Origin of the sequence: Mesorhizobium sp. B2-4-3 (genome assembly GCF_006442815.1) — a bacterium.
In the GTDB taxonomy this organism is placed as follows: Bacteria; Pseudomonadota; Alphaproteobacteria; order Rhizobiales; family Rhizobiaceae; genus Mesorhizobium.
The window spans coordinates 175001-230650 of sequence record NZ_VFVL01000003.1 but is presented as its reverse complement, the minus strand read 5'-3'; the positions used below and the strand labels follow the sequence as shown (position 1 = coordinate 230650).

Genomic DNA, 55650 nt, shown 5'->3' with positions numbered 1-55650 from the left:
GGCCTGGTGGTTGGCGGTCGGCCCGGCCGTGGCGATCGCGGCGACGGTTTTCTTTGCGACCATCGGGCCGCGTCCCGACATCATGCCGGCCATGCACACGATGCGTTTCATGTCCAAATTCGTGTTCACGCTGGCGCTCGCCGCCAGCGCCTTCGCGCTGATCCGCGCGCTGTCGATGCCGGGCGCTTCGACCAGGCGGGCGACGGCCTGGATGATTGCCGCGCCGCTCCTGGTTGTGCTGGCGGTGGTCCTCGAGCTTTTTGTCGTGCCCGAGGCCGATTGGGGCAAGCGGCTCGTCGGCTCGAACATGATGATCTGCATGAGCTTCATCCCGCTGATCGGCATCGGCCCATTGGCGATCTTCCTCGGCATGCTGCGTTACGGCGCGCCGACGCGGCCGGTGCTTGCGGGCGCGGTCGCCGGCCTGCTCGCGGGCGGGCTCGCGGCAACTTTCTATGCCGCGCATTGCTTCGACGATTCACCGCTCTTCGTCGCCACCTGGTATACGATCGCGATCGCCTTTCTCACGCTGCTCGGAGCCATCGGCGGCCGGCTCTTCGTGCGCTGGTAGCCGCCGCACACCGGTTCTTCGGTACAGTTTGGAAACAGTACCTTAAGCATGCCGTCAATTGTTTGCCGGTTAGCGGAGTGATCGCCAGCGCTCACGCAACCATTCCTTAAAACCGATCCGCCAGGGTGGTGGCGACGTGCAGTTGCGTATTGGGTGGGATCGCATCGTGGCGTGGTTGAACTGGAAAGGGCTCCGTGCCGACAGGCACGCTGCGCAGGGTCTGCTGGCGGTCGGCCTGGTTGCCACCGCCGTGTCGATCCTGTTGCCGCGCCTTGAACTGGGCGCCGACGCGCTGAGGCTCTGCCTGCAGATATCCGTCGCCATCACCGCCGCGACGCTGTTTTTGTCGGCGCTGTTCATTCACCGCATCGTCGACGATCGCCGGCAGATAGCGGAGAGCGAGCAGCGCTTCCGCCGCGCCATGGAGGATTCGGCGATCGGCGTCGCCATTGTCGGCCTCGACGGTCGAATCCAGCAGGCCAACCCCGCCTTCGCCGCCATGCTCGGCTACAGCCGCGCGGAGATCGAGGCGCTGACCTTTCCGCAGATCACGCATCCGGACGATCTTTCGATCGGCCGCGAGACGATGATGAACGTGCGGGAAGGCCGGATCAGCTCCTACCATTTCGAAAAGCGCTACCTCAGGAAAGACGGGACCCCGGTCTGGGCGCAGCTTGCCGGCTCGGTCATCCGCGACGAGGACACAGGCAAGCCGCTTTATCTGGTGTCGCAGATCGAGGACATCGACGCCCGCAAGCAGGCCGAGGCGCGCATCGCCGAGGCCGAGACCCGATGGAATTTCGCGCTCACCAGTGCCGGGCAGGGCATCTGGAGCCTCGATATGCGCAAGGGCGGCACGACCTATTCCGAAACCTGGGTGAAGATGCTGGGCTATGCCGACGGCGAGCTCGACGGCGATCCCGACCGCTGGCTGGCGATGATCCATCCCGACGATCGCGAACGCGTCGCCGAGGCGGATCGCGCGCATCTTGCCGGCGAGACGGAATTTTTCGAGGCCGAGTTCCGGATGCGGCACAAGGACGGCCGCTGGGTCTGGATCCTCGACCGCGGCAAGGCGATCGAGCGCGACGGCGAGGGCCGGCTGGTCCGGGCCATCGGCAGCCTGACCGATATCACCGAGCGCAAGGAGGCCGAGGCGCGGCTGATGGTCTCGGCGGCGATGCTGGCCGACGAGAAGGAACGTCTCAGGGTGACGCTGCAGTCGATCGGCGACGCGGTGATCTGCACCGATGCCGCCAATCGCGTCACCTTCATGAACCCGGTTGCCGAAAAGCTCACCGGCGTTGACGTTGGCGAGGCTATGGGCAAGGTGCTCGGCCATGTTTATTGGGCGGTCGACGAGGAAAGCGGGCAGAGGATCGGGCTGACGCGCCCTTCGTCGAGCGAGCGGCCGCACTGCGACCAGAACACGCGCGCTGTCCTTGTCCGGCGCGACGACTCGCGCTGCAGCATCCGCCAAGTGGTGTCGCCGATGATGAACGACCGCGACGAGTTCTGCGGCCTCGTCATCGTCTTCCAGGATTTCACCGACGCGCGCGCCCTGCAGCGTCAACTGGCCTACGCGGCCGCCCATGACGTGCTGACCGGGCTCGCCAACCGCTCGAGCTTCATCCTCACTATGGAGGAACTGGTCGACCAGTGCCGCCTCAATGGCGGCGAGCATCAGTTCATGTTCGTCGACCTCGACCACTTCAAGGCGGTCAACGACACCGGCGGCCATGCCGCGGGCGATGCGCTGCTCAAGCGCGTGGCGGATGCCTTGCGCACCGTGCTTGGCCCGGAAGACATCGTCGCGCGGCTCGGCGGCGACGAGTTCGCCGTCATCCTCAAATCGGGCGCCGCGGCGCGCGGGCCGATCGCTGCGCGCTCGGTCATCGACGCCATCCGCAACCTCAATTTCAGCTGGGACGGGCGCCCGCATTCGATCGGCGCCAGCATCGGGCTCGCGCCGATCCGCGCCGGTTGCGGCGAAGTGGACGAGATCATCGCTCGTGCCGACGCCGCCTGCTATGCCGCCAAAGCGGCAGGACGTGGCTGCGTTTCGGCGGCACCCGACGAAGCTTCGTCCGAGGATGTTTCGAAAGGCGGCGTGCGGCCTCCGCCGTTTGCCGCGGCCTCCTAGACCGTGATGGCGATTCCGTTGAATCGCCATCACGGTCTAACTCTTTGTTGGAGCATGATCTTTCTCCGAAAACCGGTTCCCACTTTTCGGGATCATGCTCTAAAGCGCGTCGCGCTGAAGCGGATTCAGGCGACGCGCTTTAGGCCGTTGTTTTCATGCATGTCGTTATCGCAAAACCGCTGCACACTTTTGCGCGACACGCATTAAGCCGCGCCGAAAGGGTTCAGCCTGGGAAGATCAGCGCGTCGGCACCGGATGGTCGCCGCGATAATCGTAGAAGCCGCGGCCGGTCTTGCGGCCGAGCCAGCCGGCCTCGACATATTTCACCAGCAGCGGGCAGGGGCGGTATTTCGAATCCGACAGGCCTTCATGCAGCACCTGCATGATCGACAGGCAGGTGTCGAGGCCGATGAAGTCGGCGAGCTGCAGCGGTCCCATCGGGTGGTTGGCGCCGAGCCGCATGGCGGTGTCGATGGCATCGACCGTGCCGACGCCTTCATAGAGCGTGTAGATCGCCTCGTTGATCATCGGCAGCAGGATACGGTTGACGATGAAGGCCGGGAAATCCTCGGAAACGGTGATCGTCTTGTCGAGGTGCTTCACATAGCTCTTGGCGGTCTCGAAGGTATGATCCTCGGTGGCGATGCCGCGCACCAGCTCGACCAGCTTCATCACCGGCACCGGGTTCATGAAATGAATGCCGATGAAGCGTTCCGGCCGGTCGGTCTGCGCGGCAAGCCGAGTGATCGAGATCGATGAGGTGTTTGTCGCCAGGATCGCTTCCGGATTGAGCTGTGGGCAGAGCTGCGCGTAGATCTTGCGCTTGACCGTCTCGTCCTCGGTCGCCGCTTCGATCACCAGATCGGCGGCGGCAAGATCGGCCATGGCCGGGGCGGCGGAGATGCGCGCCATCGCTTCGTTGCGCGCCTTTTCCTCAAGCTTGCCGGAGCCGACCTGACGCGCCATGTTGCCGCTGATGGTGGCGATGCCCTTCTCGATACGGTCGGGCGACACGTCGTGGATCAGGACCTTGTAGCCCCCCAGCGCCGAGACATGGGCGATGCCGCCACCCATCTGACCCGCGCCGACAATCCCGATCGTCTCGATCTTGCTCATTACCCCGATCCCGTCCGGAGCATTTTCCGCTTCTTTGAAGCGCGGAAACGCTCCTATTTGTTTGTTTCCCGCAATCCGGGCGCAAAACCGCCGGATTAGCTTCAGGCCTTGATGGCCCGCTTTTTGTGCAGTGCAAACTAAAAGGGCGGGGCGACTTCGTCTACCCCACCCTTCGGATTTTAATATGCCGGAACCGGCTGCGTCAAAGCGCCTTTTGCAGCTCCGGCAGGATGACGAAGAGATCGCCGACCAGGCCGTAGTCGGCAACCTGGAAGATCGGGGCTTCCTCGTCCTTGTTGATGGCGACGATGACCTTCGAATCCTTCATGCCGGCCAGGTGCTGGATGGCGCCGGAGATGCCGACGGCGATGTAAAGGTCGGGCGCGACCACCTTGCCGGTCTGGCCGACTTGCCAGTCGTTCGGCGCGTAACCGGCGTCGACCGCGGCGCGGGAGGCGCCGACCGCGGCGCCGAGCTTGTCGGCGACCGGCAGGATGACTTCCTGGAACTTCTCTGAGGAGCCGAGCGCGCGGCCACCCGAGATGATGATCTTGGCCGAAGTCAGTTCCGGCCGATCGTTCTCGGAGAGCTTGTTCTCGACGAAGGAGGAGAGGCCCGGATTGGCGGTGGCGTTGGCCGTTTCGACCGGGGCCGAGCCGCCTTCCGGCGCCGCCGAGAACGATGCGGTGCGCACCGTGATGACCTTCTTGGCGTCGGTCGACTGCACGGTCTGGATGGCGTTGCCGGCATAGATCGGTCGCTTGAACGTATCGGGCGAGACCACTTCGATGATCTCGGACACCTGGGCCACGTCGAGCAGCGCCGCCACGCGCGGCGCGACGTTCTTGCCCGACGAGGTGGCGGGCGCGACGATCGTGTCGTAGCCGCCAGCAAGCGAGACGACGAGAGCCGCGGTCGGCTCGGCGAGGCGTTCCGAAAGCTCGTCGGCCTCGGTGAGCAGCACCTTGCGGACGCCCTTCAGCTTGGCGGCGGCGTCGGCAGCGCCCTTGGCGCCCTTGCCGGCCACCAGCACGTCGACATCGGAGCCGATCTGGAGGGCCGCCGACAGCGCCTTGGCGGTCTGGTCGGAAAGACTTGCGTTGTCGTGTTCGGCGATGAGGAGAATTGCCATTGTTTCATCCCTGACTTTCGTCTTCGAGGCTCCCTGAAATCCGGTCAGGCCGAGCCGAAAACGGTTGGTTTCGAGAACCGGAGCGGAGCGTACATCCGTACGTGAGCACCGGAAGCGCAGAAGCCAGCCGTTTGCAGGCCGGCCTCATCGGATTTCCTTAGAGCACGCCGGCTTCGTTCTTCAGCTTCTCGACCAACTCGGCCACGCTCTTGACCTTGACGCCCGCCTTGCGGCCGCTCGGTTCCTCGGTCTTGACCACCTTGAGGCGCGGCTTGACGTCGGCGCCGTAGTCGGCTGGGCTCTTCTCGTCGAGCGGCTTCTTCTTGGCCTTCATGATGTTGGGCAGCGAGGCATAGCGCGGCTGGTTGAGGCGCAGGTCGGCGGTGACGATCGCCGGCATCTTCAATTCCACCGTCTGCAGGCCGCCGTCGACTTCGCGCGTCACCTTGGCATGATCGCCTTCGAGCACGATCTTGGACGCGAAGGTGCCCTGCGACCAACCAAGCAGTGCCGCCAGCATCTGGCCGGTCTGGTTCGAATCGTCGTCGATCGCCTGCTTGCCGAGGATGACAAGGCCGGGCGCCTCGGCCTCGACCACGCCCTTCAGCACCTTGGCGACGCCCAGCGGCTCGGTCTGCTCGTCGGTCTTGACCAGGATGGCGCGGTCGGCGCCCATGGCGAGCGCGGTGCGCAGCGTCTCCTGCGCCTGCTGCGGGCCGACCGAGACGACGATGATCTCTTCCGCCTTGCCGGCTTCCTTGATGCGGATGGCTTCCTCGACCGCGATCTCGTCGAACGGGTTCATCGCCATCTTGACGTTGGCGAGCTCGACGCCCAGTCCATCGGCCTTCACCCGGACCTTGACGTTGGCGTCCACAACCCGCTTCACGGGCACAAGGATCTTCATTTTCCTGTCACCTCTCCTGAGATAGTCGGGGCGCTATACCAGCGTGCGCCCTGTCAGAGTTGTCGAAAGCCGACATTACGGGCGGAATATCCGCCCAACGGTGCCGTTTCCGTAGTGGCGGCAAATCGGCGCGTCAATATCCCACGACGCACCCAAATCGGTTCAGTCGCGAGGCGTCGCTGCTCCACGGCCCCATTGCGACGCCGGCTGGGCCGGATCGCCCGCGGCCGGCTCGACAGGAACAGGCGCCTGCTGGACGTTGGGAGTCGGATCCGGCTCGCCGTCGGCGCCGGCCAGCAGCGGCACGCCGCGGCTGCGCAGCACCAGCACCAGGATCGATCCGGCGATGATGCCGCCGATATGGCAGGCCCAGGAGATCTGGTCCTCGCCGGCCGCGGCAAACATCACGATCTGGAACAGGATCCACAGGATCAGCGGAATGAAAGCCGGGATGCGCAGCGGAATGCGGGCAAAGGCCAGCACCCAGACTTTCACCCGGGGATAGAGGATCAGATACGCGGCGACGACGCCGGCGATGGCGCCCGAGGCGCCGATCAACGGCACCTGCGAATCCCAGGCCACCAGCCCCTGGAAGAAGGCGCCGGCGACGGCGCAGGCGAGATAGAAGATCAGGTAGCGTATGTGGCCGAGCGCGTCCTCGACATTGTCGCCGAACACCCAGAGAAACAGCATGTTGCCGCCGAGATGGAAGATGTCGGCATGCAGGAAGGAATAGGTGAGGTAGCTCAGGCTCTCGGGGATGACGACGAATTCGGGCGACAGCTCGACCTTGTCGTGAACCACGGACGGAATGAATCCCAGACCGAGAACCGCGGCATTGGTGAAGTTTTCACCGCCGAGCGCGGTCGCCAGATAGACGAGCACGTTCGCCACGATCAGGCCGATCGTCACATATTGCAGGCGAATGTGGCGCAGCCTGTTGGTGTCGTAAAGCGGGATGAACATCGGACCCTCCCGCCCCCAAATTCAGCGGTTCTTGCCGGGCACCCATAGCACGTCGGCCTTTCCATTGTCATTGACCGCGCGGGCGGCGACGAACAGGAAGTCCGAGACACGGTTGATGTATTTGAGCGCCTCGCGGTTGATATGCTCGGCCGGATCCTGCGCCAGCGCCACCATCAGGCGCTCGGCGCGGCGCGCCACGGTGCGGGCCAGATGGAGCGCGGCGGCCGCCGGCGTGCCGCCGTTCAGCACGAAGGATTTCAGCGGCTGCAGGCTTTTGTTGAGCGCATCGATGTCCTGTTCGACGCGGCCGGTCTGGGCGGCGACGATGCGCAGCGGCTCGTATTCCAGGGGCCTGCCGTCGTCGGGCACGGCGAGGTCGGCTCCCAGATCGAACAGATCATTCTGGATGCGCGACAGCATGGCGTCGATCGCGGGATGCGCCGCGCCGGTGTGAAGGCGGGCCATGCCGATGCAGGCATTGGCCTCGTCCACGGTGCCGTAGGCATCGACGCGCAGGTCGGATTTCAGCCGCCGCTCGCCGGTGCCGAGCCCTGTCGTGCCGTCGTCGCCGGTGCGGGTGTAGATCTTGTTGAGCTTGACCACGCGATCCCCCATTAAGCGATTTTTGGCGCAATTCCGGATGGAAAACCGTTCCACACTTTTCCGGAATTGCTAAGCCCGCGCTATTTGCGCGTGAAATAGACCACCAGCAACAGCAGCGCCAAGGCCACTGCCTGCAGCATGATGCGCGCCTGCATCAGCTTGTTCGAGGTGATGCCGGAGCCGCCGCGCATCATGTTGATCAGACCGCGGACCAGCACGATCACCACGGCGGCCATGGCGATGACGGCGAGGATCTTCAAGGTGATGAGCATCTGGCAGGCTCCGGTTCAGGTTCGGTCAGGCGCGCCTGGCGAGCACGCGGTAGAGCAAGGATGCCGGCAGGACGCGTTTCAGCGCCACACCGATCCTGGCCGGCACCGTTACCACATAGTGCGGGCGCGGGCGCTGTGACAGAAGCGCGTGGCGCAGCGCCCTGTGCACGATCTCCGGTCCTGGTTTCAGCTTCGACACGCTGCCGCCCGCCTGAAGCCGGGCGAGTTGTAGCTGATAGTCGGCGCGGTGGACGGAATTCTCGACATCGATGTTTTTCAGAAAGCAGGGCAAGCCATTGCTGGCGATCTTCGACGTCACCGGTCCCGGCTCGATGAGGGAAAGGTGGATGCCGCTGCCTTCGAGTTCCTGGCGCATGCACAGCATCAGGCCTTCGATGGCGTGCTTGGAGGCCGAATAGGCGCCGCGGAAGCGGACCGGAGCCAGTCCGAGGATCGAGGAGCAGTGGACGAGCCGGCCGTGCCCCTGGCGGCGCATGACGGGCACGATGCGCCGGGTGAGATCATGCCAACCGAAGAAATTGGCTTCGAACTGTTCGCGAAGTGCCGCGACCGGCAGGTCCTCGACGGCGCCGGGCTGGGCGTAGGCGCCGTTGTTGAACAGCGCGTCAAGCGTGCCGCCGGTACGCTCCAGCACCGCATCGACCAAGGCGGCGATGGATTCGGGCTCGCGATAGTCGAGATAGAGGGCCTCCAAGCCGTCGGCCTCGAGGGCCGCGATGTCGGCCGGCTTGCGCGCGGTGGCGAACACCCGCCAGCCTTCCGCCTTCAACGCCCGCGCGCAATAGGCGCCGATGCCGGAGGAGGCGCCGGTGACGATGACGGTGCGCAACTCTTCTGCCGCGGGGCGCATTGTGGGACCTGGGGTTGCCATTTGCCGCAATCACTTCCCATATTCGCGGCGTCGACACAATCGAGCGGAGCGCGGGTCCTTGCTGCGGAATATCGTTGCCCTCAAGCGCGTGCTCTACGATGCGATTGGCCATTTCAACACGGATGACGGCTGGGCGATGGCCAGCCATCTGGCGATCACCTCGCTGATGGCGCTGTTTCCGTTCCTGATCTTCGCCACGACGCTCGGCAGCTTCCTCGGCGCGCGCGCCTTCGCCGACACGGCCGTGCATCTGGTCTTCGACACATGGCCGGAGCAGATCGCCAAGCCGATCGCGCATGAGGTGCAGAACGTGCTCACCGTGCGGCGCACCGATCTTCTGACCTACGGCGTGCTTTTGGCCGCCTATTTCGCCTCGAACGGCATCGAGGCGCTGCGCACCTCGCTCAACCGCGCCTATCGCGTCACCGAGACGCGCGGCATCGTCCACCGCAGGGTGCAGAGCATCATCTTCGTCCTGATCGCCACCGCCTGCTTCCTCGCCATCAGCGTGCTTCTGGTGTTCGCGCCGCTGCTCGCGCGGCTGGCGGAAGCACATTTGGAATGGATCAAGCCCTATATGGGAACGATCACCATATGGCGTTACGTGATCGCCTCGACGGTCATCGTCATCGGGCTGTTCTCGGTGCATATCTGGCTGCCGGCCGGCAAGCGCCGCTTCGTCTCGATCATACCGGGCATCGTCTTCACGCTGGTCGCCTGGCTGGTCGGGTCGACGATCTTCGCCACCTATCTCGACCATTTCTCGTCCTATGTGACGACCTATGCCGGGCTCGCCTCGATCATGATCGCGGTCGTGTTCCTCTACATCATCTCGGCGATCTTCATCCTGGGCGGCGAGCTCAACGCCGCGATCAGCCGCTATCTGGAGGCGCGCGCCCGCGTCGGCTGAGATGTGCCGATATTCAGGTGAGGCCGGCCTGCAAACGGCGGTTTCCTGCGCTTCCGGTGCTCACGTACGAAAAGTACGCTCCGCTCCGGTTCTCGGAAGCCACCGTTTTCGACTCGGCCTGACCTGAATCTCGGCACATCTCAGGTGACGATCCTTTTGGCCACGCCGTTGGATCTGGCGGTGGCCAGGGCGACGCCGAGCGTGGCGATCGCCATGCCGGCGATCTGCAGCAGGTTGAGCCGCTCGTTGAAAAGCATCCAGGCGATGACCGCGGTTACGGCCGGCACGAGGTAGAACAGCGAGGCGACCTTCGACATCTCGCCGTCCCTGATCATCACCATCAACAGGAATATGGCGCCGATCGACAGCACCAGGACCAGCCAGGCCATGGCGAAGATCAGCTCGCCATTGACGGTGACTGCGCGCGTCTCGAGGGCGAGCGAGCCCAGGATCATCACGGCGGAGCCGCCGACATACTGCCACATCGTCGCCGACACCAGATCGCCGCCGGACGCATAGCGCTTCTGCCAGATGGTGCCGGCGCTCATGCCGAGCACGGAGACGAGCGAGGCCGTCAGCGTCGCCGGCGTGACGCCGCCGCCCAGCGCGCCGAGCTTTGGCCAGAGCACGATGACGACGCCGAGCAGCCCGACCGCAAGGCCGGCCCAATGGCGCGGCAGGATCGCCTCGCCAAGGAATTTTCCGGCGAGCACGGCGGTGATCAGCGGCTGCAGGCCGACGATCAGCGCCGACAGACCCGCCGGCATGCCCCTGTGGATCGCCCAGAAGACGGCGCCGAGATAAACGCCATGCATGAGGACGCCGGCCACCGTTGCGTGCAGCGCCTCCTCGCGCGTCGCCTTGCGCGAGCCGAGCAGCACGGTCAGCCCGGCAAACAGGATCGCCGCTATCACGAAGCGGATGGCAAGGAAGGTAAAGGGTTCCGCCCAGGGCATGGCATAGCGCGCGCCGATGAAGCCGGTCGCCCACAGGACGACGAAGGAGGCGGGGATGAACCGCTTGATGCTCTGCATGGGGGAGGCTGCCAGGATGAACGGTTGATGACGGCAATTGCTCTAAAGCCGTTCAATCCCGCAAGCAAAACGAAACGGTTGATCCATAAGCTAAATTGAATTCAACAGATCCGTGCCAAGAGGGGCATGGCGCGTCGCCGCGCCATGGTGAGGCATGTTTTTGCATCTCGACACGACCTGGCTTCTGTTCGCCTTCGCGATCATCGCCGCCTTCGGCTTCTTCTTCGGCATGGCGCTCGACGCGATCATGAAGGAGAGCGGCTTCGGCCCGACCGGCAACACGCTGCTGTTCATCTTCGGCTTTTTCGTCGCCGTGGCGGTCGCCAACAAGCATGGCATCAGCCTAAGCGATCTCAAGCTGGCGGTCGCCTGCGGGCTGGGCGGCGCCTTTGTCTTCATCAGCGTGCTGGCGCTGATCAAGGCCGGGATGGCCCGACTCTAATCAAGTTCGAGAAGATGCCTGACGTCCCGTGCCGGCACGCCCGCGTCTCGAAGCGCGGCAAGACCGGTGTCCTTGAAGCTCTTGGACAGTTTGCGCCCGTCCGGGCCAAGGATCAGGCGGTGATGGAAATAGCGTGGAGGCGAGAGGCCGAGCAGTTGCTGCAGCAGGCGCTGCACCCCGGTCGCCGAATAAAGATCCAGGCCGCGCACGACGTGGCTGATGTCCTGCAGCGCGTCGTCGACGACCACGGCGAGATGGTAGCTGGTCGGGATGTCGCGGCGGGCGACGATGACGTCGCCCCAATCCTGTGGTCGCGCTGCGACGGTTCGCGTCGCCGACATCGTCTCATCGATGAACTCCGCCCATGACAGGCCGGCCGCGAAGCGCGCCATCGCCGCTTCGACGTCGAGCCGCCAGGCGAAAGGCATGTTGTCCGCGATCCGCCGCTTGCGCTCCCTGGCCGGCAAGTGCTTGTCGAGCGGCGGATAGAGCGGCACGCCATCGGGATCGCGAGGCCAGTCGCGGCCGCCGGTCTCGGCGATGAAGGCGCGGATCTCGCCGCGGCTCATGAAGGCGGGATAGACGAGTTCCTCGGCGATCAAACGGTCGAGCACCGCCCGGTATTCGGCGAAATGCTCGGACTGGCGGCGCACCGGCTGCTCCCAGTTCAACCCCAGCCATTCGAGATCGCGGAAAATGCCGGCCTCGAATTCGGGCGTGCAGCGCAGGACATCGATATCCTCGATGCGCAGCAGCAGGCGCCCGCCGGCCTGCGCCGCCATGCGCTGGTTGAGCAGAGCCGAGTAGGCATGGCCGAGATGCAGTTCGCCATTGGGGCTCGGCGCAAAACGGAATGTCAGGAGTGTCATATCTTGGGCGACATTCGGGTTGAAAGGCGCTTCCGCCGGTTGCTAGTTAGCCATCAATTGCCATTTCATGGGCGCCCTGGGAACAAGCAACGTGCAACGCATCGCCTCGCTCGACGACATTGCGACAGGGCTCGACGCGCTCTGCCGGATCGATCCGCGGCTGGCGACCGTGCGCGGCCGGGCAGGCGAAGTGCCGCTGCGGCTGTCGGAACCAGGGTTCAGGAGCCTCGCTTCCATTATCGTTTCACAGCAAGTTTCCCGCGCGAGCGCCGACGCCATCTTCGGGCGGCTGGCGAAACTCGTCGACCCGTTGACGCCGCAAGCAATCCTTGCCGCCGGCGAGGCCGTGTTTCGCGAAGCCGGGCTGTCGCGGCCGAAGCAGCGCGGGCTGCTCGCCGTCGCGCAAGCCGTGGCCGGCGGGCTCGATCTCGATCATCTGTGCACGCTGGACGCCGGCGAGGCGATCGCGGCGATGACGGCCGTGCCCGGCATCGGCCCATGGACGGCGGAATGCTACCTTTTGTTTGCCGCCGGCCACCCGGATGTGTTTCCCGCGCGCGACGTCGCTTTGCAGACGGCGGTCGGCCATGCGCTCGGCATCGACCCGCGCCCGCCGGAGAAAATGCTTATCCGGCTGGCCGAATCATGGAGCCCGTGGCGGGGTGTCGCGTCGCGGCTTTTTTGGGCCTATTACCGGGAATTGAAGGGCAGGGATGCGGCGCCGACTGTCGAAATGGCAAAAAAAGCCTGAAAATCATGCGGTTTTGGCGATTTCGACGCACGACAATCCGCTTCACATCCCTGTCATGTCGGGCTTACAGTATCCGCGCCGTTCGGTTCTAGAAGCAAGGAGGCGAAGGACGTGACGGTTGCCGTATCTCCGGATGGGCTTCCCGCGCTGGTGCTGAACGCGGACTACCGTCCGCTCAGCTATTACCCCCTGTCGCTCTGGTCGTGGCAGGATGCCATCAAGGCCGTCTTCCTCGACCGGGTCAACATCGTCGCCGAATACGAGCACGCCGTCTCTTCGCCGACCTTCTCGATGAAGCTACCGAGCGTGGTCAGCCTGAAAGCCTATGTGAAGCCGTCCAGGCATCCCGCCTTCACGCGCTTCAACGTGTTCCTGCGCGACCGTTTCCAGTGCCAGTATTGCGGCACGCCGGAGGATCTGACGTTCGACCATGTCATCCCGCGCCATCGCGGCGGGGCGACGACCTGGGAGAATGTCGTCGCCGCCTGCTCGCCCTGCAACCTTCGCAAGGGCGGCATGATGCCGGCCCAGGCCAAGATGTGGCCGCTGCAAAAACCCTATCAGCCGACGGTGCACGACCTGCACAACAACGGCCGCCTGTTCCCGCCCAACCATCTGCATGAAAGCTGGATGGATTATCTCTACTGGGATGTCGAACTGGAGCCTTAGAGTTCGGCAGAAATCCGCGAGCCCGGCCGTCTGCCGCAGCTTTCTGCGCTTCCGGTGCTCACGTACTCCAGTACGCTCCGCTCCGGTTCTCGAAAGCCGCGCCAGCCAATCCGGGCTGGCGAATTTCTGGACGAACTCTGCGGCGTGCCACTCAATCAATCTTGCTCAATCCCGCGACAGCGCGCTGCGGAAGGCGACGGCCGCGAGGACGAGGCTGGCGATGGCGTTCCAGCCGGCGAGCGACAGGCCGAGGATGCGCAGCGCCGCCTTGTCGCAGGAGGGCGGCACGAATTTGTCGAGCGCGTCGAGCACGCCCTTGCCGCCGGTGTCGACCGGGCCGGCGCCGGCGGTGCAGTCGGCCGGACCTTGCCACCATGCCCATTCGACGCCCGAATGGTAGACGCCGAGATAGAGGCCGTAGAGCATCAGCAGACCGCCGATCGCCAGCAGCCCGCGCGTCGCCCAGGCGGGCGCGCGCAGCATTGAGGTGATCGCCGCCAGCACCATCAGCGGCACGCCGATATAGTAGGGCGTACGCTGCTCCAGGCAGAGATGGCAGGGGATGTAGCCGCCGATATATTGGAAGGCCAGCGCCGAGCCGACCGTCGCGGCCATGGCGACGGCGAGAAACAGCGCCGCGCGCGTGCGCTGGCGTCCGGTGTCGGCATTCATGGTCGCGGTCATCGATTGGATCCGTTGCTGCGTCGCTATCCGTGGGCGTATCTGACGAGGATATAGAGCAAAATCAGGGCGGCGGCGCCGGCGCCGACAATCAATCCCAAGCGCTTTTCGATGAACTCCTTGATCTCCTCGCCATAGCGGCGCAGCAGCCAGGCAAGCAGCAGGAAACGGGCTCCGCGCGCCACGATCGCCAGCCCGATGAAGAGCAGGAGATTGACACCGATGACGCCGGACAGGATCGTCACCACCTTGATCGGCGGCAGATGGGCCGCGCCCGAGGTGACCAGCATCAGGATGATGAAGCCGACGCCGGAGGAGGTGCGCAACTGCTCGAACTCGTCATATTTGCCGTAGAATTCGAGCACCGGCTTGGCGACCGCCTCATAGGCATAGTGGCCAATGAACCAGCCGGCGACGCCGCCCAGCACGGAGGCGACCGTGGCGATCAGCGCGTAGCGATAGGCGCGTTCGGGTTTCGACAGCGCCATAGGTAGGAAGAGCACGTCGGCCGGCACCAGGAAGACCGAGCTTTCGACGAAGGCGATGAAGGCCAGCCACCATTCGGCCGATTTCCGCGCTGCCAGCGACAGGGTCCAGTCGTAAAGTCCGCGAAGCATCGGCTCTCCTAATCTATGGCGCCCGGGGCGCTTGGCGGTTTTGGGCAACGACAGGCAGGAAGACAAGGACCCAAAGCGCCGCATCCAGCTTCCGTATGCGAGGCGCCCGACTCGTCGTCTGTCTAGAAAGATTTTCCGCGTCGCACAATGTCTGCTTCGCCACGCGGCCGAAGGATGGGCAATGCCACAGGTCGCGCGGGCAAATCCGCAACAGGCCAGTTGACGAACACCCATCCGCCCGTATAGTCCGCGCCCATCCAGGCCGCCCGGCCTGAGCCCCTATGGCGGAATTGGTAGACGCGCTCGACTCAAAATCGAGTTCCGCAAGGAGTGCTGGTTCGATCCCGGCTAGGGGCACCACCCTTCGCTCTGCGAGCTTCGGGTGGCAGGCCATCCTTCACGAGCTTCGGATGGCAGGCCGTTGCCCCCACGAGCTTCGGGTGGCAAACCGTCCGAACGCCCTAACGCATATTCCCCGTGTGCCCCTGCGAGTAGCGCCCCGGCTGCGGCCACACGGTGAGGCCATGCGGCTCGGCGCCGACGCGGATTTTTGTCACGGCACCGCTGGTGGTGTCGATCATGTAGACCTCGCTGTCGAAGCGGCCGGAGAGCCAGAGCTGCCTGCCGTCGGCGCTGACATTGCCCATGTCGGGGCTGCCGCCGCCGGGGATGGGCCATTGGGCCACCACGGCGCGGGTGGCGAAGTCGATCACCGTCACGCTGCCCGGACCCCTGGCCTTGCCCTGCTCCATCTTGTGCGAGCCGCGGTTCGAGACATAGAGGCGCTTGCCGTCGCGGCTGACGACGAAGCCATGCGTGCCGATGCCGGTAGGGATGAAGCCGATCTCCTTGAAGCAGTCGCCGTCGATCAGGAACACGCCGTCATTCATCATGTCGGCGACGTAGAAGACCTTGCCGTCGGGCGACAGGCGGATGTCCTGCGGCATGCCCATCCTGGAGAGGTCGAGGTGGCCGAGCACCTTCTGGTTCTTCAGGTCGATCTTGGCCAGGCCGCCATCGCCGTATTCGCAAGTGAAGATCGCATAGGAGCCGTCGACCGCAAAATCGGCATGGTTGATACCCGGGCAAGTCGGCGTCGGCAGGCTCGATTTCAACGCCATGGTGTGCGGGTCGCGGAAATCGAGCTGCTTCATCGCCTCGTCGACGACAATTGCCGCGCTGCCGTCCGGCATGAAATACAGATTGTAGGGGTCGTCGACCGGAATCTGCTGGCCGGGCTTGGCCGTCATAGGGTCGATCGGCGTCAGGCTGCCGTTTTTGCCGGTGCCGTTGTTGGCGACCCACAGCGTCTTCAAATCCCAGGACGGCACGACGTGCTGCGGCTTGCTGCCGACCGGGAACCGGCCGACCTCCTTCAAGGTGACGGTGTCGATCACCGAGACGCTGTTGGAGGAGCGGTTCGGCACATAGACGCGCGGCAGCGCGCCGGCGGTGGCGGGGCTCAGATGACCGGCCGCGGTCTGGCTGTAGATGTTGACGGGGGCGGGTGGCGGATCGCTGCAATCCTCCGGGCACGTATCGGCCCGGGCCCGGGCGGGCCAGGCTTGGACGGACGAGAGCGCGATCAGCAGCAAGGCCGCACGGAAACTGGTGTGACGCAAAAGACTTCTGATCATCTGGATGGTTTCGTGAAGGCCGGCTCGAAATTCGCCGCCCGGACCCATAGCTTGTGTCCTGCCGTTGATCTAGCGCCTTTTCAAGAGGCTCCGCATGCGGTTGCGCAGGATGCGCGCCATGTTGCGCGTCTCACGGTAGAGATGCAGTTGCGAGGCCGCCTGACGTGCCAGCCGGTCGGCGTCCGGCGTCAGCCCGACCACCAGCGTGCCCATCGGCTTGCGCTCGCTCCACAGGCGGCTCATCACCGGATGGTCCGGAACCGCGCAGGAATCGGTCATGACGATGTTGGGATCGTCGAGATGCTGCTTGGTCACCTCGATCATCAGCAGCGTGCCCGGCGAATAGGCGGAAAGCGCCTCGTCATAGGCCGTCTTCCAGGTGTAGGCGACGCCGGCCTCGACGAAGACGACCAGGCAGGCGACGGTGCGGCCGTCGAGCGTCAAAAGATGGATGCGGCACATGTCCTGCTCGGCCAGCCTGTGCACGGCTTCGCGGGCGAAGGCGGCGCGGTAGCGGTCGATCGCCATCGCGGTGCGCTCGCGGCCTTTCCAGCCGGCCGCTTCCAGCGTCAGGAAGCTTTCGATGGCGTGGCGGATCTCGTCGGGCCCGCGCGCCACGGTGTGCTCGAGCTTGCCGAGGTCGGCGAGACGCCGCTTCAGGCGGCGGAATTCGCGATAGTGATGCGGGCGCAGCGAGGCCTTGAGGTAGTCCTCGCCGTCGGCATCGCTTTCAAGCACCGGACGCTCGACCTTGCCGGTGGTCACCATGGTCAGGCCGCGGCTGTCGGCAAAGGAGGTCATGAGGCTCGCCACCGGACCGTCGAGCTTGATGTCGGGCAGCACGAAGACCTTGGGCAGCTTGAGATGCGGCCGCGACAGCATCGAGAAGAAATCCTCGATGACGCCGACCGGATCGTCGCGGTCGACCAGCGGCGTGCCGAGCGGGCCGAACGGGCTCGACCATGTGCGCATCACCGGGACGCCGAGTGGGATCGCCGGCCGCTCGACCGAGAACGGCGCCAGAAGCCGCAACCGGTTGCGGTATTCGTCGCCGTCGCGGATGACGGCAAGCCGCACCTCGCGGTCTTCCAGCCGGGGCATCGCCGGCGCCAGGAAGCGCGGGTTGAAGAAGACGTTCGGCTCGATCGTGCGGGCGCTGAGATAGTCGAGCTCCTCGACAAGGTCGAAGCCGGCCGAGGCCGGATAGATGGCGAGCTTGCGTTCCGGCCTGTTGCTGGCGAAGAGCTCGATATGGGCGGGGTCGACCTCGCGCGCCAGGCCGGCAAGGTTGGAGACCATGGCGCCGGCGGTGCCGCCACTGGTCTCCTCGAGCAACGGGACGGCGGCCATCAGGCGACTTCCTTGTTTGCGGGCACGAAGATCGCCATCACGATGCCGAGCTTGCGCCAGACGGTGAAGGAGAGCGCGCTGGCCTCGAAGACCATGGCGAGGCTGGTGGCGATTGCCGCGCCCCAGAGGCCGAACAGCGGAATGAGGATCACGTTGAGGCCGATGTTGAGCGCAAGCGTCATGGCATAGACGGCGGCGCAGATGTTCTGGTTGCCGCTCATGGTGAGCAGGCTTTCGCAAGGGCCGACAGCGGCGCGCGCCACGACGCCCAGCACCAGCAGGAAGAGCAGCGGATAGCCGGCGGTGAATTCGGGACCGAACAGCACCAGCATCGGCTCGCCCAGCGCCAGCACCATGAGCGCCATCAGCAGCGAGGGCCAGAAGGTCCAGGAGACGGTCTCACGGGCGAAGGCGGCAAGCCGATGCGGCTCGCCATGGGTGAACTGGGCGTAGCGCTGCGCGACGCCGGCCTTGACCGCGAAATAGACGAAATGCACCAGCGCCAGCGTCTTCACCGTGGCGAAATAGACGGCGACGTCATTGGGATCGAGATAGGCGCCGACCATCAGCACGTCGGCATTGGTAAGCAGGAAGAAGAAGCCCTCGACCAGGAAGATCGGCAGCGAAACGAGGATCCACTGGCCGAAATGCACCGTCATCGGCCCGGCCGGTATCTTTTTCTCCATGCGCGAGGTGACGGCCATCAACTGGCCGAGCGTGGTGACATAGGTGGCGGCGATCGAGGCGAAGATCGCGGTCTTGGCGTCGGGCACATAATGCAGGCCAAGCATCAGCGCCATGAACGCCAGGATCAGCACCGGGCGCACCAGATAGGTGGGCGAGAGCGCCAGCAGCGCCCAGGAATTCGCCCGCGCCAACCCCTGCAGGAGATCGCCGAGCGCGATCATCGGCAGGCAGATGACGCCGAGGATGAAGGGGATGACGTAGTAGTTTTCGATCCAGTCCGAGGCGAGCCACACGCCAAGGGCGCCGAGGCTCGCGATCAGCGTCGAGGCGACGAGCACGAACAGGCGGCTCGCCTGGACGATGCCGCGCAACTCGGCCAGCATGCCGCGCTCGCGATATTCGGGGATGAAGCGGATGACCGAGGTGTGGAAGCCGAGGCAGGCGAGGTTGCCGACGATGACCATCGTCACCCAGACCAGCACCGAGATGCCGTATTCGAACGAGCCCATCCAGCGTGCCATCAGCACCTGGCTGACGAAGGCGATCAAGGCGCTGACGATGCGGATGGAAAAGGCGATCAGCGACATGCGCCCGGCTTCGCCGCGTTCGTCGGCGGTGAACAGAACGGCATCGATGCGGCCAAGCAGCGGCCGCATGCGCAGCGCCCAGCGCTGCGGCAAGAACCGCCCTGCAGTCGTCGCCGCGGAAAAGCGCACCCCGAATACTCTCCGTTTTCCGCCTCTTTCCAAGGTTTCGGTCTATCCGAAACACCTTAAGAAAGGGTGGGTGGGGAGCGGGCTTTTCCTTCTCCCCTTGTGGGAGAAGGTGTTGCCGAAGGCGACGGATGGGTGTTCCAGCGGAGTGAGGCGTCGGCGTTCCCTGGAACACCCCTCATCCGTCTCGGCGCTGCGCGCCGATCCACCTTCTCCCGCAAGGGGAGAAGGAAGAGGCATTCCTACATCCCCTGCATCGCGTCGCAGGATACGTTCGGGTTCATGTCGGCGAAGGCGCCGGTGGGGTTCTGCTTCCAGGCCCAGACATGCAGCTCGTAGAACGGGCCGAGGCCGTAGCGGTTGGGCGCGGTGTTGAAGTTGAACAGATGGCCTTCGAGCGAGGCCGGGCCCTTCGCGGTGATGTATTCGACGGCGATCAGCTTCAGCTTGCCGTCGGCCATCGGCTCGTACATCACGGCTTCCGGCTTGCCGACGTCGACGGCGTCGTCCTTCAGATAGGCGGCGTTGACGTAGTGGATGCCCATCGCGCCGCCGGTGAGGCCGCTGGCGCAGGGGATCGGCGCGTAGCCTTCGGCCTTGGCCACCGCGACGTCCTCGAAGCGGCTGTCGAGCGCCCGCACCTTTTCGGCGAGCGGATTGACGGTTTCGGCCGTGGCAGCGCCCGCCATCAGCATGATGATCGAAGCAGAAGCGCCGATAACGCATTTGATTAAGGTCTGAATGTTCATTTGTCTCTCCAATTGAGGCGCGCAGGCGGCGGCAGTCGGCGGTAAGGCCAACTCCGAACGCCGGCGGCGCCAGTCGGTAAAAAGGATGGTCGCCGATCCCGACCAGAGCGGTTCACCGAACGAACCGCTCCAAGTCGTTGTTTTGGGCAATTCCGAACGGAAAACCGCTGCGCAGTTTTGCTGGAATTGCCCGGCGCGGGATCAGCTGTGATGCCACCAATATTCCCAGTATTCGCGCGGGTTTTCCCGCTCGTGCAGGCCGATATCGCGTTTCAGGTAATCGTCCTGCGGCGGCAGACGACGGCGCCGGTTTCGCAGGAGCGAAAGCAACGCCGACACAGCCCGTCGCATGAAGCCGCGCCGTGACGGGACGATATCCGCCGCGGCGGATACAGTCTCGTCCCCTGGCACGGCGTCAGGTCCGCCGGCGACGGGTATGGTCTGCCCAACATGGTCTGCCCGATCAGCGATAAAAGTAGGGGTCGAGGACCCGGACCTCCGTGATCTTGTCGACGGGAAGCGAATTCTTCTGCGCGGTGCTGCGGATCGCCTCCGGCGAGGGCGCATCGTAAATGCAGAAGCTCTTCGACTTGTCCGGCGAGACGAAGGATTGCACCCAGGTGACGCCTTTCTCGGCGTTGCGGGCGATGACGCCCCCCATCGCAGTCGCGCCGGCGTCGTTCATCGGCACGTGAAGCCCATCGGGGAAGGTACGTTCAATCAGGTAACGAGGCACGATTGGTTTCCTTTCATCGGTGAATTGCGCTCGGTTCAAGCGCGACCCAGCAGAAATCACCTTCGCGGAAGGTGCGCATCGGAGCCATTCCCCATATTGGCCGGGACGAATCCCTATCTTTGCGACGTTTTATGTGGAAGATGGCACCTCAATGTGTGGAAAGTCACATTGTCGCGCCCGTTTCCCAGGCTATCGCGGCGGCGACCCGCCACGATGGAAATTCTGATTTGCGAGAAAGTGACAATGCTTCTGGAACGGCAGACGCAGCTGCAGCAAATGGACGCCTTGCTGGCGGACGCAACAGGCGGCCGCGGCCGCGTTGTGGTCCTGTCGGGGGAGGCCGGCGCCGGCAAGACGGCGCTGGCCGAGGCATTCGCAAGCCGCTTGGGCAAGGGTCTGACCGTGCTTCGTAGCGCCTGCGAGGACCTCTCCATTCCCGATCCCCTGGGGCCGCTTTACGATCTGGCCCGCGAGGCGCAGTGGGAGCCGCCGCGAGCGATCGACGACCGCCAGGTGCAGCGGCTGCCATTGTTTTCCGAGGCGCTCGACGTCTTCGAGGCGAAAGGTCCATGCCTGCTCGTCATCGAGGATCTGCACTGGGCCGATGACGCGACGCTCGATTTCGTGCGTTTCCTCGGCCGGCGCATTGCAAACACGCACATCCTGCTTCTGATCACGGCGCGCACCGACCGCAGCGAAGGACAGATGCGCGTGCGCCGGGCGCTCGGCGAGATACCGGCCGGCAATATCCAACGCATAGAAGTGCCCCTGCTTAGCGAAAGCGCGGTGCTCTCGCTCGCCGCGGCGGCCGAGCGCGACGGCGACGCGATCTACCGCGCAACGGCGGGCAACGCCTTCTTCGTCACCGAGCTGCTCGCCGCGGTGGTCGATGGCGCGTTGCCGGCGAGCGTCCGCGATGCCGTGCTGGCGCGCGCCGAAAGATTGTCGCCCGGCTCCCGCTCGATGCTCGACGCGGTCTCGGTGTTCCCGCGCCGCGCCGACGCCTGGGCGCTCAGCGGCCTTTGCGGAATCGCCGCCGCAGGCCAGCTTGCCGAATGCGTCGCCAACGGCCTGCTCGAGGATTTCGGCGACGGCTATGCCTTCCGCCACGAGATCGCCCGCACGGCGATCGAGATGGCGCTGACGCCCAGCAAACGACGGGAGTACAATGAGCGCGCGCTGGCGGCGTTACGGGAAAATCCGCAGGTCGCCACCGCAAGGCTGGTGCATCATGCCGTGGAGGCGCAAAGCGTGGACGTGGTGTGCGAGCTCGCGCCGGTCGCCGCACGCGAGGCTTCCCGCGTCGGCGCGCATCGCGATGCGGCGGGTTACTACGAGGTCGCCCTGCGCTACGCGGATATCCTGCCGATCGAGAAGCGGGCGGAACTTTATGAAGGCCATGCCTTCGAGTGCCACCTGATCGGCCGCGTCGATGCGGCGATGGAAGCGCAGGGCTGGGCGCGCCAGCTGCGCCAGACGCTGGGCGATCGGCTCAAGGAAGGCGACAGCCTCAGGTGCCTGTCGCGCTTTGCCTATCTGCTCGGAGATCGCGAGGCGGCGGACCGTTTTGGGGAGCAGGCCGTGGAACTTCTGGAGACCTCGCCCGACAGTGCCGAGCTGGCGATGGCCTACTCCAACCTCTCGCAACTGGCGATGCTGGCCGAGCGGCTCGAGGACACGCTTTCGCTCGGCGCCAAGGCGGCCGAACTGGCGGAGCGGCTCAACCGGGCGGACATTCTCTGTCATGCGCTGAACAATGTCGGCGCCGCCGGACAATGGCTGGATTTTGCCAAAGGGCGGCGCGATCTCGCCCGCAGCCTTGGGATTGCGCTGTCGGGCAACTTCCAGGAGCATGCGGCGCGCGCCTTCACGAACTGCGCCTGCGTCGAGATGAATAGCCTCAATTTCAAGGAGGCGGCGTCGTTCCTGGATCGCGGCATCGGCTATTGCGTCGAGAACGATCTCGCGACATGGCGCGACTACATGCGCGGCGTGCAGGCGCAGCTTTTGCTTCGGCGCGGCTTTTGGGACGATGCCGCGACAATGGCGCATGAGGTTGTCGACGACGACGCAACGACGCCGCTCGTGCGCTATCCGTCGCTGGTGGCTCTGGCAAGGCTGCGCATCCGTCGCGGCGACCCGTCGGCCGAGCCGATCGTCGAAGAGATGAGGCGGTTCCTGGACAAGGGCATGGAGCTGCAGCGCCTGGTGGCGTTTGCCCAGGTGCTGGCCGAATTGGCCTGGCTCGGGCAGGCCGACAGGCAGGAAGCCCTGCGTCTGATCGCGGTTGCCGAGAATCTCGCGCCGACGCCGGCCGTGTTCGGCGAACTTGCCACTTGGCGGGAGCTGTTGTCGCCCGGATCCGAACCCGGCGATACGGACGGCATGGCGAAGCCGCACCGCCTGCAACTGACCGGCGATTGGCGCGCCGCCGCAGCGCTATGGGCCGAAATGGGGGCGCCTTTCGAACAGGCAATGGCCTTGCTGCTTGGCGACGAAGCGGCGCAGCGCGAGGCGCTCGCCATTTTCGAGCACCTTGGCGCGAGGGCGGTCGCGCAGCACGCGCGCAGTCTTATGCGGGAAAGCGGCGTCAGCCACATCGCGAGAGGGCCGCGACAGGCGACGCGCGCCAACCAGGCAGGCCTCACGCAGCGCCAGATGGAAGTCTTGGAACTTCTCGAGCGAGGCTTTTCCAACAAGAAGATCGCCGCGCATCTGACCATTTCGCCCAAGACGGTCGATCACCACGTCTCGGCGGTGCTGGAGAAGCTGGAAGTCATCTCGCGCGGCGAGGCGGCGGCCGCGGCGCGGAGTTCGGGGCTGGTGTGACTAAGTTTCCCCAACACAAGGAATTGAAAAGTTGCCGTTTGTCTCGGCGCAAGATTTTCCGTTCCTTTCCGTGAAATCAGCGCAAATGCCGGGGATTGGTCGAAGCCGCCCCCGACGTCGTCATTCTATGTCGGAGCAAGGAGCGAAGCGACGCGGCGCAGACCATAGAATCCATTCCGTGACTTCGAAGCATTGCTGCGGTGCAGAATTCTGCTCCGTTGCGCGCCTTGGCGAAGGTAACGGCATGGATTCCAGGGTCTTCGCGACGAAGCTTCGCTCCTGCTCCGCCCTGGAATGACGATGGGGTGGGCGTTTCGGCCAATCTCCAAGGCATGCCGCCTGCCAACGCAAACAGAGCCGACCGGCCAAAATCCTTGTGCTGGGGCGACTAGTTGCTAGGGAGGCCCAACTCGGGCGCTCCACCGGGATCGCCGAACGCCGGCGCTGCCCCTCATCCGACCCTGCGGGCCACCTTCTCCCCGTTGAACGGGGAGAAGGAAAAGAGGGTCAGGCGAACGTGCCGTGGCAGTGCTTGTACTTCTTGCCGGAGCCGCAGGGGCAGAGCTCGTTGCGGCCGACCTTGCCCCAGCTCGCGGGATTCTTCGGGTCGCGGTTTTCCAGCGCGACGACGGCATTGGTGTCCTGACGCATCAGAAGCGCGGTCTCGCCGCCCTGGAAATCATCCTCGCCGGTGGAGCCGTCGATATGGCTGCCGAACATGTCGGGGGCTTCGGGCGGCGGCGCATCCGCCGCCTGGCGCACCAGCTCGACGCGCATCAGCTGCGCGGTGACGGCCTGGCGCAGGTTGCCGAGCATACCCTGGAACAGCTCGAAGGCCTCGCCCTTGTATTCCTGCAGCGGGTCGCGCTGGGCGTAACCGCGGAAGCCGACGACCGAACGCAGGTGGTCGAGATTGACGATGTGCTCGCGCCACAGATGGTCGAGCGTCTGCAGCACCACCGAACGTTCGACATAGTTCATCACGTCGGGGCCAAAGCGATCGGCGCGCTCCTTGGCGGCGCCGTCGGCCGCGGCCGTGATGCGCTCGCGGATGTCGTCTTCGGCGATGCCCTCTTCCTTGACCCATTCCTCGATCGGCAGGTCGAGATTGAGATACTGCGCTACTTCCTCCTTGAGGCCGGCGACGTTCCACTGCTCGGCATAGGCGTTTTCGGGGATGTTCTTGGCGACGATCTCCTCGATGACGCCTTCGCGCATCTCGGCGATCGTCTCCGACAGGCCTTCGCCGTCCATCAGCTCGATACGCTGCTCGAACACCACCTTGCGCTGGTCGTTCGAGACGTCGTCATACTTCAACAGGTTCTTGCGAATGTCGAAGTTGCGCGCCTCGACCTTCTTTTGCGCCTTTTCCAGCGCCTTGTTGATCCACGGATGGATGATCGCCTCGTCTTCCTTGAGGCCGAGCTTCTGCAACATGCCGTCCATGCGCTCGGAGCCGAAGATGCGCATCAGGTCGTCCTGCAGCGACAGGAAGAATTTCGAGCGGCCGGGATCGCCCTGGCGGCCGGAGCGGCCGCGCAACTGGTTGTCGATGCGGCGCGATTCGTGGCGTTCGGTGGCCAGAACATAGAGGCCGCCAGCGGCCAGCGCCTTTTCCTTCAGACGCTCGACGTCTTCCTGGATCTCCTTTTCCCGGGCCTCGCGCTCGGGGCCTTCGGGCATGTCGCCCAGCTCCTCGGCGATGCGCATCTCGGCGTTGCCGCCGAGCTTGATGTCGGTGCCGCGGCCGGCCATGTTGGTGGCGATGGTGATGGCGCCGGGCTTGCCGGCCTGGGCGACGATAGCCGCCTCGCGCTCGTGGTGACGCGCGTTCAGGACTTCGAAGTCCTTGAAGCCATCCTTGCGCAGGCGTTCGGCCAGCTGCTCGGATTTCTCGATCGAGGTGGTGCCGACCAGCGTCGGCTGGCCTTTGGCGCTGGCCTCCCGGATTTCCCTGACGATCGCCTTGTACTTCTCTTCGACCGTACGGTAGACCTCGTCGTCCTCGTCCTTGCGGATGACCGGCAGGTTGGTCGGGATCTCGGTGACCTCGAGGCCGTAGATGTTGCCGAATTCCTCGGCCTCGGTCAGCGCCGTGCCGGTCATGCCGGCAAGCTTCTTGTAGAGGCGGAAATAGTTCTGGAAGGTGACGGAGGCCAGCGTCTGGCTCTCCGGCTGGATCTGCACATGCTCCTTGGCCTCGAGCGCCTGGTGCAGGCCTTCGGAGTAGCGGCGGCCCGGCATCATGCGGCCGGTGAACTCGTCGATGATGACGATCTCGCCGTTGCGCACGATGTAGTCGCGGTCCTTCTGGAACAGCAGATGCGCCTTCAGCGCGTTGTTGACGTGATGGACGATGGCGACGTTCTCGACGTCGTAGAGCGACTCGCCCTTCAACAGGCCGGCGTCGCGCAGCATGTTTTCCAGCTTCTCGGTGCCGTCCTCGGTGAAGATCGTCGTCTTCTGCTTCTCGTCGACCTCGTAGTCGGCCGGGCCGAGCTTCAGCATGAAGGCGTCGATGGTGTTGTACATCTCCGAGCGGTCCTCGAGCGGACCGGAAATGATCAGCGGCGTGCGCGCTTCGTCGACCAGGATGGAATCGACCTCGTCGACGATGGCGTAGGAATGGCCGCGCTGCACCATCTGCGCGCGCTCATACTTCATGTTGTCGCGCAGATAGTCGAAACCGAGCTCGTTGTTGGTGGCATAGGTGACGTCGGCGGCGTAGGCGACGCGGCGCTCCTCGTCGGAGAGGCCGTGGACGATGACGCCGACGTTGAGGCCGAGGAACTTGTAGACGCGGCCCATCCACTCGGAGTCGCGGGTGGCGAGATAGTCGTTGACGGTGACGACATGCACGCCCTTGCCGGCGAGCGCGTTGAGATAGACCGGCAGAGTGGCGACCAGCGTCTTGCCCTCGCCGGTGCGCATCTCGGCGATGCCGCCATTGTGCAGCACCATGCCGCCGATCAATTGCACGTCAAAGGGACGCATGCCAAGCACGCGGCGGGCCGCCTCGCGCACCGTGGCGAAGGCTGGAATCAGCAGATCGTCGAGCGCGGCGCCGTTGGCGAGATCTTGGCGGAACTTTTCCGTGCGCCCCGCAAGCTCGGCATCGGAAAGCGCCCGCATCTCGTTTTCCATGGCGTTGATGGCTTCGACCCTTGGCCGGGTCGACTTGACGCGGCGGTCGTTGGAAGAACCGAAAACCTTACGGGCGAGACCGCCGAGACTGACCATCCAATGGTCCTTTCGATAGCAATTTAGCCGTTTGCGACAGGCACCTGGCGGGCCCATCAAATCCGCGTGAATGCGGACAAACGCAAAAAGCGCCCGGAAAACGGTTCTGGACGCCAAGTCGATGGACAGATAAGAGGGGGCTCAATCGATGTCAACGCCGCGTTAGCCCTATGGGCAGCGCCAAATTCCGCCACAATCCGACTGATTTGGAACCCTTCCGCTCACGCGATCCTTATTGGCAATCCCCATTGGAGTTATCTTGATGTCCCTGTCGTTCCGCCGCGCCTCGCTCGCCAGCCTCGGTCTGGCCTTCGGGCTCTCGGCTCTTAGCCTGTCGCCGCTGATGGCGCAGGAGACCAAGCCCGCCCAGGACGCCACGGCGCCCGCGGCGGCTCCGGTCGATCCCAATGCCGTGGTCGCCACCGTCAATGGCGAGAAGCTGACCGAGGCCGATCTCCAGCTCGCCGAAGGCGAACTGTCGCAACAGTTCGCGCAGATGCCGCCCGAACAGCGCCGCGCGGCTGCCCTCTCGGCCGCGATCGAAATCCGCGTCATGGCCAAGAAGGCGGTCGACAGCGGCCTCGACAAGGACGCCGACTTCCAGCGCCGCATGGCGTTCCTGCAGGCTCGCGCCCTGCATGGCGAGGTGGTCGAGAAGGAAGTTGTCGACAAGGTGACGGACGCCGAAGTGCGCGCCCGCTACGACCAGGAGATAGCCAACACGCCGCCGGTCAACGAAATCCACGCCCGTCACATCCTCGTGAAGACGAAGGAAGAGGCCGAGGCGATCATCAAGCAGCTCGACGGCGGCGCCGACTTCCAGAAGCTCGCCAACGAACACACCAGCGATCCGAGCGGCAAGACCAGTGGCGGCGACCTCGGCTGGTTCGGTCCGGGGCAGATGGTGCCGGAGTTCGACAAGGCGGCCTTCGCGCTCGACGTCGGCAAATATTCGAAGGAGCCGGTGCAGTCGCAGTTCGGCTGGCACGTCATCAAGGTCGAGGACAAGCGCGCCAAGCAGCCGCCGGCCTTCGACGACGTCAAGGACCAGGCCAAGCAGGCGGTGATCCGCGACAAGTATTTCGCCATGGTCAAGGAGCTGCGCGCGGCCGCCAAAGTCGAGATCCCGGACGAGAAGCTCAAGAAGGACATCGACACGCTGGAAGCCGGCAAGTAACCGCATCCGCCGGATGATCCTGCAAAGGGCGCCTTCAGGCGCCCTTTCGATTTCAAGGATCAGGCGGTCGCTAAAGCGCGCCGCGCTGAACCGGATTCAGGCGACACGCTCTATCTCTTGTTTTGACGCGGTTCCGAACGGAAGGCTACGGCGAAGCAGCCGAGCCTAACCGCTCACACTTTTCCTGGAATTGCTCTGATTCCCCGCGTGATGTAGCGCACGGCGGCGATCACCGCGTCGTCCTCGTCGAGCCGTCCGGCCAGAAGATGCCGCCAGGCGAAGGAAGCGATCAGGTCGGCGACGATCCCGGCATCGACATCGGCCGCCACCTCGCCCCGCGCCTTGGCGCGCTCGATCATCCGGCCGGTATGGCTGCGGCGCCTGTTTGAATATTCTGCAAGGGCGGCCGCGGCTGTCTCGTCCGATTGCGCCTCCGCGATCAGCGAGCGGAAGATGTTGCCCGACGGGGTGTCGCGCCAATGCGCGAGCAGGTTCTGGAGGAAGCCGGCCAGATCGTCCTCGATGTTCCCGGTGTCGGGCGTCTCGACGTGCTTCTGCCGCTGATAGACCTCGATCAGCAGCGCCGCCTTGCTCGGCCACCAGCGATAGATGGTCGGCTTTCCCGCCCGCGCCCGCCGGGCGACGGCCTCGATCGAGAAGCCGGCATAGCCCGCCTCGCGCAACACCGCCTCGGCGGCCTTGACGATGGCATCGGCGCTCTCGGGATTGCGTTTCGCGCCGATCGACTTGCGCCCGCGAGCGGCGGCTTCGTCCATCGAGGTCTTCCTTAGCCGGTGAATCTGGCGCCGATCATATTGGCTTCGGCGACGAAACGAAACGACGCGTTTCCAACTGCCAAGCCGCCGGCCAAGCTGGGAAGGCGCGGCCAGAACGCCCCTTGCGCCGACGCGCGCTATCGGGCAAACCGGCCTTCCTTTCGCGTTCTTGCCGCTCCGGGGTTCCGATGTCCGCTACGATTTCGCCGCTCGCACCGAAGAAATATCCGAAGATGCCGGTCATCGAGGGTGTGCGCATCGCGACCGCCGAAGCCGGCATCAAATACAAGAACAGAACCGACCTCTTGGCCATGGTCTTCGATCCGGGCACGGCTGTCGCCGGCGTGTTCACCAGGTCGAAATGCCCGTCGGCGCCGGTCGACTTCTGCCGTCAGAACCTGCCTGCCGGCAAGGCGCGCGTCCTGGTGGTCAATTCCGGCAACGCCAACGCCTTCACCGGCAAGAAGGGCGAGGCTTCGACCGCGTTGACCGGCGAGGCGGCGGCGAAGGCCGCCGGATGCTCGCAGAGCGAGGTGTTCCTGGCCTCGACCGGCGTCATCGGCGAGCCGCTCGACACCACCAAATTCAGCCATCTGCTCGGCGGCCTGGTCAAGGACGGCAAGCCGGATCTGTGGACCGAGGCGGCCAAGGCGATCATGACCACGGATACCTATCCGAAGGTGGCGACGGCGACGGTCAAGCTCGGCGACGCCGACGTCACCATCAACGGCATCGCCAAGGGTGCCGGCATGATCGCGCCCGACATGGCGACGATGCTTTCCTTCGTCGCCACCGACGCGCCGATCGCCGCCCCCGTGCTGCAGGACCTGCTTTCGCGCGGCACGGCCAAGACCTTCAATGCGGTGACCGTCGACAGCGACACCTCGACCAGCGACACGCTGCTCATCTTCGCCACCGGCAAGGCCGCCGCGCGCGGCGCGCCGGCGATCAGCGATGCCAAGGATGCGCGGCTCGGCGCCTTCCGCCGGGCGCTCGGCAAGGTGCTGAAGTCGCTGGCGCTGCAGGTGGTGCGCGACGGCGAGGGCGCGCGCAAGCAGGTCGAGGTCACGGTCACCGGCGCGAAGTCCGCCCGCTCGGCCAAGCGCATCGCGCTTTCGATCGCCAATTCGCCGCTGGTCAAGACGGCCGTCGCCGGCGAGGACGCCAATTGGGGCCGCGTCGTCATGGCGGTCGGCAAGGCCGGCGAACCGGCCGACCGCGATCGGCTGTCGATCTGGTTCGGCGACAATCGGCTCGCGCATGAGGGCGAGCGCGACCCGGCCTATTCGGAGGAAGCGACCTCGGCCTATATGAAGCGCGACGACATCCGCATCCGCGCCGATCTCGGCATCGGCCGCGGCAAGGCGACGGTGTGGACCTGCGACCTCACCAAGGAATATGTCGCCATCAACGGCGATTACCGGAGCTGATGGCGCCGGTGTCCGGGCATCCGGCAAGCGTGTTGGCGGTCGTGCGCCGCTACGAGGCGGCGGGCTTTCGCGCCTGGCCGGCGGCCGCCGTCCATTATGACGGGACCTGGGTGGTACGGCTCACGGCAGGACACCCCGCCAAGCGCCTGAACTCGGTCAATCCGCTCGATCCGGGCGACACGCACGCCATCGAAGAGCGCATCGGCCGTGCGGCGCGGCGCTTCGACGCCTATGGCAGGCCGCTGACTTTCCGCATGTCGCCGCTGTCGGGACTGGTTCTGTCCACGCATCTCGACAAGGCCGGCTGGAACAGGTTCGACGAATCCCTGGTGATGCGGCTGCCGCTGAAGGAGGTCGAGCTCGGTGCGGCCATGGACCAGATTCCGCTCAAGGACATCAGCCGCTTCATCGGCGCGTCGCTGAGGACGAGCGGCTCGGACGCCTCGCTGCGGCCCGGCCTGTCCGAGGTCATCGGCGCCATCCAGCCGGAAGCGGGGCTGTTCGCGCTCGAGGAGGGCAACGAGCCGCTGGCGACGCTGATCTGCGTGCATGACGGCGATCTGGCGGGTCTGTTCGAGGTCGCCACCGAAAAGTCGGCGCGCAAGAAGGGCCATGGCCGCAATCTCATCCTGTCGGCGCTGAAATGGGCGCGGCTGCGCGGCGCGCGCGAAGCCTGGCTGCAGGTCGAAGCCAGCAACGAGCCGGCGCTCTCGCTCTACCGGTCGCTCGGCTTCGAGGAAGTCTATCGCTACCATTATCGACGGCCGGCGGGAGCATGAGCGAGAGCAAGTCAACCGGAAAGCGTATGCTGCTGGTCGTCGCCTGCGCGCTGGTCGACACCGACCGGCGGGTGCTCCTGGCGCAGCGTCCGGAAGGAAAGCAGCTTGCCGGCCTGTGGGAGTTTCCAGGCGGCAAGGTCGAGCCCGGCGAGACGCCGGAGGAATGCCTGGTGCGCGAATTGCATGAGGAACTCGGCATCGAGACGGAGATTCCATGCCTGGCGCCGCTCACCTTCGCCAGCCATTCCTATGCCGATTTCCATCTCCTGATGCCGCTTTATGTCTGCCGCCGCTTCCGCGGGATCGCGCAGCCCAAGGAAGGGCAGGGACTAAAATGGGTCAGGCCCCGGCAGATGCGCGACTATCCGATGCCGCCGGCCGACGCGCCGCTGATACAGTTCCTCATCGACCTTCTGTAGTTTCGCGATTCGCCCATGCGACAGCCCATCGTTTCCCGGAGACGGTGAATGTTTCCGCACGGTTCCCGGGAGCTGCTTTAGCCAACGTTAATGGAAGATTTATCTCGATGTGAAAAATTGCACGAGGCCGTTTCGCGCGGCGATATCGTCGATGACTGGGAAACACGGCATGAGCCTCGAAAGAGACTGGGACTCGATCCGGCCCGACCGCGGCTTCCGCGCGGTGGATGCCGGCATGGGCATCCTGCGGATCACGCTTCTCTTCGGCTCGGCCGCGGTGGCGCTGGCGCTGATCGCAACGCCTTTCCTGGACAGCCAGACCCGGCCGCAGAACGCTCGCGACGGCTTCCCCGGCGGGCTCGACATGACGGCGACCGGATCGATCGGTCATCGCTCCAGTACATATACGGTGCGCCGCAGCGTGCTGCAGCCCTTGCCCAGTTCAATCTGCGTCATCCGCAATGACGGCAGCCGCAGCGGCGAGTGCTGACTTGGTTAATGATTTTCCGGCGAGGCGGCATTTCACTCGCTGTTAAGCTTTTACCGTTAACCTTTCTTAACGGGTAGGACATTAGAATTTCTGCATAGGGGATGATGACCATGAAGAACCTGCTGCAGCAATTCATTAAAGATGAGACGGGCGCCACGGCTATCGAATACGGCCTGATCGTCACCGTGCTGTCGCTCGTGATCGTCGGCGGCATCGGCAGGGCCGCGGATGCGCTCCAGTGGTTGTTTAGCGATAACAACAGCAGACTGGTCCAAGCTTTCTCCCACTGAGCATGCCGGTCAGGCAATCGGAGGCGGCAGTCAACGCCTCCGCACGTCCTCCAGGACAGTTTTCAGCGAGACCTTGGCCGATCCTGGCCTGAGCGGCTTTTGCTGCGAGGCATCGGGTGCCCAGCCGGACATCCAGACAACCGAAAAACTCGCGCGGATACGGCCGTCCGGGTCCGAGAACCGTTCCGCATAGATTTCGGCGGCGCGGGCAAAGAGCCGTCTACCGGCCGGCCGGCGGCTGCGATCGACGAGAGCGCTGGTTTCACCCATGGCGCGCAGATCGGCGGCGAGATCGAACAGCGTATCGTAGCGCACCGCGACCGTTTCGACATCGGCGACGGGCAAGGCCAGACCGGCGCGCTGCAACAGCGCGCCCGCGTCGCGCACGTCGGTGAAGGGAAGGACGCGCGGGCTCGCGCCGCCGTAAAGCTCCGTCTCGGCCGCAAGCATGCTTTCGCGCAATTCCATCAACGTGCCCGCGCCGGCGAGAGCGCCGAGGAACAGGCCGTCCGGTTTCAGGGCCCGGCGGATTTGCGCGAGCACGCCGGGAATGTCGTTCATGGCGTGCAGCGAGAGCAGGGAGACGACGAGATCGAGGCTGCCTTCCTCGAACGGCACGGTTTCCGGCGGCGCCACCAGGCCGGTGCCGCCGGCCAGAAGCGCTTCGTCCATCTCGACGCGCACGATCTCGCCGACCTTGCCGCTGTCGGCTAGCACGTCCGCCGCCGCCGACGTCTGACAGAACAAGGCGGTCGCCTTGCCGAAGCGGCGTTCGACGGCGCCCAGCCGGTCGGCAAGATCCTCCGCGGCGCGGCGCATCAGGAAATCGGCGCCTTCGACGGGGCGGGCGAGTGCCCGGCGCTTGCGCGCGAGCCAGAGCTCGGTGTCGATCAAGGGCTGCAATGAAAGCTTCCTGTTGTTCGCGCGTGCCGGAGTGGTGTTAAGGTAGCGCGGGGTTTCCTTTCACGTGGCCGATCCGGTGCACAAGATCAAGACCATAGCGGTCCAGGATATGACGCGGCAGGCATTGGCCTGGCCGGCGCGCCTGTTGTTTCCGCCGGTTTGCGCAGGCTGCCGTCGCCATGTGTCGCTGCCCGGCGTCTTGTGCGGCGTCTGCTGGCCGAAGCTGAGACTGCTGGAAAAACCCTGGTGCCCGGTGATGGGCACGCCCTTCACCCACGATATGGGCGAAGGGTTTCTTTCCGCCGAGGCGATCGCCGATCCGCCGCCCTTCGAGCGGGCGCGGGCGGCCGTCGTCTATTCAGGCGTCGCGCGGCAGATGGTGCAGGGGCTGAAATATCAGGATCGAACCGACCTCGCGCCCTGGATGGCGAACTGGATGATGCGCGCCGGCGCGGAGTTGGTCGCGGGGGCCGACCTGGTCGTGCCGGTGCCGTTGCATTGGCGGCGCTTCTTCCGGCGCCAGTTCAACCAGTCGGCGGAACTCGGACGGGCCGTTGCAAAGCTCGGCGGGCTGCCCTTCTCGCCATCCGCGATCAGGCGCGTGAAGCTGACGCGCCAGCAGGTCGGCCTCGAACGGCACGAGCGCGAGGAGAATGTGCGCGCCGCCTTTCGCGTCCCGCCGGAAGCCGAAATCGAGATAGCCGGGCGCCGGGTGCTCGTGGTCGACGATGTCTACACCACCGGCGCAACGGTGCGGGCGGTCGCCAAGGCGCTGAAGAGGGGCGGTGCCGGAGCCGTCGACGTGCTGACCTTCGCGCGCGTGCTGCCGGGGGACTTCCGGGCCGATGAGTCTGCAACTATATAGTGCTTAAGTTGTTGTTTTGGTGCATGTCGTTTTCGCACAACTGTCGGGCGATGTGCGCAGGGATTGCCGATCAATGGTCGATGTGACGATCTATACGCGGATGATGTGCGGCTACTGCAGCGCCGCCAAGCGGTTGCTCGACCGCAAGGGGGTGGCCTATACCGAGCACGACGCCTCATTCTCGCCGGAGCTGCGCCAGGAAATGATTTCCAAGGCGCATGGGCGAGCCACCTTTCCGCAGATTTTCATCGGCGACACGCATGTCGGCGGCTGCGACGACCTCCACGATCTGGAGTCGCAGGGCCGGCTGGACACGATGCTCGCCAACGGGAGATGACCATGGGTAGTTTCAAGGCCGCCGCCGTGCAGATGCGTTCGGGCACGAGCCCGGAACGCAACGCCGCCGACATGGAGATCCTGGTCCGGCAAGCCGCCGGCCAGGGCGCCACCTACGTCCAGACGCCGGAAATGACCGGCGCGCTGGTGCGCGACAAGGAAGCCGGCGCGGCCGCTTTTACCACTGAGGACAAGGACATCGTCGTCGCCACCGCGCGCAGGCTGGCGAAGGAGCTCGGCATTCACCTGCATGTCGGCTCGACGGCCATTCGCCGCGCCGACGGGAAGCTCGCCAACCGCGCTTTCCTGTTTTCGCCCGACGGCGCCGTGATTGCCGGCTATGACAAGATCCATATGTTCGACGTCGATCTCGACAATGGCGAGAGCTGGCGCGAATCCGCGTCCTACGAGCCAGGGACGGAAGCGGCCGTGATCGACATCGAAGGGACGAAGCTTGGCTTTGCCGTCTGCTACGACCTGCGCTTTCCGCAGCTGTTCCGCGCCGAGGCGATGGCCGGGGCCGAAGTGCTGACGGTGCCGGCCGCCTTCACGCGCCAGACAGGCGAGGCGCACTGGCATGTGCTGCTGCGCGCCCGCGCCATCGAGAACGGCGCCTATGTCATCGCTGCCGCGCAGGGCGGCCTGCACGAGGACGGACGCGAGACATATGGCCATTCGCTGATCATCGATCCGTGGGGGCGCATCATCGCCGAGGCCGCGCATAACGAGCCCGGTGTGATCGTCGCCGAGATCGATCCGGCCCAGTCGCTGGCCGCGCGCCGCAAGATCCCCAATCTGAAGAACGCGCGGGATTTCGCCGTCAAAGCCGGGACAAGCGAAGCGCCGCGTCTCAGGGGTGCCGCCTCTTGATCCGTTTCTCCCTGATCTGCGAACACGAGCACGAGTTCGAAGCGTGGTTCCGCAGCAATGACGATTTCGACGCCCAGAAGAAGCGCGGCTTCGTCGATTGCCCGAGTTGCGGCTCGCACAAGGTCGAGAAGGCGCTGATGGCGCCCGCCGTCTCCACGTCCCGCAGCCAAGAGAAGGTGGCTTTGGCCGTGGGCGAGGCGCAGAAGCAGGCGCTGGCGCAGCTCAAGGCGCTGGCCGAGAAGGTGCGGGAGAATGCCGACTATGTCGGCGACAAGTTCGCCGAGGAAGCGCGCAAGATCCATTTCGGCGAGGCCGATCCGCGCGGCATCTACGGCGAAGCGACCCCCGAAGAGGCGCAGAGCCTCGTCGAGGACGGCGTCGAGTTCATGCCGATCCCGAGCTTTCCGGAGGATCGGAACTAGGACGGCGAACTCAGGCTCCCGATCAGTTTTTCCAGCAGTTTCGCCAGCGTTTCCCGTTCGCCGCGCGTCAGGCCGGCGAGGATCTGGTGCTCGTTGGCGACGTGGGCGGTGAGCGCCTCGTCGGTGAGCTCGCGGCCTTTCACGGTGAGCTCGACGACGACACCGCGCCGGTCGCTGGGGTGCGGCGCGCGCCGGGTCAGGCCGGCCTTCTCCAGGCGGTCGAGGCGGGCGGTCATGGCGCCGGAGGTGACCATCGTCGCCTCGTAAAGCTCGGTCGGCGTCAGCGCGTAGGGCGCGCCCGCCCGGCGCAGCGTCGCCAGCACGTCGAATTCGCCGGCCTGCATTCCAAAGCGGGCAAAGACCGGGGCGAGCCGGTCGCGCGCGATCAGCGCCGAGGCCTCGTTGAGCCGCCCGATGACGCCCATCGGCGACACGTCGAGGTCCGGCCGTTCCCGTCGCCACTGTTCCATGGCCCTGCCCGCTCGATCCATATCGCTCACCGCAAAGTATCTTGACATAAAGAATCTTTACGCTATCTTATCGGAAGATGAACGGCCCGCCAAGCGGTCTCGCAGCGACAGGACAGCCCGATGAAATTTCTCTGGGATTCGGCGATCGGCCTTCTGGTGGTGACCGGCGGCCTGCTCGGCATGACGCTGCCGTTCGGCAAGCTCGCCACCGCCGCCGGCGTGCCCGCCATGGTCTGGGCCTTCGTCATCTCGCTGGGCGCCGGCGGCGTGCTGCTCTTGGCGCTTCTGCTGCGCGGCGAGCGCATCCGGCTGACGCCGCACAAGCTGCGCTATTTCTTCGTCACCGCGGCGATTTCCTATGCCTTGCCCAATCTTTTGATGTTCTCGGCCATTCCGCATCTCGGCGCCGGCTACACCGGCATCATGTTCACGCTGTCGCCGGTGATCACGCTGGTGTTCTCGATCCTGCTCGGTGTCAGGCGCCCCAACCTGCTCGGCATCATCGGCATCGCCGTCGGCTTCGTCGGCGCGGCGATGGTCGCGCTGACGCGCGGCGAGGCAGGCCAGCCGGCCGACTATTTCTGGGTGGCGATCGGGCTGCTTATCCCGGTCAGCCTTGCCGCCGGCAACATCTACCGCACCGTCGACTGGCCGCAAGGCACCGGCCCGATCGAGCTTGCGGTCGGCAGCCATCTGGCCTCGGCGACGCTGCTCCTCATCGGCATTTTGACGCTTCTGGGCGGGCAAGCCTTCATTCCGCTCGGCGGCGTGCCGCTTGTCGTCGTCGGTCAGGTTGCGTCGGCCTCGGCCATGTTCGCCTTCTTCTTCCGCCTGCAGGCTGTCGGCGGCCCGGTCTATCTCAGCCAGATCGGCTATGTGGCGGCGGCCGTCGGCCTGTTCGCCGGCACGATCTTCCTGGGCGAGCACTACCAGCTTCTGACCTGGCTTGGGGCGGCCATCATCACAGCCGGTGTTTTCATCACGACCAAGGCGCAAAGCCAGGCTGGCGCATCGGCGCCGGTTCGGATCGAGCCGGCGGCGTCCCGGAGCTAGTCCTCCCTGCCGGCGGGTTCCGGCCAGTTGAGACGTGAGACGGGCGGTTCGGCTTGCTGCCGTTCAGACCGAGGCTTTCTCGGCCAGCACCATGTAGTTGACGTCCATGTCCTTCGAGCGCTGCCAGCGGTCTGCCAGCGGGTGATAGATGACGCCGGTGCGGTCGATCACCGTGAGACCGGCCGCGCCCAGCGCCTTTGCCAGCTCCTCCGGCCGCACCAGCTTGCCGAACTGATGCGTGCCGCGCGGCAGCCAGCGCAGCACATATTCGGCGCCGATGATGGCGAGGCCGAGCGCCTTCAGCGTGCGGTTGATGGTGGCGACGAACATGATGCCGCCGGGGCGGACCATCTGCCCGCATTTGGCGACGAACAGGTCGACATCGGCGACATGCTCGACCACTTCCATGTTCAGGATGACATCGAAGGCCTCGCCGGCATCGGCCAGCGCCTCGGCCGTGGTGGCGCGGTAGTCGACGCTGACGCCGGCCTCCGCCGCATGCAGCTTCGCCACTTCGATGTTGGTCGCGGAAGCGTCGGCGCCGACCACTTCGGCGCCAAGCCGGGCCATCGGCTCGCACAGCAAACCGCCGCCGCAGCCGATATCGAGGAAGCGCAGGCCATCGAAAGGCCGCGCCGCGCGCGGATCGCGGCCGAAACGGGCTGCCACCTGGTCGCGGATATAGGCAAGCCGCACCGGATTGAACTTGTGCAGCGGACGGAACTTGCCGTTCGGGTTCCACCATTCGGCGGCAAGGGCGGAGAAGCGTTCCACTTCTCCGGCATCGATGGTCGATCGGCGGGGCTCTGGCATAGGCGGGTCTCCAGCGCATGACCCCGAAAATCGGAATCGATTTTCGGAAAGGATCATGCACAAAGTCAAAGTGCTATAGCGTCCTGCGTCCCAAAGGACGCGCCGCGCTGACGCTAGGAAGTCGGGCGCGGGGGAGGGAATGTCAAGGCAGGTTTTTTCAACTGCCGCCAAGCTCTCGTGCTGTCAGCATATGGCAGCTTGGTCGGACCGATGGTGAAACGGAATTGTGACTTCGCGCGAATGGGACGGCATAGACTGTTCGAAAAGGAACGCGATCATGCCGCCCTCGATCCTCTGGCGCCGTCTCGACCTTGAAGGCCACGATGCCTGCCTGCTTTGTGCGACCCAGAGCGGTTGGCGGCTCGAGGGGCATGCCCTCTTCCTCCATGACGGCCAGCCCTGCAGCCTTGCCTATGCGGTGGATTGCGATGCCTGCTGGCGCACGCGTCTCGCAAGCGTCGCCGGCTTTCTCGGCACGCAAACCCTGCGCTACGAGGTCGAACGGCTGGCCGACGGCCGATGGACGCTGAATGGCGCAAGCCAAGCGGAGGTTGCCGGGCTTGCCGATGTCGACCTCGGCTTCACGCCGGCGACGAACCTGCTGGCGATCCGCCGCTTCGACCTTGCCGTCGGCGCTGCGGCGCCTGCCCCGGCGGCGTATCTGGCCTTTCCGGAGCTAAGGCTTGAACGTCTGGGACCAGACCTATCGTCGCCTCGACGACAGCCGCTACGCCTATGCCGCGCCGAAATTCGGCTACGACCAGGTGCTGGACGTCTCGCCGTCCGGCTTCATTGTCGACTATCCAGGCCTTTGGAAGGCCATCGCGCTGCGTGCATCCTCGACCGGCTAGATTTTCGACAGCGCGACCGCTGCGTGCCTCATGTCGACGCTGGCCGGGTCGATCGCCTGAACCGCCTCGCTGCCGCCGATCTCGACCATGATGCGGTCCGCCGCCGCCCGGGCCTGTTCCAGGCTCTGCCAGCGCACGACGTCCACCCAGCTTCCGTCCTCGCGCCTGCCGAGCTGCCGGCTTAGAAAGCCCGGCTGCCGGGCGAGCCAGTCGGTGATGACGCCGTTACTGGCGACAAAGCTGGCCTCAGTGCCAGGCTTGAGGCGGAAGGTGACGATTTCCAGGGTCTCGGTCATGACAATCTCCAACGGGCCGTTGCGTCAGTCTTATGGCATGGTCGGCGACAAGATTCTGTCAGGATAGACGGTGCCGGGCCGCTCTTGGCCGCGCTCGCTTGCGAAGCCTTGCTGTTTTGGCTAAGGAGGCCGCGCATTCCGGCGCCGGGCTTACCTGGCGTTTCCTCTCGTTCCGGCCCTGAGCCGGCTTCAGACAAAGGCATTTCGCTTCCATGGCGCGTATCGTGATGAAATTCGGCGGAACCTCGGTCGCCGACATCGCTCGCATCCGCAATGTGGCGCGCCATGTCAAACGCGAGGTCGATGCCGGCCACGACGTCGCCGTGGTGGTCTCGGCCATGGCCGGCAAGACCAACGAGCTGGTCGGCTGGACGCGCGAGGCATCGCCCATGCACGACGCGCGCGAATATGACGCCGTTGTCGCTTCCGGCGAGCAGGTCACGGCCGGTCTCCTGGCGATCACGCTGCAAAACATGGGCGTTCATGCACGGTCCTGGCAGGGCTGGCAGATCCCGATCAAGACCGACAATGCCCACGGCGCGGCGCGCATCCTCGATATCGACGGCGCCTTTCTGATCAAGCGCTTCGGCGAGGGCCAGGTGGCGGTCATCGCCGGGTTCCAGGGCATCGGGCCCGACAACCGTATCGCGACGCTCGGCCGCGGCGGCTCCGACACGAGCGCCGTGGCGATCGCCGCCGCGGTCAAGGCCGACCGATGCGACATCTATACCGACGTCGACGGCGTCTACACGACCGACCCTCGCATCGAGCCGAAAGCCCGGCGTCTCGCCAAGATTTCGTTCGAGGAAATGCTCGAAATGGCTTCGCTCGGCGCCAAGGTGCTGCAGGTGCGCTCGGTCGAGCTTGCCATGGTACACAGGGTGCGTACCTTCGTGCGGTCGTCCTTCGACGATCCCGATGCGCCCGGAATGGGGGATTTGCTCAATCCGCCCGGAACGCTCATTTGCGACGAGGAAGAGATCGTGGAACAGCAGGTCGTCACCGGAATTGCCTACGCCAAGGACGAAGCGCAGATTTCGCTGCGCCGCGTCGGCGACCGTCCAGGCGTCGCCGCCGGCATCTTCGGCCCGCTGGCCGAGGCCAACATCAATGTCGACATGATCGTCCAGAACATTTCCGAGGACGGCAAATTCACCGACATGACCTTCACCGTGCCGTCCGGCGACGTCGACAAGGCGCTTGCGGTGCTGGAGAAGCTGAAGCCGGAAGTCGGCTACGACGTCGTGCAGTCGGAAGCCGGCATGTCGAAGGTCTCGGTCATCGGCATCGGTATGAGGAGCCACGCCGGCGTCGCCGCCACTGCCTTCAAGGCACTGGCCGACAAGGCGATCAACATCCGCGCCATCACCACTTCCGAGATCAAAATCTCGATACTGATCGACGGACCCTATACCGAACTGGCGGTTCGCACTTTGCATTCCGTCTACGGTCTGGATAAGCAATAGCAAGAACTGAGTCAGTTGTTGCGTGAACGCCGGCCGCGGGAGAAACTGCGGCGGGCGGAATGCCCATTGGAGAACAAGCCGCGATGCGTGATACGGCCAGTGGCCCGCGCGTTCTGCTCAAACGGCTTCGCGAGCTCATGCAAGAGCCGCTGGAGCCGCAGGAGCGGCTCGACCGCATCGTGCGCGACATCGCCTCCAACATGGTCGCCGAAGTCTGCTCGCTCTATGTGCTGCGCGCCGACTCGGTGCTCGAACTCTACGCCACCGAAGGTCTGAACCCGAACGCCGTCCACCTGGCGCAGCTCAGGCTCGGACAGGGCCTGGTCGGCACGATCGCCGCCAGCGCGCGGCCGCTCAATCTCTCCAACGCGCAGGAACATCCGGCCTTCGCCTACCTGCCGGAAACGGGCGAGGAGATCTACAATTCCTTCCTCGGCGTGCCGGTGCTGAGGGCAGGGCGCACGCTGGGCGTGCTGGTGGTGCAAAACAAGACCATGCGCCACTATCGCGACGACGAGGTCGAAGCGCTTGAAACGACGGCGATGGTGATCGCCGAGATGATCGCCACCGGCGATCTTGCCCGCCTCACCAAGCCGGGGCTCGAGCTCGACCTCAGCCGCCCGGCGAGCTTCACCGGCGTCTCCTTCAACGATGGCGTCGGTCTCGGCCATGTCGTGCTGCACGAGCCGCGCATCGTCGTCACCAACCTGTTCAACGAGGACAGCGAGGAGGAGGTGCGCCGGCTGCAGTCCTCGCTCGGCTCGCTCCGGCTCTCCATCGACGACATGCTGGAGCGGCGCGAGGTCGCCTTCGAGGGCGAGCACCGCGAGGTGCTCGAAGCCTACCGCATGTTCGCCAATGACAGTGGTTGGGTGCGCCGGCTGGAAGAGGCGATCCGCAACGGCCTGACGGCGGAAGCCGCGGTCGAAAAGGTGCAAAGCGACATGCGCGCGCGCATGCTGCACATGACCGATCCCTATCTGCGCGAGCGGATGAGCGATTTCGACGATCTCGCCAACCGGCTGTTGCGCCAGCTGATGGGGCGCGGGCCGGAGGATGTCGCGGCCGCGCTGCCCAAGGACGCCATCATCGTCGCCCGCTCGATGGGCGCGGCCGAGCTGCTCGACTATCCGCGCGACAAGCTGCGCGGCCTGGTGCTCGAGGACGGCGCCGCCACCAGCCATGTCGTGATCGTCGCGCGCGCCATGGGCATTCCGGTCGCCGGACAGGTGAAGGGCGCCGTTTCCATGGCGGAAAACGGCGACGCCATCATCGTCGACGGCGAGGAAGGCACCATCCATCTCAGGCCGCAATCCGACCTGGAAGCCGCCTATGCCGAAAAGGTCCGGTTCCGGGCGCGGCGGCAGGAAGTCTACCGCGAGCTGCGCAAGAAGCCGTCGCTGACCAGGGACGGGATTCCGGTCGATCTCCTGATGAATGCCGGCCTTGCCGTCGACCTGCCGCAGCTCACCGAGTCGGGCGCCGCCGGCATCGGCCTGTTCCGCACCGAGCTGCAGTTCATGGTTGCCTCGACCTTCCCGCGCGCCGAGGCGCAGGAGCGGCTCTATCGCGATGTGCTCGACGCCGCGCGCGGCAAGCCGGTCACTTTCCGCACCATCGACATCGGCGGCGACAAGGTGCTGCCTTACTTCAAGGGCGCGATCCAAGAAGAGAACCCGGCGCTGGGCTGGCGGGCGATCCGGCTGACGCTCGATCGTCCCGGCCTGCTCAGGACGCAGATCCGGGCGCTGCTCAAAGCCAGCGGCGGCCGCGAGCTGAAGCTGATGCTGCCCATGGTCACCGAGCTGTCGGAAATCGCGCAGGCGCGCGAGATCATCGACCGCGAGGTCCGGCATTTGTCGCGCTTCGCGCACCACCTGCCCACCAGCCTCAAGCTCGGCGCGATGCTGGAAGTGCCATCGCTCTTGTTCCAACTCGACGAATTGATGAAGGCGGTGGATTTCGTCTCGGTCGGCTCCAACGACCTCTTCCAGTTCATCATGGCGGTCGATCGCGGCAATACGCAGCTTGCCGACCGCTTCGACACGCTTTCGGCGCCGTTCCTGCGGGTACTGAAGACGATCGCCGACGCCGGCGCCCGCAATCACACGCCGGTGACGCTTTGCGGCGAGCTGGCCGGCAAGCCGATCTCGGCGATGGCGCTGATCGGCCTCGGCTTCCGCTCGATCTCGATGTCGCCGGCCTCGATCGGCCCGGTCAAGGCGATGCTGACCGAACTTCCGCTGCAGGAACTGCAGGCCTTCTTCAGGGACAATCTGATGGCGCCCGCCCAAGGGACGCCGATGCGGGCGCTGCTGCAAGCCTTTGCCGACGATCGTTCGATTCCGCTATAGCATCCCATCATGATCAACCTGCCCCGCGACCGTATGGATCAAGTCGTCAAGCGTTTCGAGATGCTCGAAGCGCAGATGTCGGCCGGGCCCGCCGCCGATGCCTATGTGAAGATGGCGTCGGAATATGCCGAGCTGCAGGACATGGTGGCCAAGGTCCGGGAACTGCGCTCAGCCGAGCACGAGCAGGCCGACCTTGAGGCGATGCTGGCCGACAAGGGCACCGATGCCGAGATGCGGGCGCTGGCCGAAGCCGATTTGCCCGGCGTCGAGAGCCGCATCGAAGCGCTGCAGAAGGACATCCAGATCCTGCTTCTGCCCAAGGATGCGGCCGACGAGAGGAACGCCATCCTCGAAATCCGCGCCGGCACCGGCGGCGACGAGGCGGCCCTGTTCGCCGGCGATCTGTTTCGCATGTATGAGCGCTATGCCGCCTCGCGCGGCTGGCGCTTCGAGACGGTGTCGGCGAGCGACGGCGAGGTCGGCGGCTATAAGGAAATCATCGCCTCGGTGTCGGGCAAGGGCGTGTTCGCGCATCTGAAGTTCGAATCCGGCGTGCACCGCGTCCAGCGTGTGCCGGAAACCGAGGCCGGTGGGCGCATCCACACCTCGGCGGCGACGGTGGCGGTGCTGCCGGAGGCCGAGGAGGTCGATATCGAGATCCGGGCCGAAGATATCCGCATCGACACGATGCGGGCCTCGGGTTCGGGCGGCCAGCACGTCAACACCACCGATTCGGCGGTTCGCATCACCCATTTGCCGACCGGCATCATGGTGGTGCAGGCGGAAAAATCGCAACACCAGAACCGGGCGCGCGCCATGCAGATCCTGCGCGCGCGGCTCTACGACCTGGAGCGCAGCCGGGCCGACGAGGAACGCTCGTCGTCGCGAAAGTCGCAGGTCGGCTCGGGCGACCGGTCGGAGCGCATCCGCACCTATAATTTCCCGCAAGGGCGCGTCACCGACCATCGCATCAACCTCACGCTCTACAAGCTCGACCGGGTGATGATGGGCGAGCTCGACGAGGTGGTCGACGCGCTGATCGCCGACCATCAGTCGAAGCTGCTTGCCGATATGAGCCTCGATGGCTGACCAACTGCCCGCGGCGCTTGGGCCGCTGCTCAGGGCGGCGCGCGAGCGCCTGGCCGCCGCCGGCATTGCCGATCCGGCGCTCGATTCCCGGCTGATCGTCGAGCATTTCTCCGGCACGACCCGCACCCAGGCCATTGCCGAACCGGAGCAAAAGGTGGGTTCCGCGGCGCTTTCAGCCATCGAAGCGGCCCTGAGGCGTCGCGTCGCAGGCGCGCCGGTGCACCGTATCCTCGGCTACCGCGAATTCTACGGTTTGCGCTTGTCGCTTTCGCCAGAGACGCTGGAGCCCCGGCCGGACACCGAGACGCTGGTCGACGCGGTCCTGCCCTTCGCGCGGGCAACGGCCGAAAGGCTCCGGGAATGCCGCATTCTCGATCTCGGCACGGGCACCGGCGCCATCGCGCTGGCCCTGCTCGGCGCCATTCCGGCCGCGACTGCGACAGGCGTCGATATTTCGCCCGATGCATTGGCGACCGCAGCCGGAAACGCCCGGGACCTGGGGTTCGGCGAGCGCTTCGAAGCCTTGCATTCCAACTGGTTCGAAAAAGTTTTGGGCCGTTACCATGTAATTGCCTCGAACCCTCCCTATATACCCAGTCGAAACATTGGAAATCTGCAGGACGAGGTCCGCGATTTCGATCCGCACCTAGCCCTTGATGGCGGTACGGATGGTTTGGATCCCTATAGGATCATTGCCGCTGAAGCGGCGGAATTTCTGCAAGCACAAGGCAAGGTAGCGGTCGAGATCGGCCATACGCAGAAAAACGAGGTCACCGGGATATTCGCGGCAGCCGGCTATGTGTTAACCGGGTCACATCGCGATCTCGGCGGCAATGACAGAGTTCTGGTGTTCGAGCGTTGAAAGCCCTGATGCAGTGCGAAAAAACCGCTTGGCAACACCGGGGAATGCAGTTAGGGTCCGGCTCAACCGGATGAGACGAAGCAGGCAGTGCTCCCAGCGATTCGGTTTTCCTTGGAAATAGCTGCCTTCTTGCGCAAACGACGCCCAAGCTTCGTGCGGGAATCATCTGGCAAGTGATGTAACCGGAACAGGATGGCACGTGGCGCCAACGCAATTGATGCGGGCGAACGCCGGTGAAGAAACGAAACGGCTGGCTGCATGAGCGCCTCCGTTCGTGAAGAGTTTTTCGAAAATTCACTATGAAGAGAGTCTAATGAGGCCACAACAGCAGAACAGGCGCATGCGCGGTCGCAACAATAATGGCGGCGGCGGTGGCAACAACAACAACCGCAAGGGGCCGAACCCCCTGACGCGCAATTACGAGAGCAATGGTCCGGACGTGAAGATCCGCGGATCGGCTCAGCAGATCGCCGAAAAATACGCCACACTCGCCCGTGACGCGCAAAGCTCCGGTGACCGGGTTATGGCGGAGAACTACCTCCAGCACGCCGAACATTACAATCGCATCATTGCCGCCGCGCAGGCGCAGATGCCGATCCAGAACACTCAGCAGAACCGCGACGATTTCGACGACGATATGGACGAGGATCGCGAAGAGTTCGACAATGGCGCCGATGCGCCGGGCACGGCGAACGGCTCCGGCCCGCAGCCGGTGATCGAAGGCACGCCGGCGGAACTCGCCTACAACCAGGAAAACGGCCGCGACAACAACAGCCGTCGCGATAACAACCAGCGCGACAACAATGGCCGCGACCGGCATCGTGACCGCCGCAATGGCGGCTACGGCCAGAACGGTCAGCGTGGCGAAAACGCCCAGCGCGGCGAGCAGGGCGGCCAGCAGCTCGACCAGAACCGCCGCAATGAGGGACAGGCGCAGCCCGAGGCGACCGGCGAGGCTGGTTCACAGGCCGAGCAGGCGCCGCAGTTCGACAGTTTCTCGCCAGCGGCCCTTGCCGCACAGGCCGAGCTCAACGAAGCCGTCCAGGACAATGGAGCCCGCCGTCCGCGTCGCCCGCGCCGCCCGCGCGGCAATTATGCCGACCAGGCCAGCGGCGAGCAGGGCGACCGGCCGGAGGGCTCGAGCCCCGAAGGGTCGGGTCCCGAAAGTTCAGGCGAAACGCGCAACGCGGCGAACAATGGCAACGAGGTCGGCGCCAAGGCTGTCGAAGAGGCGAACCAGGCGAGGGAGCCTACCGCCAGCGAGCCGGCACCTGTTGCCAACGAGGCTCCCGGCGAACCCGTAGCCGCCGACGCAAACAACTGATCCAGACGCCATTTCAAGCATCGCTGACGGCGGAGAGAAATCTCCGCCGTTTTCGTTTATGCGCGCCTGGAATATTCTGCGTTGATCGACATCAAGGCGTCTTGAGGGACGGTGGCCCATACACCATATCTGCGCTGAACAGGGCTCGGCTCTTTTGAGCGGGTCCGTCACCGCAATCTGATCCGGTGCCGCAAAGCGGGCCGGTGATGGAAGGAGACAGCGAATGAATCTTGAAAAATACTCGGAGCGCGTGCGCGGCTTCATCCAGTCCGCGCAGACCATGGCGCTGTCGCGCAACCACCAGCAATTCACGCCCGAACATATGCTCAAGGTGCTCGTCGACGACGACGAGGGCCTTGCCGCATCCCTGATCGAACGCGCCGGCGGCAATGTCCGCGACGTCAAGCTCGGCGTCGAGGCGGCGCTCGAAGCCATGCCCAAGGTCGAGGGCGGCAATGGCCAGCTCTATCTTGCTCAGCCGCTCGCCAAGGTGTTTTCGACCGCCGAGGACCTCGCCAAGAAGGCCGGCGACAGCTTCGTCACCGTCGAGCGGCTGCTGCAGGCGCTGGTCATGGAGAAGTCGGCCAAGACCGCCGACATCCTGTCCAAGGCAGGCGTCACCGCGCAGGCGCTCAACCAGGCCATCAACGATATCCGCAAGGGCCGCACAGCCGACTCGGCCAGTGCCGAGCAGAGCTATGACGCGCTGAAGAAATACGCGCGCGACCTCACCGCCGATGCCCGCGCCGGCAAGCTCGATCCGGTCATCGGCCGCGACGACGAGATCCGCCGCACCATCCAGGTGCTGTCGCGGCGCACCAAGAACAACCCCGTGCTGATCGGCGAGCCGGGCGTCGGCAAGACGGCAATCGCCGAGGGCCTGGCGTTGCGCATCGTCAATGGCGACGTGCCGGAATCGCTGAAGGACAAGCAGTTGATGGCGCTCGACATGGGCGCGCTGATTGCCGGCGCCAAATATCGCGGCGAGTTCGAGGAGCGGCTGAAGGCCGTGCTCAACGAGGTCACCTCGGCCAACGGCAACATCATCCTGTTCATCGACGAGATGCACACGCTGGTCGGCGCCGGCAAGGCGGACGGCGCGATGGACGCGTCGAACCTGTTGAAGCCCGCGCTGGCGCGCGGCGAATTGCACTGCGTCGGCGCGACCACGCTAGACGAATACCGTAAGCATGTCGAAAAGGATGCCGCGCTTGCCCGCCGTTTCCAGCCCGTCTTCGTCGACGAGCCGACGGTGGAAGACACGGTTTCGATCCTGCGCGGCCTGAAGGAGAAATACGAGCAGCACCACAAGGTGCGCATCTCCGATTCCGCGCTGGTGTCGGCGGCGGCGCTTTCCAATCGCTACATCGCCGACCGCTTCCTACCGGACAAGGCGATCGACCTGGTCGACGAGGCGGCGTCCAGGCTGCGCATGCAGGTCGATTCCAAGCCTGAGGCGCTGGACGAGATCGACCGCCGCATCATGCAGCTCAAGATCGAGCGCGAGGCGCTGAAGGTCGAGAAGGACGAGGCTTCGAAGGACCGGCTTGCCCGGCTGGAGAAGGAACTCGCCGATCTCGAGGAGGAATCGAGCGAGCTGACCACCAAGTGGCAGGCCGAGAAGCAGAAGCTTGGCCTTGCCGCCGACCTGAAGAAGCAGCTCGACGAGACGCGCAACGAACTGGCGATCGCGCAGCGCAAGGGCGAGTTCCAGCGCGCGGGCGAGCTTGCCTATGGCAAGATCCCGGAGCTCGAGAAGAAGCTCAAGGAAGCCGAAGCGCAGGACGGCAAGACCGGCATGGTGGAAGAGGTGGTCACGCCCGACCATGTCGCGCATGTCGTGTCGCGCTGGACCGGCATTCCGGTCGACAAGATGCTGGAAGGGCAGCGCGAGAAGCTGTTGCGCATGGAAGACGAGATCGGCAAGCGCGTCGTCGGCCAGGGCGAAGCCGTGCAGGCGGTGTCCAAGGCCGTGCGCCGCGCCCGCGCCGGGCTGCAGGATCCGAACCGGCCGATCGGCTCGTTCATGTTCCTCGGACCGACCGGCGTCGGCAAGACCGAGCTCACCAAGGCGCTGGCCAGCTTCCTGTTCGACGACGAGACGGCACTGGTGCGCATCGACATGTCGGAATTCATGGAGAAGCATTCCGTCGCCCGGCTGATCGGCGCGCCTCCCGGCTATGTCGGCTATGAGGAGGGCGGCGCGCTGACCGAAGCGGTGCGGCGCCGGCCATATCAGGTCGTGCTGTTCGACGAGATCGAGAAGGCGCATCCGGATGTGTTCAACGTGCTGCTGCAGGTGCTCGACGACGGAAGGCTGACCGATGGCCAGGGCCGCACGGTCGACTTCCGCAACACGCTGATCATCATGACGTCCAACCTCGGCGCCGAATATCTGGTCAGTCTCAGCGACGACCAGGATGTCGACGCCGTGCGCGACGAGGTGATGAGCGTGGTGAAGGCCTCGTTCCGGCCGGAGTTCCTCAACCGCGTCGACGAGGTGATCCTGTTCCACCGGCTGCGCCGGCAGGACATGGACCGCATCGTCGAGATCCAGCTCAAGCGGCTGGAGAACCTGCTTACCGACCGCAAGATCGTGCTGTCGATCGATCACGACGCGATCGAGTGGCTGGCCTCGAAGGGCTACGATCCGGCATATGGCGCCAGGCCGCTGAAGCGGGTGATGCAGAAGGAGCTGCAGGATCCGCTGGCGGAGAAGATCCTGCTCGGCGAGATCCTCGACGGCTCAACCGTCAAGGTCACCGCGGGCTCCGACCGGTTGAACTTCCGCTCGAAGCCGACCGTGGTGGCGACGGAAGCCGCCGCCTGATTCCAAGCAAGTTGAAACGAAAGGGCGCGTCGCATCGGACTGGTGCGGCGCGCTTTGTTTTTCCCGGCGACCGCGCATAATCGGCTGCTGATTCGAATGGCTGGGAAGAACTCGATGAAGCTCGACGACTATAACGGCTTCTGCGCCTCGCTGCCCGCTACGACGCATGTGGTCCAGTGGGGCGGGGCCCACGTCTGGAAGGTCGGCGGCAAGGTGTTTGCCATCGGCGGCTGGAACGAGGGCGGGCAGCTTTTCGTCACCTTCAAATGTTCCGAGATGGCCTATGACGTGCTGAAGGATCAGCCGGGCTGCCGGCCGGCGCCCTATCTTGCCTCGCGCGGCATGAAATGGATCCAGCGTCAGACAAGCCAAAGCATGGATGATGCGGCGCTCGAGGACTATCTGCGCGAGAGCCATCGCTTGGTCGTCCTCAAGCTGACCAGACAGGCACGTAACGAATTGGGGCTTGCCAAAGGCTAGCTGATATTCCTCAAGGTACCGGAAAACCGCCATCTTCATGCCCGGTTCATGTTGGAATCTTAATCTGGGTAGCTGGTTTGCTGACGAAGATTCGCCCGCCAGCAGCCCGAGTCGACCGGAGAGCTTGACCCACATGCTGCGCTTGATCTTTTCCCTTTCGGCACTCGCGGCCGGGCTGGTGTCTTCCAGTGCGTTCGCCATGCCGAGCGCGGATGGCGCGCAGAGCGCGCGCCCGACCGAGCGCGGCGCGCTGATGCTGGCTCAGGAAGGCAATATCGATATCTACTACGACGCCAGGGGCAATCGCGTGCTGGTCGATGCGGACACCGGCAAGGTCATCGCCATCCAGCCGCCCGGCAGCAGGCTCGACCGCCGCGCGCTTCGCCGGCAGATGCGCATGCAGGAACTCGGCCGCGCGCCGGCCGAGGACGACGACCGCTACTATCTCGACAATCCCGACGACATGGCCCGCTTCCGCCGGCGGCAGCTGGAGGAGAACGGCCGGGTCATCCCGCCGCCGGTCGATGAGTATGACCCCAACGAAGACAATTCCGTCGATGCCTATCCGCCGGCGCCCAACAACGATGAAGGCTATGCGACCACCTATCCGGAGGCGCCGAAGTCCAACACAATCAAGCGCCAGCCACTGAACGAGGCGTCGGTCGATCCGGAGCAGCCGGGCCAAGGCGACGTGCTGCAGGCCAATCCGGATGCCCAGGCGGCACTGCCGCCGAACGCGGGCGGCAAGGCCACCGTCGATCCATCGCTGTCGCTCGGGGTGCGCCAGGACGTCGCCGCGCTGCAGGTGCTGCTCGACCGCGGCGGCGCCTCGCCGGGCGTGATCGACGGGCGCTTCGGCTCGAATGTCGACAAGGCGCTGGCCGCCTACAACGAGATCAACGGCACCAGTTTGAAATCGACCGATGAAGTCGGCATCCAGGCGGCGCTTGCCCAGTCCGGCGGCGACGCCTTTGCCATCTACACGATCACGCCGGAGGATGCGGCCGGCCACTATCTCGCCTCGATCCCCGAGGACTATAGCCAGAAGGCCGGGCTCGACTGCATGTGCTACACCTCGGTCACCGAGGCGCTGGCCGAGCGCTTCCACATGGACGAGACCTATCTGAAGTCGATCAACAAAGGGGTCGACTTCAATCGCCCCGGCACGATGATCAAGGTCGCCAATTTCGGCAAGCTGGTGTCGACGCCCGTAGCGCGCATCGTCGCCGACAAGACCAAGAAGGAAGTCTACGCCTATGATGCGGGCGGCAAGCTGGTCGCGGCCTATCCGGCGACCATCGGCTCGGCCGACACGCCTTCGCCGACCGGCATTCACGCCGTCTCGCGCATCGCGCTCGACCCGAACTATACCTATAATCCCAACATCAATTTCAAGCAGGGCCAGAACGACAAGATCCTGACCATCCCGCCGGGACCGAACGGTCCGGTCGGCTCGGTGTGGATCGCGCTCGACAAGCCGACTTACGGCATCCACGGCACGCCCGATCCCTCCAAGATAGGCAAGACCGAGAGCCATGGCTGCGTGCGCCTGACCAACTGGGATGCGCGCGAGCTCGCCAAGGTGGTGTCGCCGGGCGTCACGGTGGAGTTTGTCGGCGGATCCTCAGCCGATGATTTTGCGCAGCAGTGAGGCGCGCGGCGCCGCGGCGTAGACAAGCTGCACCAGGAGGATGAAGCCGATGCTGAGCAAGGGTGTCGCGAGGCAAAGCGCCGCGCCGATTGCCCAGAGGATTTGCGCCTTGACGATGCGCTGGTAGACCGTGCGGCGCGTTTCAGCGTCGACGTCCTCGGCGATCATGCCGTTCCTGTCGGCATACCACCAGCTTGCGTACAGCGTGGCGCCCAGCATCAGCAGGTTCAGCCAGTAGACCAGCACCGCGCCCCTGAATGCCAGGAAATCGGCGAGAAGGTCTGTTGAGAAGGGCAGCAGCGCGATAAAGGCGAGGAAGCACAGGTTGAGCGTCGCGAGCCGCCGGTCCGACTTCGCGATCAGGCCATGCTGTGCCTGCTGTCCGAACCAGAAGATGGTGAGCGTGAGGAAGCTCAGCGCATAAGTCAGGAATCGCGGCGCCAGCGCCAGGATCGCGGCGAGCAATTCGCCTTCCGAATGCACTGCCTCATGCGATGGCACCCTGATCTCCAGCACGATCAAGGTCAGCGCGATGGCGAAAACGCCGTCGGTCACGCCGACGATGCGTCCGCGTCCTTCCGCCGACGGTTCGAGCGGCCGCTTCATGGGTTCCCCCTCTCACGCATGATGGTGGAACCTAGCACGCTGTTGGCGGTTTGCATCAGGATTGAACCCACCTCGCCATCCGGCCTGAATCAAAAAGATAGAGCATGATGTCGTCCGAAAACCGCTTCACACTTTTCGGCATCATGCTCTGTCATCTGGTTTCAAGAACAGCGATGCTCTGGCTTGTTGTTGCAGCCGCGCTGGAGGGTTAAGCAGGGATCCATGTCATCCGCGAATGAAACCACTGCCGATTCGCACTCGCCCGCGCGCGCGAACGGCACGTTTTGTCCGCAGACCCAGCGAAAATTCGTGCTGGTCGCCGCGATCCTCGCCTCGGCGCTCGGCTTCATCGACGGTTCGGTCCTGGCGATCGCCATGCCGGCTCTGCGCGCGGATCTCGGCGCCGGCCTGGCGCAAGCGCAGTGGATTTCCAACGCCTATGCGTTGACGCTGTCGGCGCTCATCCTGGTGGGCGGCGCTGCCGGCGACCGGTTTGGACTGCGGCGCGCCTTCGTGATCGGGATCGCGCTGTTCGTCGCGGCTTCGCTCGCCTGCGCGGTGGCGCCCGATCCGGCCATATTGATCGCCTTCCGCGCCGTCCAGGGTATCGGGGCGGCGATCATGGTGCCGGGCAGCCTCGCCATCATCGCCAAAGCCTATCCGAAGAAGGAGCGCGGCCGGGCGATCGGCATCTGGGCTGCCGCTTCGGCGCTGACCACGGCGCTCGGGCCCGTGTTGGGCGGCCTTGCGCTCTCGACTTTCGGCAATGGTGTCTGGCGCGCGATCTTTGCCATCAACCTGCCGCTCGGACTGATCTCGATCTATCTGCTTCTGGCCAAGGTGCCGGCCGACAAGCCGACCGAAAAACGCAGCCTCGACCTTGGCGGCGCGGCGCTGGCGACGCTGGCTTTCGGCCTGCTCGCCTACGGGTTGACGGCGATGAATGCCGAAGGTGCCGGCTTGATGTCGGGTCCGGCGATCGTTGCCAGCGTGGTCCTGCTTGTCGTCTTCATCCTTTACGAGCACAGGCGGCGCGACCCGATGATCGATCTCGGCCTGTTCCGGATCAGGGCCTTTGCCGGCGCCAATCTGGCAACGTTTTTCCTTTATTTCGCGCTCTCGGCCAATTTGTTCTACCTGCCGATGGCGTTGATCGCCGGCTGGAGGCTGAGCGAGGCCGAGGTCGGCTTTATCTTCGTGCCGCTGTCGGCGTCGATCGCGCTTTTGTCCGGACCGGTCGGCCAGTGGTCGGATCGCATCGGTCCGCGTTTCCCCATCGCCAGCGGCAGCATGGTCGTGGCCATCGCCTTCGCCGGCCTTGCCTTGCTCACCCATTTCGGCATCCACGATTTCTGGATGGGCACCTTTCCGCTGATGGCGCTGATGGGGCTTGGCATGGCGCAGGTCGTGTCGCCGCTGTCGACCGCTGTCATGACGTCCGTCGAGGACAAGGATACCGGGGCTGCGTCCGGCATCAACAACGCGGTCTCGCGCGTCGGCGGCCTGATCGCGGTGGCGGCGATGGGCTCGCTGGCGACCTGGGTTTACGCGCGGATGACCGGCAATGCCGCCGGGATGCCCGGTTTCGGCGAGCCGCCCACCTCCGGGCTGGCCGCCAATATCGAGGCGGCCAGGATTGCGGCAAGCGATTCGGCTTTCGCCGCGGTCGCGGCGATCACGGCACTGCTTTGCGTGCTTTCTTCACTCACCGCCTGGTTCACGGTTCCCGGACAGGCATCGCCCTGGCCGCAAAAGACAAACGATGAGAAAGATTAGTTCGGAAGCTGCGAATCAGCCTTGGCGCTGGCGACCTTCAGTGAGTTTCCGTCTTCCTGCTTCAGAAGATCGTCGATGCGCTCGCGCTCTTTCTTGAAGGCGACGAGATCGTCGCCCTTCAAAACCTTGCCGACCGGCAGACGCACACGCATCGGGTCGACCTTGGTGCCGTTGACGATCAGCTCGTAGTGTAGATGCGGGCCGGTGGCGAGACCGGTCTGGCCGAGGTAGCCGATCGTCTGGCCCTGGCGCACGCGCACTCCGGGCTCGATGCCGTTGGCGAAAGCGCTCTGGTGATTGTAGGAGGTCTCGTAGCCATTGGCGTGGCGGATGATGATCTGCTTGCCGTAGCCGCCGGCCCAGCCGACCTTCTCGACGACGCCGTTGCCGGCGGCGATGATCGGCGTGCCGATGGGCGCTGCCCAGTCGACGCCGGTATGCATGCGCACATAGCCCAGAATCGGGTGCCGGCGCGCGCCGAAGCCGGAACGGAATTTGCCGGCGGGCAGCGGATTGCGCAGCAGGAACTGCTCGGCGCTCGAACCATTTTCGTCGAAATAGTCGGTGCCGCCGTCCTGCATCTGGAAGCGGTAGAAATTGCGCGTCTGGCCGCCGAAGGTCGCCGATACATAAAGAAGCTCGGAATTGTCGGAGGTCTGGTCGTCGCCATCAGGCTGCGAGAACAGGACCTCGAGGCGGTCGGCCGGTGAAATCCGCGACTGGAAATCGACGTCGGAGGCGAGAAGCTTGATCAGCTTCTGCGTCATTGTTTTCGACATGCCGTAGGAGTAAGCGGCGCGGTAGATGCCGTCATAGACATTGGGCAGGTTGCCGCGCACCACGACGGGCTGCGAATCGTCGAATGCCGTCAGAAGCTCGGGATTGGCCTCCGGCTCCTGCGCCGGCACATACTGGCCACGGTCGTCGAGCGCTATGGTGACGATGTGCGTGGTCTTGTCGTAGACGCTGGTGCGTACGACCTTGGCGATGTCGCCGCGCACCTCGAGGCCAACGCGCAGCACCGTTCCGGCCTTCAGCGCCGGGGCGTTCAAGAGCTTGGCGATGGCCTCCGCCATGCCGGTGGCGTCGTCGCCGGTATAGCCCGAATCGGCATAGGCCTCGGCGATATCGGTATCCTTGGTGAAGGGAATGATTTCCTCGGCGAAGGCCGGCGTCTGGTCGTCCGGCGTGGCGCGCGCCGCCACCGAGACGTTTTCCTGCGTGATCTTCACGTCGTAGGAGCCGGCCATCGATTCGGCGAAGGCATCGCCGAACCGCTGCGGATCGATATAGTGCAGCGCTGCCACCTGGACGGCGCCGTCGCTCAAGCCGGTGCCGGCGTCCCGCACCACCTTTTCAACCTCGTCGGCGGAGAGATCGCTCTTTTCGTCGAAGGAGGCCGTCTCGATCGGGAAATCGACCGTCTTCAGGCTCATCTCGCTTTCGACCTTGGCGCCGTAGATCTGCGCGGCGACCGCGGTGGCCGTTGCCGGCTGCGCGTTGTCGTCGCCGTCGTCGCCGAACACCTGCATCGGGTCGAACGGTGGGTAGGGGCGGCTGGTGGTGTGGCCGGCGGCCAGGGCCATCTTGATCTGCACGAAGGGCATGGTGTGGATAACGTCGCGGTCGCCGACCTTGGTGACCATCGACACTTCCATGCGCCGCCGGTCCTTTGCGCGGGCGATCTGGCGCGGTGCCACCAGCCTTGTGGTCTTTGCCTGCTCGCCGGAATCATCGCCGCCCCCGGCAAGACCGATGAGCTCGGCGATTTCCGGCGGGGTCGCCAGTTGCTGGCGCCCGTCAAGGGCGGCGAACAGGGCCACGCCCATCAAAACACTCGATGTAACGCCGGTGAGGAAGGTGCCCGACAGCCAGCGGGCCGAGACCTCGCGGCGGTCCGGCGGACCGCTGCGGCCGTCCGCGATCAGCGGCGGCTCGTTGCCGAGTTCGGCTATGACATCTTCCGTGTCTGGCATCCAGAAAGGCTGCTTCTTCCCCGGGCGAACGGCTTGTCGTTTTCGTTGCGGCCATGACATTTGCCTGTCACGGCGGTTGAAGTCAACGAAACGGCATGCCGGGGCCGATATCCCCAATCATGCGTTCTGCGCACGGCGCACTTGTGGTCTTTCGTGGGGGCGCCTCACATATACGCGCGCGCCTTCCTTACATGGGCCGGTTTCACGCCTCAATGCGGCGGCAATAGGGCCTCGTTGTGGATGACCCAAGGGCTGCCGCAAGGGCAGTCGGCTACCGAAAATGGCGGCTGGAAAATTCGTCGCAAAAAATTCAAAAAAGTTCGAAATCGGTGTTGACGCGTCGAGGGAGGTCCGACTATATACGGCCCACGAACGAGGGCGGTGCGCCGCTGGCGACGAAGAAGTTTGCTTCTAAGTCTGCCCTGTTTGGAATTCAAGAGAGCCGCGTGAGCGACACTCGGACGGGCCCGAAGCCGAAAA

The 55650-nt window shown here is 64.9% G+C and carries 53 protein-coding genes, 1 tRNA gene and 1 pseudogene (1 of these 55 running past the window's edge); 30 read left to right on the top strand and 25 right to left on the bottom strand.

What is annotated here, in order from left to right; translation table 11 throughout:
• Both FJ956_RS05205 and FJ956_RS05200 read left to right on the top strand, forming a co-directional pair.
• On the top strand, nucleotides 1-571 hold the 3' portion of the coding sequence (locus tag FJ956_RS05205) for an NrsF family protein (RefSeq protein ID WP_140679829.1). 68 nt of this gene lie to the left of the window's left edge; 571 of the gene's 639 nt are visible here — the last part of the coding sequence; its start codon lies beyond the left edge, outside the window; it ends in the stop codon at nucleotides 569-571.
• Nucleotides 572-737: 166 nt separating this feature from the next.
• On the top strand, nucleotides 738-2714 hold the full coding sequence (locus FJ956_RS05200; protein WP_246672124.1) for a PAS domain S-box protein: 1977 nt from the start codon (nucleotides 738-740) through the stop codon (nucleotides 2712-2714).
• A gap of 237 nt (nucleotides 2715-2951) precedes the next feature.
• Here FJ956_RS05200 and FJ956_RS05195 read toward each other — a convergent pair whose 3' ends face one another.
• The 7 genes from FJ956_RS05195 to FJ956_RS05165 form a co-directional block, all read right to left on the bottom strand.
• Nucleotides 2952-3830 carry a 3-hydroxybutyryl-CoA dehydrogenase gene (locus FJ956_RS05195; RefSeq protein WP_140679833.1) on the bottom strand — a complete coding sequence of 293 codons (879 nt, stop codon included), beginning with the start codon at nucleotides 3828-3830 and terminating at the stop codon, nucleotides 2952-2954.
• A 202-nt stretch (nucleotides 3831-4032) separates the two neighbouring features.
• Nucleotides 4033-4962 carry an electron transfer flavoprotein subunit alpha/FixB family protein gene (locus tag FJ956_RS05190; RefSeq protein ID WP_140679835.1) on the bottom strand — a complete coding sequence of 310 codons (930 nt, stop codon included), beginning with the start codon at nucleotides 4960-4962 and terminating at the stop codon, nucleotides 4033-4035.
• A gap of 157 nt (nucleotides 4963-5119) precedes the next feature.
• Nucleotides 5120-5869: an electron transfer flavoprotein subunit beta/FixA family protein gene (locus tag FJ956_RS05185; protein ID WP_140658799.1), complete on the bottom strand. Its 750-nt coding sequence runs from the start codon at nucleotides 5867-5869 to the stop codon at nucleotides 5120-5122.
• A gap of 162 nt (nucleotides 5870-6031) precedes the next feature.
• Entirely contained in the window at nucleotides 6032-6835 is an 804-nt protein-coding gene (locus FJ956_RS05180) for a rhomboid family intramembrane serine protease (RefSeq protein ID WP_140679837.1), read from the bottom strand.
• Between the two features lie 21 nt (nucleotides 6836-6856).
• The gene (locus FJ956_RS05175; protein WP_140679839.1) at nucleotides 6857-7438 is read right to left on the bottom strand and encodes a cob(I)yrinic acid a,c-diamide adenosyltransferase; all 582 of its coding nucleotides are present in this window, start codon (nucleotides 7436-7438) and stop codon (nucleotides 6857-6859) included.
• Between the two features lie 80 nt (nucleotides 7439-7518).
• Nucleotides 7519-7710, bottom strand: coding sequence for a twin transmembrane helix small protein (locus FJ956_RS05170; protein WP_140679842.1), 192 nt, complete (start codon nucleotides 7708-7710; stop codon nucleotides 7519-7521).
• A 25-nt stretch (nucleotides 7711-7735) separates the two neighbouring features.
• On the bottom strand, nucleotides 7736-8602 hold the full coding sequence (locus tag FJ956_RS05165) for an SDR family oxidoreductase (protein ID WP_140679844.1): 867 nt from the start codon (nucleotides 8600-8602) through the stop codon (nucleotides 7736-7738).
• Between the two features lie 58 nt (nucleotides 8603-8660).
• Between FJ956_RS05165 and FJ956_RS05160 the strand changes: the two genes are divergently transcribed.
• Entirely contained in the window at nucleotides 8661-9512 is an 852-nt protein-coding gene (locus tag FJ956_RS05160; protein ID WP_140645216.1) for a YihY/virulence factor BrkB family protein, read from the top strand.
• Between the two features lie 140 nt (nucleotides 9513-9652).
• Here FJ956_RS05160 and FJ956_RS05155 read toward each other — a convergent pair whose 3' ends face one another.
• The gene (locus FJ956_RS05155; protein ID WP_140679846.1) at nucleotides 9653-10546 is read right to left on the bottom strand and encodes a DMT family transporter; all 894 of its coding nucleotides are present in this window, start codon (nucleotides 10544-10546) and stop codon (nucleotides 9653-9655) included.
• Nucleotides 10547-10700: 154 nt separating this feature from the next.
• Between FJ956_RS05155 and FJ956_RS05150 the strand changes: the two genes are divergently transcribed.
• A complete protein-coding gene (locus tag FJ956_RS05150) occupies nucleotides 10701-10988 on the top strand; it encodes a hypothetical protein (RefSeq protein ID WP_140679848.1) in 288 nt (95 codons plus the stop codon).
• Here the strand turns inward: FJ956_RS05150 and gluQRS are convergent.
• Complete coding sequence (gene gluQRS, locus FJ956_RS05145) at nucleotides 10985-11857, bottom strand: tRNA glutamyl-Q(34) synthetase GluQRS (RefSeq protein ID WP_140679850.1); 873 nt, start codon at nucleotides 11855-11857, stop codon at nucleotides 10985-10987. The two genes, FJ956_RS05150 and gluQRS, sit on opposite strands and share 4 nt — an antisense overlap.
• Before the next feature lie 91 nt (nucleotides 11858-11948).
• On the opposite strand from gluQRS, the gene FJ956_RS05140 reads away from it, so the two are divergent.
• Together FJ956_RS05140 and FJ956_RS05135 are read left to right on the top strand one after the other, a co-directional pair.
• Nucleotides 11949-12608, top strand: coding sequence for a DNA-3-methyladenine glycosylase (locus tag FJ956_RS05140; RefSeq protein WP_140679853.1), 660 nt, complete (start codon nucleotides 11949-11951; stop codon nucleotides 12606-12608).
• 111 nt (nucleotides 12609-12719) lie between these two features.
• Nucleotides 12720-13277: an HNH endonuclease gene (locus FJ956_RS05135; RefSeq protein WP_027167440.1), complete on the top strand. Its 558-nt coding sequence runs from the start codon at nucleotides 12720-12722 to the stop codon at nucleotides 13275-13277.
• 165 nt (nucleotides 13278-13442) lie between these two features.
• On the opposite strand, the gene FJ956_RS05130 is transcribed toward FJ956_RS05135, so the two are convergent.
• Together FJ956_RS05130 and FJ956_RS05125 are read right to left on the bottom strand one after the other, a co-directional pair.
• The gene (locus tag FJ956_RS05130; protein WP_140679855.1) at nucleotides 13443-13961 is read right to left on the bottom strand and encodes a disulfide bond formation protein B; all 519 of its coding nucleotides are present in this window, start codon (nucleotides 13959-13961) and stop codon (nucleotides 13443-13445) included.
• 23 nt (nucleotides 13962-13984) lie between these two features.
• Nucleotides 13985-14575 (bottom strand): YqaA family protein, encoded by a 591-nt coding sequence (locus tag FJ956_RS05125; protein WP_140679857.1) that lies wholly within the window; start codon nucleotides 14573-14575, stop codon nucleotides 13985-13987.
• Nucleotides 14576-14850: 275 nt separating this feature from the next.
• Here FJ956_RS05125 and FJ956_RS05120 point away from each other — a divergent pair.
• Nucleotides 14851-14935, top strand: a tRNA-Leu gene (locus tag FJ956_RS05120).
• Nucleotides 14936-15036: 101 nt separating this feature from the next.
• Here FJ956_RS05120 and FJ956_RS05115 read toward each other — a convergent pair.
• The 6 genes from FJ956_RS05115 to FJ956_RS05095 form a co-directional block, all read right to left on the bottom strand.
• Nucleotides 15037-16212, bottom strand: coding sequence for a YncE family protein (locus tag FJ956_RS05115; protein ID WP_140679859.1), 1176 nt, complete (start codon nucleotides 16210-16212; stop codon nucleotides 15037-15039).
• A gap of 69 nt (nucleotides 16213-16281) precedes the next feature.
• Complete coding sequence (locus tag FJ956_RS05110; protein ID WP_140679862.1) at nucleotides 16282-17562, bottom strand: GNAT family N-acetyltransferase; 1281 nt, start codon at nucleotides 17560-17562, stop codon at nucleotides 16282-16284.
• Nucleotides 17562-18965: a lipopolysaccharide biosynthesis protein gene (locus tag FJ956_RS05105; RefSeq protein ID WP_140679864.1), complete on the bottom strand. Its 1404-nt coding sequence runs from the start codon at nucleotides 18963-18965 to the stop codon at nucleotides 17562-17564. The genes FJ956_RS05110 and FJ956_RS05105 overlap by 1 nt, the downstream gene beginning before the upstream one ends.
• A gap of 239 nt (nucleotides 18966-19204) precedes the next feature.
• Nucleotides 19205-19657: a hypothetical protein gene (locus tag FJ956_RS05100; RefSeq protein ID WP_140674208.1), complete on the bottom strand. Its 453-nt coding sequence runs from the start codon at nucleotides 19655-19657 to the stop codon at nucleotides 19205-19207.
• Nucleotides 19658-19912: 255 nt separating this feature from the next.
• Nucleotides 19913-20062, bottom strand: coding sequence for a hypothetical protein (locus tag FJ956_RS30435; protein ID WP_181170107.1), 150 nt, complete (start codon nucleotides 20060-20062; stop codon nucleotides 19913-19915).
• A gap of 112 nt (nucleotides 20063-20174) precedes the next feature.
• Complete coding sequence (locus FJ956_RS05095; protein WP_095767571.1) at nucleotides 20175-20447, bottom strand: DUF4242 domain-containing protein; 273 nt, start codon at nucleotides 20445-20447, stop codon at nucleotides 20175-20177.
• Between the two features lie 243 nt (nucleotides 20448-20690).
• On the opposite strand from FJ956_RS05095, the gene FJ956_RS05090 reads away from it, so the two are divergent.
• Nucleotides 20691-23276, top strand: coding sequence for an AAA family ATPase (locus FJ956_RS05090; RefSeq protein ID WP_140673863.1), 2586 nt, complete (start codon nucleotides 20691-20693; stop codon nucleotides 23274-23276).
• A gap of 507 nt (nucleotides 23277-23783) precedes the next feature.
• Here FJ956_RS05090 and secA read toward each other — a convergent pair.
• Nucleotides 23784-26516 (bottom strand): preprotein translocase subunit SecA, encoded by a 2733-nt coding sequence (gene secA, locus FJ956_RS05085; protein ID WP_140673865.1) that lies wholly within the window; start codon nucleotides 26514-26516, stop codon nucleotides 23784-23786.
• Nucleotides 26517-26778: 262 nt separating this feature from the next.
• Between secA and FJ956_RS05080 the strand changes: the two genes are divergently transcribed.
• Entirely contained in the window at nucleotides 26779-27693 is a 915-nt protein-coding gene (locus FJ956_RS05080; RefSeq protein ID WP_140673867.1) for a peptidylprolyl isomerase, read from the top strand.
• Between the two features lie 173 nt (nucleotides 27694-27866).
• On the opposite strand, the gene FJ956_RS05075 is transcribed toward FJ956_RS05080, so the two are convergent.
• Complete coding sequence (locus FJ956_RS05075; protein ID WP_140673869.1) at nucleotides 27867-28469, bottom strand: TetR/AcrR family transcriptional regulator; 603 nt, start codon at nucleotides 28467-28469, stop codon at nucleotides 27867-27869.
• 188 nt (nucleotides 28470-28657) lie between these two features.
• Between FJ956_RS05075 and argJ the strand changes: the two genes are divergently transcribed.
• From argJ to FJ956_RS05050, 5 genes are all read left to right on the top strand, one after another.
• A complete protein-coding gene (argJ, locus tag FJ956_RS05070) occupies nucleotides 28658-29899 on the top strand; it encodes a bifunctional glutamate N-acetyltransferase/amino-acid acetyltransferase ArgJ (RefSeq protein ID WP_140673871.1) in 1242 nt (413 codons plus the stop codon).
• Nucleotides 29899-30678: a GNAT family N-acetyltransferase gene (locus FJ956_RS05065; RefSeq protein WP_181170108.1), complete on the top strand. Its 780-nt coding sequence runs from the start codon at nucleotides 29899-29901 to the stop codon at nucleotides 30676-30678. The genes argJ and FJ956_RS05065 overlap by 1 nt, the downstream gene beginning before the upstream one ends.
• On the top strand, nucleotides 30675-31097 hold the full coding sequence (locus tag FJ956_RS05060) for a (deoxy)nucleoside triphosphate pyrophosphohydrolase (protein ID WP_140673873.1): 423 nt from the start codon (nucleotides 30675-30677) through the stop codon (nucleotides 31095-31097). The genes FJ956_RS05065 and FJ956_RS05060 overlap by 4 nt, the downstream gene beginning before the upstream one ends.
• A gap of 169 nt (nucleotides 31098-31266) precedes the next feature.
• Nucleotides 31267-31587, top strand: a complete 321-nt coding sequence (locus FJ956_RS05055; RefSeq protein ID WP_140673875.1) for a hypothetical protein — start codon at nucleotides 31267-31269, stop codon at nucleotides 31585-31587.
• A 110-nt stretch (nucleotides 31588-31697) separates the two neighbouring features.
• On the top strand, nucleotides 31698-31877 hold the full coding sequence (locus FJ956_RS05050) for a Flp family type IVb pilin (RefSeq protein WP_181170109.1): 180 nt from the start codon (nucleotides 31698-31700) through the stop codon (nucleotides 31875-31877).
• Between the two features lie 30 nt (nucleotides 31878-31907).
• Here the strand turns inward: FJ956_RS05050 and FJ956_RS05045 are convergent, their stop codons facing one another.
• Nucleotides 31908-32780: a methyltransferase domain-containing protein gene (locus FJ956_RS05045; protein ID WP_140673877.1), complete on the bottom strand. Its 873-nt coding sequence runs from the start codon at nucleotides 32778-32780 to the stop codon at nucleotides 31908-31910.
• 64 nt (nucleotides 32781-32844) lie between these two features.
• On the opposite strand from FJ956_RS05045, the gene FJ956_RS05040 reads away from it, so the two are divergent.
• The 4 genes from FJ956_RS05040 (at nucleotide 32845) to FJ956_RS05025 (ending at nucleotide 35273) form a co-directional block, all read left to right on the top strand.
• Nucleotides 32845-33645, top strand: coding sequence for a ComF family protein (locus FJ956_RS05040; protein ID WP_140673879.1), 801 nt, complete (start codon nucleotides 32845-32847; stop codon nucleotides 33643-33645).
• 73 nt (nucleotides 33646-33718) lie between these two features.
• The gene (gene grxC / locus FJ956_RS05035; RefSeq protein WP_140673881.1) at nucleotides 33719-33982 is read left to right on the top strand and encodes a glutaredoxin 3; all 264 of its coding nucleotides are present in this window, start codon (nucleotides 33719-33721) and stop codon (nucleotides 33980-33982) included.
• A 2-nt stretch (nucleotides 33983-33984) separates the two neighbouring features.
• Complete coding sequence (locus tag FJ956_RS05030) at nucleotides 33985-34851, top strand: carbon-nitrogen hydrolase family protein (protein WP_140673883.1); 867 nt, start codon at nucleotides 33985-33987, stop codon at nucleotides 34849-34851.
• Nucleotides 34848-35273 (top strand): DUF1178 family protein, encoded by a 426-nt coding sequence (locus FJ956_RS05025; protein WP_140673885.1) that lies wholly within the window; start codon nucleotides 34848-34850, stop codon nucleotides 35271-35273. Before FJ956_RS05030 ends, FJ956_RS05025 begins: the two co-directional genes overlap by 4 nt.
• Here FJ956_RS05025 and FJ956_RS05020 read toward each other — a convergent pair.
• Nucleotides 35270-35764 (bottom strand): MarR family transcriptional regulator, encoded by a 495-nt coding sequence (locus FJ956_RS05020; RefSeq protein ID WP_140673887.1) that lies wholly within the window; start codon nucleotides 35762-35764, stop codon nucleotides 35270-35272. The two genes, FJ956_RS05025 and FJ956_RS05020, sit on opposite strands and share 4 nt — an antisense overlap.
• 99 nt (nucleotides 35765-35863) lie before the next feature.
• Here FJ956_RS05020 and FJ956_RS05015 point away from each other — a divergent pair, with 99 nt between their 5' ends.
• Nucleotides 35864-36796: a DMT family transporter gene (locus tag FJ956_RS05015; protein ID WP_140673889.1), complete on the top strand. Its 933-nt coding sequence runs from the start codon at nucleotides 35864-35866 to the stop codon at nucleotides 36794-36796.
• A gap of 63 nt (nucleotides 36797-36859) precedes the next feature.
• Here FJ956_RS05015 and ubiG read toward each other — a convergent pair whose 3' ends face one another.
• Complete coding sequence (ubiG, locus tag FJ956_RS05010; RefSeq protein WP_140658883.1) at nucleotides 36860-37609, bottom strand: bifunctional 2-polyprenyl-6-hydroxyphenol methylase/3-demethylubiquinol 3-O-methyltransferase UbiG; 750 nt, start codon at nucleotides 37607-37609, stop codon at nucleotides 36860-36862.
• A 277-nt stretch (nucleotides 37610-37886) separates the two neighbouring features.
• Here ubiG and FJ956_RS30820 point away from each other — a divergent pair.
• Both FJ956_RS30820 and FJ956_RS30815 read left to right on the top strand, forming a co-directional pair.
• Nucleotides 37887-38243, top strand: a pseudogene (locus tag FJ956_RS30820) (putative glycolipid-binding domain-containing protein); the annotation flags it as partial.
• Between the two features lie 49 nt (nucleotides 38244-38292).
• Nucleotides 38293-38460, top strand: coding sequence for a putative glycolipid-binding domain-containing protein (locus FJ956_RS30815; protein ID WP_246681604.1), 168 nt, complete (start codon nucleotides 38293-38295; stop codon nucleotides 38458-38460).
• On the opposite strand, the gene FJ956_RS04995 is transcribed toward FJ956_RS30815, so the two are convergent.
• Complete coding sequence (locus tag FJ956_RS04995) at nucleotides 38457-38756, bottom strand: hypothetical protein (RefSeq protein ID WP_140673893.1); 300 nt, start codon at nucleotides 38754-38756, stop codon at nucleotides 38457-38459. The genes FJ956_RS30815 and FJ956_RS04995 overlap by 4 nt on opposite strands.
• A 212-nt stretch (nucleotides 38757-38968) precedes the next feature.
• Between FJ956_RS04995 and FJ956_RS04990 the strand changes: the two genes are divergently transcribed.
• The 8 genes from FJ956_RS04990 to FJ956_RS04955 all read left to right on the top strand — a co-directional run bounded on the left by FJ956_RS04990 (nucleotide 38969) and on the right by FJ956_RS04955 (nucleotide 50812).
• On the top strand, nucleotides 38969-40222 hold the full coding sequence (locus tag FJ956_RS04990) for an aspartate kinase (protein ID WP_140673895.1): 1254 nt from the start codon (nucleotides 38969-38971) through the stop codon (nucleotides 40220-40222).
• Nucleotides 40223-40305: 83 nt separating this feature from the next.
• Nucleotides 40306-42576, top strand: a complete 2271-nt coding sequence (ptsP, locus tag FJ956_RS04985; RefSeq protein ID WP_140673897.1) for a phosphoenolpyruvate--protein phosphotransferase — start codon at nucleotides 40306-40308, stop codon at nucleotides 42574-42576.
• A gap of 9 nt (nucleotides 42577-42585) precedes the next feature.
• On the top strand, nucleotides 42586-43665 hold the full coding sequence (gene prfA, locus FJ956_RS04980) for a peptide chain release factor 1 (protein WP_140673899.1): 1080 nt from the start codon (nucleotides 42586-42588) through the stop codon (nucleotides 43663-43665).
• A complete protein-coding gene (gene prmC / locus FJ956_RS04975; protein WP_140673901.1) occupies nucleotides 43658-44527 on the top strand; it encodes a peptide chain release factor N(5)-glutamine methyltransferase in 870 nt (289 codons plus the stop codon). Before prfA ends, prmC begins: the two co-directional genes overlap by 8 nt.
• A gap of 313 nt (nucleotides 44528-44840) precedes the next feature.
• Entirely contained in the window at nucleotides 44841-45851 is a 1011-nt protein-coding gene (locus FJ956_RS04970; RefSeq protein WP_246671994.1) for a DUF4167 domain-containing protein, read from the top strand.
• Nucleotides 45852-46074: 223 nt separating this feature from the next.
• Nucleotides 46075-48681, top strand: coding sequence for an ATP-dependent chaperone ClpB (gene clpB, locus FJ956_RS04965; protein ID WP_140673903.1), 2607 nt, complete (start codon nucleotides 46075-46077; stop codon nucleotides 48679-48681).
• 114 nt (nucleotides 48682-48795) lie between these two features.
• Entirely contained in the window at nucleotides 48796-49161 is a 366-nt protein-coding gene (locus FJ956_RS04960) for an MmcQ/YjbR family DNA-binding protein (protein WP_140673905.1), read from the top strand.
• Between the two features lie 133 nt (nucleotides 49162-49294).
• Nucleotides 49295-50812, top strand: a complete 1518-nt coding sequence (locus FJ956_RS04955; protein WP_140673907.1) for a L,D-transpeptidase family protein — start codon at nucleotides 49295-49297, stop codon at nucleotides 50810-50812.
• Here FJ956_RS04955 and FJ956_RS04950 read toward each other — a convergent pair.
• Complete coding sequence (locus FJ956_RS04950; protein ID WP_140673909.1) at nucleotides 50786-51418, bottom strand: TMEM175 family protein; 633 nt, start codon at nucleotides 51416-51418, stop codon at nucleotides 50786-50788. The genes FJ956_RS04955 and FJ956_RS04950 overlap by 27 nt on opposite strands.
• A gap of 222 nt (nucleotides 51419-51640) precedes the next feature.
• Between FJ956_RS04950 and FJ956_RS04945 the strand changes: the two genes are divergently transcribed.
• Nucleotides 51641-53194, top strand: a complete 1554-nt coding sequence (locus FJ956_RS04945; RefSeq protein ID WP_140673911.1) for an MFS transporter — start codon at nucleotides 51641-51643, stop codon at nucleotides 53192-53194.
• Here FJ956_RS04945 and FJ956_RS04940 read toward each other — a convergent pair.
• Entirely contained in the window at nucleotides 53191-55170 is a 1980-nt protein-coding gene (locus FJ956_RS04940; protein WP_140673913.1) for a M23 family metallopeptidase, read from the bottom strand. The genes FJ956_RS04945 and FJ956_RS04940 overlap by 4 nt on opposite strands.
• Nucleotides 55171-55650: the final 480 nt, after the last annotated feature.

Coding starts and splice junctions, on each gene's coding strand:
- FJ956_RS05195 (WP_140679833.1), bottom strand. CDS start 3,830: ATGAGCAAGATCGAGACGATCGGGATTGTCGGCGCGGGTCAGATGGGT.
- FJ956_RS05190 (WP_140679835.1), bottom strand. CDS start 4,962: ATGGCAATTCTCCTCATCGCCGAACACGACAACGCAAGTCTTTCCGAC.
- FJ956_RS05185 (WP_140658799.1), bottom strand. CDS start 5,869: ATGAAGATCCTTGTGCCCGTGAAGCGGGTTGTGGACGCCAACGTCAAG.
- FJ956_RS05180 (WP_140679837.1), bottom strand. CDS start 6,835: ATGTTCATCCCGCTTTACGACACCAACAGGCTGCGCCACATTCGCCTG.
- FJ956_RS05170 (WP_140679842.1), bottom strand. CDS start 7,710: ATGCTCATCACCTTGAAGATCCTCGCCGTCATCGCCATGGCCGCCGTG.
- FJ956_RS05165 (WP_140679844.1), bottom strand. CDS start 8,602: ATGGCAACCCCAGGTCCCACAATGCGCCCCGCGGCAGAAGAGTTGCGC.
- FJ956_RS05155 (WP_140679846.1), bottom strand. CDS start 10,546: ATGCAGAGCATCAAGCGGTTCATCCCCGCCTCCTTCGTCGTCCTGTGG.
- FJ956_RS05150 (WP_140679848.1), top strand. CDS start 10,701: ATGTTTTTGCATCTCGACACGACCTGGCTTCTGTTCGCCTTCGCGATC.
- gluQRS (WP_140679850.1), bottom strand. CDS start 11,857: ATGACACTCCTGACATTCCGTTTTGCGCCGAGCCCCAATGGCGAACTG.
- FJ956_RS05130 (WP_140679855.1), bottom strand. CDS start 13,961: ATGACCGCGACCATGAATGCCGACACCGGACGCCAGCGCACGCGCGCG.
- FJ956_RS05125 (WP_140679857.1), bottom strand. CDS start 14,575: ATGCTTCGCGGACTTTACGACTGGACCCTGTCGCTGGCAGCGCGGAAA.
- FJ956_RS05115 (WP_140679859.1), bottom strand. CDS start 16,212: ATGATCAGAAGTCTTTTGCGTCACACCAGTTTCCGTGCGGCCTTGCTG.
- FJ956_RS05110 (WP_140679862.1), bottom strand. CDS start 17,562: ATGGCCGCCGTCCCGTTGCTCGAGGAGACCAGTGGCGGCACCGCCGGC.
- FJ956_RS05100 (WP_140674208.1), bottom strand. CDS start 19,657: ATGCTGATGGCGGGCGCTGCCACGGCCGAAACCGTCAATCCGCTCGCC.
- FJ956_RS30435 (WP_181170107.1), bottom strand. CDS start 20,062: ATGCGACGGGCTGTGTCGGCGTTGCTTTCGCTCCTGCGAAACCGGCGC.
- FJ956_RS05090 (WP_140673863.1), top strand. CDS start 20,691: ATGCTTCTGGAACGGCAGACGCAGCTGCAGCAAATGGACGCCTTGCTG.
- secA (WP_140673865.1), bottom strand. CDS start 26,516: ATGGTCAGTCTCGGCGGTCTCGCCCGTAAGGTTTTCGGTTCTTCCAAC.
- FJ956_RS05080 (WP_140673867.1), top strand. CDS start 26,779: ATGTCCCTGTCGTTCCGCCGCGCCTCGCTCGCCAGCCTCGGTCTGGCC.
- FJ956_RS05075 (WP_140673869.1), bottom strand. CDS start 28,469: ATGGACGAAGCCGCCGCTCGCGGGCGCAAGTCGATCGGCGCGAAACGC.
- argJ (WP_140673871.1), top strand. CDS start 28,658: ATGTCCGCTACGATTTCGCCGCTCGCACCGAAGAAATATCCGAAGATG.
- FJ956_RS05065 (WP_181170108.1), top strand. CDS start 29,899: ATGGCGCCGGTGTCCGGGCATCCGGCAAGCGTGTTGGCGGTCGTGCGC.
- FJ956_RS05060 (WP_140673873.1), top strand. CDS start 30,675: ATGAGCGAGAGCAAGTCAACCGGAAAGCGTATGCTGCTGGTCGTCGCC.
- FJ956_RS05055 (WP_140673875.1), top strand. CDS start 31,267: ATGAGCCTCGAAAGAGACTGGGACTCGATCCGGCCCGACCGCGGCTTC.
- FJ956_RS05050 (WP_181170109.1), top strand. CDS start 31,698: ATGAAGAACCTGCTGCAGCAATTCATTAAAGATGAGACGGGCGCCACG.
- grxC (WP_140673881.1), top strand. CDS start 33,719: ATGGTCGATGTGACGATCTATACGCGGATGATGTGCGGCTACTGCAGC.
- FJ956_RS05030 (WP_140673883.1), top strand. CDS start 33,985: ATGGGTAGTTTCAAGGCCGCCGCCGTGCAGATGCGTTCGGGCACGAGC.
- FJ956_RS05020 (WP_140673887.1), bottom strand. CDS start 35,764: ATGGATCGAGCGGGCAGGGCCATGGAACAGTGGCGACGGGAACGGCCG.
- FJ956_RS05015 (WP_140673889.1), top strand. CDS start 35,864: ATGAAATTTCTCTGGGATTCGGCGATCGGCCTTCTGGTGGTGACCGGC.
- ubiG (WP_140658883.1), bottom strand. CDS start 37,609: ATGCCAGAGCCCCGCCGATCGACCATCGATGCCGGAGAAGTGGAACGC.
- FJ956_RS04995 (WP_140673893.1), bottom strand. CDS start 38,756: ATGACCGAGACCCTGGAAATCGTCACCTTCCGCCTCAAGCCTGGCACT.
- FJ956_RS04990 (WP_140673895.1), top strand. CDS start 38,969: ATGGCGCGTATCGTGATGAAATTCGGCGGAACCTCGGTCGCCGACATC.
- ptsP (WP_140673897.1), top strand. CDS start 40,306: ATGCGTGATACGGCCAGTGGCCCGCGCGTTCTGCTCAAACGGCTTCGC.
- prfA (WP_140673899.1), top strand. CDS start 42,586: ATGATCAACCTGCCCCGCGACCGTATGGATCAAGTCGTCAAGCGTTTC.
- prmC (WP_140673901.1), top strand. CDS start 43,658: ATGGCTGACCAACTGCCCGCGGCGCTTGGGCCGCTGCTCAGGGCGGCG.
- FJ956_RS04970 (WP_246671994.1), top strand. CDS start 44,841: ATGAGGCCACAACAGCAGAACAGGCGCATGCGCGGTCGCAACAATAAT.
- clpB (WP_140673903.1), top strand. CDS start 46,075: ATGAATCTTGAAAAATACTCGGAGCGCGTGCGCGGCTTCATCCAGTCC.
- FJ956_RS04960 (WP_140673905.1), top strand. CDS start 48,796: ATGAAGCTCGACGACTATAACGGCTTCTGCGCCTCGCTGCCCGCTACG.
- FJ956_RS04955 (WP_140673907.1), top strand. CDS start 49,295: ATGCTGCGCTTGATCTTTTCCCTTTCGGCACTCGCGGCCGGGCTGGTG.
- FJ956_RS04950 (WP_140673909.1), bottom strand. CDS start 51,418: ATGAAGCGGCCGCTCGAACCGTCGGCGGAAGGACGCGGACGCATCGTC.
- FJ956_RS04945 (WP_140673911.1), top strand. CDS start 51,641: ATGTCATCCGCGAATGAAACCACTGCCGATTCGCACTCGCCCGCGCGC.
- FJ956_RS04940 (WP_140673913.1), bottom strand. CDS start 55,170: ATGCCAGACACGGAAGATGTCATAGCCGAACTCGGCAACGAGCCGCCG.